The organism is Prosthecobacter sp., assembly GCF_034366625.1.
Lineage (GTDB): Bacteria > Verrucomicrobiota > Verrucomicrobiia > Verrucomicrobiales > Verrucomicrobiaceae > Prosthecobacter.
In genome coordinates, this window is record NZ_JAXMIH010000019.1 from 114118 (window position 1) to 171336 (window position 57219).

Here is a 57219-nt window from a genome sequence, read left to right on the forward strand (position 1 = left end):
TCCAGCCGCAGATCGGCTTCACGCTTCTTGGGGTCAGGACCGTGGCAGAAGAAGCACTTGTCCGAGAGAATCGGGCGCACATCGCGATTGAACTTCACCTTGGCGGGAGCCGCCGAAAGGGAGGTCGTGAACAATGAAATGAAGAGGATGACAAAAAGGCCGCGCGTCATGGCTGTTAAGTATCTCATGCAAACACCGCCTTCACCACCTTCGGATTCTCCACGCCTGTCAGACGCTGATCGAGACCTTGGAATTTGAAGGTGAGCCGCTCGTGATCGAGTCCGGCTGCCGCGAGGATCGTAGCATGAAGGTCATGTACGCTGACTTTGTCGATGGCGGCTTTGAAGCCGATTTCATCGCTCTCGCCGTGGTGGTAGCCGCCTTTGACTCCGCCGCCGCACATCCAGACGGTGAAGGCGTGCGGATTGTGATCACGTCCCGGCTGATCGCCTTTTTGCGCGATGGGCAGACGCCCAAACTCACCGCCCCAGACGATGAGCGTCTGATCGAGCAATCCACGCTGCTCCAGATCGCTGATCAGTGCCGCCACAGGCTGGTCGCTCTCATTCGCGAAGCCGCGATGGTTGCCGAGGATGTCCTTGTGGCCGTCCCAGCTCTGCTGGTTCTCCATGCCGCCGCTGTAGAGCTGGATGAAGCGCACGCCGCGCTCCACCATGCGCCGCGCAGTGAGACACTGCGCGGCGAAGTGGCCACAGTGCTTCTCATTCACGCCATAGAGCTTCTGGATGTGCTCCGGCTCACCTTTGACATCAAAAGCCTCCGGGGCCGAGGTCTGCATGCGGTAAGCCAGCTCAAAGCTCTCGATGCGGGCATTCAGCTCGCTCTCGATGGCCGATCCGCCGAGCGATTGACGATTCAGCCACGCCAGCAGATCGAGCTGCGCCCGCTGACGCTGCGGCGTGAGCGAGGCAGGCAACGCGAGGTTGTCGATGGGCGCCCCGCTGGGCTTCAGCCACGTCCCCTGATACACACTTGGCAAAAAGCCCGCGCCCCAGTTCGCCGCGCTGCCCTTCGGCAGGCCGCGATTCAGTGGATCGCTCATCACCACAAAGCTAGGCAGCGAATCGCTCTCGCTGCCGAGGCCGTAGTTCACCCACGAACCCACACACGGGTAGCCCATGCGCGTGGTGCCTGTGTTCATCATGAAAAGGGCGGGGGAGTGATTGTTCGATCCCGTCCAGCAACTGTGGATGAAGCACATTTTGTCCACATGCATCGCCGTCTTCGGAAACAGATCGCTGCACCACGTCCCGCTCTGCCCGTGCTGCTTGAACTCGAACGGGGACTTCATCAGCCCGCCCACCGATCCGGGGAAGAAGCCCGTTTTCGGATCAAACCCCTCCAGCGTTTGCCCATCGCGCTTCGCCAGCTCCGGCTTGTAATCCCAGGTATCGACCTGTGACGGCCCGCCGTTGGTGAAGATCCAGATGATCGACTTCGCCTTCCCCCCGACCTGCATCGGCACCTTCGGCGAGAAAGGATTCTTCGCCGCCTCCAGCATCGAAGCGAACGCCAGCATCCCAAAACCACCGCCCGCACGAGCGAGCATTTCACGACGGGAATAAGAGAGTGTGTTCATGTCAGTTGACGTAAATGAATTCATTCAAGCTCAGCACCACCTGGCAGTAATCTGCCAGGGAACCGGCTGATTTCAAAAACTCGGCACCGGCGGCCACTTCATCGGCTTTTGGAACACGGTTGAAGCAAAGGCGGTAAATCATCGCGATCTGCTTCGCGGCATCGCCAGCGGCTGAAACGCGTTTGGCGAGCCCTTCGGCCCATGATCGGGATTGGGGGCTGTTCATGAGCACGAGGGCCTGCGGGGCCACGGTCGTCGTGGGGCGTGCGCCTTGGCTCACGAGCGGCTCGGGCAGGTCAAAGGCCACCATGCTGCCGATGAGCTGGCTGCGTTTGATGTTGAAGTAGATGCTGCGGCGCTTGCTGTTCTCATCGCGAGTGCCGGGGCCGAACATGGTTGCGTCCAACACGCCGCTCACGGCCAGCATCGAGTCGCGGATCGCCTCGGCTTCGAGCCGCTGCGGCACGAAGCGCATGAAAAGACCGTTCGCGGGGTCGGCGGCTTCCTTCTTGGCATCGCGGGCGCTGCTTTGCTGCCAGGCACGGCTCATGAGGATCATCTTGTGGATGGGTTTGAGCTTCCAACCATTCGTGATGAGCTGACCCGCCAGCCAATCGAGCAACTCGGGCTGCGTGCAAGGCGTGCCGGTCTTGCCGAAGTCATTCGGCGTCGGGACGAGGCCCGTGCCGAAATGATGCTGCCACAGGCGGTTCACGATCACCCGCGCTAGCAGCGCACCGGCTCCCTGATCGACATCCGTGATCCAGTTCGACAGCGAACGCCGCCTGCCGTTGTATTTCGCGTCCTTCGGCGGCTGCCATTGCCAGCGTTTCGAGTCGCCGGGCTTGCTCAGCACTTGCAAGAAGCCCTGCACGGCCTCGCCGTCCTTCATGAGAGGATTGCCGCGCTTCAGCACATGCGTCTTGTCAAAGAACGGCCCGCCCTGCGTGTGCATGACGATGGGATCATAGCCCTCGGCGCAGATCATCATGCGTGTGGCACCTTGGATGGCTGGCGTGTTCTTTTTGGCATTCATCGTCGTGATGGCGGAGGTCACTTTGCCGTCAGGATGCACATCCACATTCATGCGTGTGGTCGTGGTGAAGGTGCTCAGCATCGCGTAGTAGTCGCGGGTGGGCAGCGGATCGAATTTGTGATCGTGACAGCGGGCGCAGCTCAGCGTGAGTCCGAGCATGCCACCCGCCGTCGTGCCCAGCATGTCGTCCATCGCATCGTAGCGGGAGCTTTCGACCTCGTTCGCGGTGATTTGTGAGGGAAACACGCCCGCGCCGAGAAAACCCGTCGCTGCAAGTGCCAGCGGGTTCTGCGGCTCGTATTCGTCTCCTGCGAGCTGCCACTTCACGAACTGGTCATACGGCATGTCCGAGTTCAGCGCCTTGATCACGAAGTCGCGGTAATGAAACGCAAACGGGCGGTCGTAGTCCTGCTCAAAGCCCGTGCTCTCGGCATAGCGGGCCACGTCGAGCCAGTGGCGTGCCCAGCGTTCGCCGTAGCGCGGAGATTCGAGCAGCGCGTCAATCAGGTCACTCAGGTCAGCCGTGTCCAAAACCTCTGACGGCGGCAGCCCCGTCAGATCCAGAAACAGCCTCCGCACCAGCACCGCTTTGTCCGCAGCCGGTGCAAAGGTCATGCCCTTTGCGTTCTTCAAAAGCAGCTCATCAATGCTCTTCGCCTGCACCTTTTTCAGCGGCTGGAAGGCCCACCACTGGCGATCTTCGTCCGTCACGACGCTGCTGTCCTTCTTCGGCTTCTTCCCGGCGATGAGCGGTGCGGAATACGGCGCCCCATCATCAATCCACGCCGCAATCTTCGAAATGGCTTCTTCAGGCAGCTTCGGGCTGCTGTCCGGCATGTGCGGCTCCTTGGCGTGGTTGATCTGCGCCACGAGCGAACTGCTCTTCGCATCGAAAGGCACCACCACGCTGCCGTGCGAGCCGCCGCGCAGCAAATCCTCACGCGTGGCCATGTCGAAGTCGCTCTTCACTTTTTCGCCGCCGTGGCACTTGAGGCAGTTTTCCTTCAAAAGGGCCGCCACATCCTGCTGAAACAACTTCAAGCCGCGCTCCATGCGCTGGGCATGATCCGGCGGCAGATTCGCAGCAAGGGCAGAACTCGTGGTGAGGATGAAAAGGAGGAATCGCATCGCTCATCATCAACGTCGGTTGTCTGTGCCTGTTTATGCTTGTTTTGTGTCTGATTCTGCTGACGAGGCCAGGATGATTGCGATAAATGCCAGATGCCGCCGTATCTGATTACAACACTGGCATGTCGAACCGGCGCAAGTACCTCAACTACACCACGCCCTGGGGCGTGGATCTTGCCCGCGTGGCGAAATCGGGCTGGACGCCGTTTTTGATCCACGAAAGCGGCTACCAGCCTCATCTGGAGGATTGGAATCATCAGGGCGTCGATTCACCCTTCTGGCGCTTCTACTACAATCCCAAACCCGGCTGCTATCTGCTGTTTCAGGGGCAGAAAATCGCGCTGGAGCCAAAGAAGGCGGTCTTGATCCCGGCGGACACGGTGTTCGACTGTTGCGCCCCGGTGAAGGCCTGCCACTTCTGGCTGCACTTCACCACCGCACGGCCCGGTGTGTCCATTCCTGCCGCTCCCATCGTCATTTCGGCCGATGATTCACTGCGGACGCTGCTGACCAAACTTATCTTCACGCATCGCGAACCACCGACAGAACTGCGTGATCACCGTCTGCATCATCTCAGCGCCGCGCTGCTGCACACCGTTTTCGCCACGCTCGAAACCGACTCACCGCCTGCGATGCCGGAGCGTATCGTTGAAGTGCTGGCTCTCATTGCCCGTGCGCCGCACAGCAAGCTGACGAATCCCTTCCTCGCCGAGCGTGCGGGCATGAGCGTGGAGCGTTTCATCCGCAGTTTCCGTGAGCACACCGGCCAGACGCCTGCCGCGTATGTCTTGAGCACAAGAATTCGACTCTCAGGCGAGGCTTTGGCACTCACGGACAAGACGATCGATCAAATCGCCGTCGAGTTTGGCTTTCCCAACCGACATTACTTCAGCCGCATGTTTGCCCGGCAGGTCGGTTGCGGACCGTCGGAGTTTCGGCAACGGCAGCGTGAACGCAAAGGACGCTAGGCCAGCACGCCCTTCACGAGATTGCCAGCAATGCCAGTGAGGCGCATGTCGAGACCTTGGAATTTGAAATTGAGGCGCTCATGGTTGATGCCTAGCAGGTGCATGAGGGTGGCATTGAGATCATGCACATGCACAGGATCGCGGACGATGTTGTAGCTGTAGTCGTCGGTTTCGCCGTAGGTGGTGCCTTTTTTCACGCCACCACCGGCCATGAAGATGGAATAGCAGCGCGGATGATGATCGCGACCGTAGTTGGTGGCGGTGAGCGTGCCTTGGGAATAGATCGTGCGGCCGAATTCACCGCCCCAGACGATGAGCGTGTCATCGAGCAGTCCGCGTTGTTTCAGATCCTTGATGAGCGCGGTGGTGGGCTGGTCGGTGTCGCGGCATTGGCCACGGATGGCGTTGGGCAGACCACCGTGGTGGTCCCAGCCCATGTGGAAGAGTTGGATGCAGCGCACATCGCGCTCGGCGAGGCGGCGGGCGAGCAGACAGTTCGCGGCGTAGGTGCCGGGTTTCATCACATCGGGGCCGTAGCTGTCGAGCACGTGCTTGGGCTCTTTGGAGGTATCCACGAGATCAGGCACGCTCATCTGCATGCGGAAGGCCATTTCGTATTGGGAGATGCGCGCACTGATTTCAGGATCACCAAAGGCCTCGAAGTCGCGCTGATTGAGCGCGGCGAGTTCATCAAGCATCTGGCGGCGCATGGGGCGGTCCACTCCGGCGGGATTGGAGAGGTAGAGCACGGGATCACCCGCATTGCGGAAGCGCACGCCCTGATGCTGCGTGGGCAGGAAACCGCTGCCCCACAGGCGGTCGTAGAGCGGCTGGTCATCGCGACGACCAGTGCCGAAGGAGGTCATCACGACATAAGCCGGCAGATCGTGATTCATGCTGCCGAGGCCATAGCTGAGCCATGCGCCGATGCTGGGACGACCTGCGAGTTGTGAACCCGTCTGGCAAAAGGTGATCGCTGGATCGTGATTGATCGCCTCGGTGAACATCGAACGGATCACGCACATCTCATCTGCCACGGTGGAGAGATGCGGGAACAGCTCGCTCAACCAGATGCCGCCCTGGCCATGTTGAGCGAATTTGAAGAGCGAAGGAGCGACAGGGAACGCTTTCTGACCCGATGTCATCGTCGTGAGTCGCTGGCCCTGACGAATGCTGGCGGGCAGATCCTCGGCGCGATGTTTTTCCATCTGCGGTTTTGGATCGAAGAGATCCATCTGCGAAGGAGCGCCGGACTGGAACAGATAGATGATGCGTTTCGCCTTGGGAGCGAAGTTGGGAAATTGACGCGCAGGCATTGCTGCGGCGGCCTCATCTTGCAGCAACGAGCCGAGCGCGGCAGCACCGATGGCAGACGTGCTTTGTTTGAGGAAGATGCGGCGGTTGAGCCGGTCCTGGAGTTGAAGGGCTGGGTTGTTCATGTCAGTCGCGGGTTACGACACGGTCGAGGTTCAGAAGCACAGTGGCAGTCGTTGTATAAGCAGCGAGTTCGGCGGGATTGAGCGAGGCGTCGGCTTTGGTCGCGCCTTGGGAGAGCAGGGCGGTGGCCTCGGCGGGCTTGAATTTGAAAAACTCGACGCGTTTGGCAAAACCAGCGGTGAGTTGCTTGAGCGCGGCGGGTTCGATGTCGCGCGCGGTGGCACGCTTGAAGCCATAAGCGATGCGCTGCTCTGGCGTGGTGCCACCATGCTGCATCATCTGCTGTGCGAGACCGCGCGCGGCTTCGACAAACGTGACTTCATTGAGCAACGAAAGCGCCTGCAGCGGTGTGTTCGTGCGGCTGCGCTTCACCGTGCAGATTTCACGCGTGGGCGCGTCGAAGAGCAGCATCGTGGGCGGTGCGGCGGTGCGTTTCCAGATGGTGTAGAAGCTGCGGCGGTAGAGGCCGTCGCCGGAGTCGGCCTTGTAGCCGCGCAGGTCGCCGTATTTGCTCGTTTCATCCCACACACCTTCGGGCATGTAGGGTTTTACGGACGGTCCGCCGATCTTCGGCACCAGCAGGCCGGCAATGGCGAGCGCCTGATCGCGCACGATCTCGCCAGCAAGACGGAACCGCGGTCCCCGGGCCAGCAGGCGGTTCTCGGGATCTTTTTCGAGTAGCGCGGGGGTGAGTTTCGATGACTGGCGGTAGGTGGCGCTCATGACGATGAGCTTCTGCATCGCCTTCATGTCCCAACCGGTACGGATGAACTCGGTGGCGAGCCAGTCGAGCAATTCGGGATGCACAGGATACTCGGACTGCGTGCCCAGGTTCTCGGTGGACTTCGACAGGCCGTAGCCAAAGAAATTCTCCCATGCACGATTCACCCAGACACGGGCCGTGAGAGGATTGGCGGGATCAACCATCCACTTCGCAAGGCCAAGGCGGTTCAGCGGAGCGTCCTTCGGCATCGGTGGCAGCACGGCGGGCGTGGTCATGCTCACCTTGTCGCCCGGTTTGTCATACTCGCCACGTTTGAGGATGAAGGCATCGCGCACCGGGCCTTCCTTCATCACCATCACGGACGGGACAGTGCGCTCAAATTTCTCAAGCTCAGTCTTGGCCGCTGCCAGCGCGTAGTCGGCATCACGCAATGGACTGTCAACGCTCGCACGGTAAAACTTTTCCAGTTCGGCACGCTGCTGCGGCGTGCGGTTCTCCGTCGGCGTCTTCATGATGGCGAGCACGGCGGCGGGTGGTCCGCCGGTGCCATCAAGGCTGGCAAGCGCTGGCTCGGCATCGGTCGCAGACATTCGGAAGCGGCCGATGTTGTGGCCGGAAAACTTCGACTGATGCACCAGACGCACGGTCAACGTCGCGCCTGCGGGCACGGTCAGTGCTTTGTCCACGATGAACATCGCCTTGCGGTCCACGCGTTTCTTCGGGTCGTTGCCATCAATGGCCCAGCCGTTGGCCGGTTCTTTGTCGATCAGCAACTTCACATCGTAGCCCTTCTGCGCGTAATCGGCCTCGGCACGGGTGAAGGCGATCTTCACCGGCATCTTCAAGCCCGGCGCGCTGATCTCGCCTTCGATGCCGGTCAGCACGAAGTTGCCGTTGAAGGCGCGGCCCAGGCTTTGATTTGGCAGCGTGGGGTCGGGCAATGCTTCGAGCAGCAGTCCGGTGAACGTTCCCTCCGTCAGCGGCGAAGTGATTGTGTAAGTGTCTGTGTCAGGATTGCGACCGCCAGCGATCCATGAGGCATCGGGCAGCTTGCGCAGCGCTGCACCGCCTTTTGACTTCGCATCCTTCACCTGCAGGACTTCCCACATTTGTTTCTTGGTGGTCTCGGGGCTTTCCATGTCCGCTTCCCAACTGGCGACGAGGTTGGGCAGTTGGAGCTGAGTCTCGGTGACACTGGCCTCCGCCTTGGTGACGGCTTTTTTGAGCTGCGCGAGCTGAATCTCGTCTTCCTTGTCCGGTACAACGATCACTGGATCGGAATTGCCGCCGCTACGGTTTGAGGCACCCTGGATGGTCCCGCTTTCAGCGACGTTGTTGAAGAAAGCGAAGAACGAATAAAAGTCCTTTTGGGTAAGCGGATCATACTTGTGATCGTGACAGCGGCAGCAATTCAACGTGAGCCCGAGCCAGGTGAAGCTCGTCGTCTCCACGCGGTCGATGATGTTCTCAATGCGCCATTCTTCAGCAATGATGCCGCCTTCGCCGTTCAGGCGGTGGTTGCGATTGAAGCCCGTGGCCACAATTTGATCACGGCTGGCATTTGGCAGCAGATCGCCGCCGATCTGCTCGATGGTGAACTGGTCGAAGGGCTTGTTGTCATTGAAGGCCTTGATCACCCAGTCACGCCAGGGCCACATGGCGCGGCTGCTGTCCGTCTGGAAGCCGTGGCTGTCGGCGAAGCGCGCAAAATCGAGCCATTGCATGGCCATGCGTTCGCCGTAGTGCTCGGACTTCAGCAGGCGGTCCACCACCGCCTCGTAAGCTTTCGGTGATGCGTCCTTTTCAAAGGCCGCGATCTCCTCCAGCGTCGGTGGCAGGCCGGTAAGATCGAGCGTCACCCGGCGCAGCAAGGTGGCGCGATCCGCTTCCGGCGAAGCTTGGAGACCTTCTTGTTCAAGTCGGGTGGCTATGAAGGCATCAATCTCGTTTCGGATGGTGATCTGCGGATTCTCAATCTTCGGTGCAGGCGAGCGCTCCGGCTTTAGAAACGCCCAGTGTCCCTGATACTCCGCGCCTTCACTGATCCACTGTTTCAGAATGGCTTTCTCCTCGCTGGTCAGCGGCTTGCCATCTTTCTCGGGTGGCATCACGTCATCGTCTTCATGTGGAAGCTCCACGCGAGCGACGATCTGGCTCTGCTCCGGTTTGCCTGGCACGATTGCGATGTCACCCGACTTGGCCGGTTTCATCGCCTGCTCACGCAAATCTAGTCTCAGGTCGCCTTTGCGATGGCTGGCGTCTGTGCCGTGGCAATGAAAGCACTTCTCATTGAGAATCGGCCGCACATCGCGGTTGTACTTTAGTTTGGCAGGCTCCGCTGCGAGCAAGGCGGGAAATGCCAGGAGGAGAATGAGAGGGCGGGACATGAGATGGACGTTAGCTTTTCATTCTAACGACCAAAGGACCATGCCTTTTCTGGGGATTGTTATGTCCGATCCTGTTTCAGTCAGCGAGCTGATCCGCGATCTCCTCGGCGGGATAGGTCCAGATCTCGCTTAGCGTCGGGTGGTAGTGTGGAATGGCCATGAACTGCTTCACGGTGGCGCGGAAGTTCATGGCGATGACGACTTCATGAATTAACTCCGTCGCTTCGGGGCCGACGACGCAGGCACCGAGGATCTCGCCGGTCTCGGCGTGAGCGAGCATCTTCACGAAGCCGGCAATCTCGCCCATGACCATGGACTTGCCGTGGTCGTTGAAGGGATAGCTGGCGCTGAGGAAGGGGATGCTCTGCGCCTTGAGCTTCTCAGTCGTGGCTCCGACGACGGCAACCTGTGGATGGGAAAAGACACCAAAGAGAGTCAGTCGGTAGTCGATGGTTTCATCGGCGGACGAGCCTTTGAGAAATTTGGAGGCGTTGCGCGCGGCGATTTCGCCCTGCTGGATGGCGAGGTGGACGACATCGAGCGGGCTGCACACATCACCTGCGGCGAAGATGTGTGGCTGGGAGGTCTGCATGCGGTCGTTGACGACGATCTTGGTCTTGTGCAGGGACACCTGGGCTTTTTCGAGATCGAGTTCGCGTGTTGCAGGCTGGCGGCCCATGGCGAGGAGGATTTGATCGACGAGAATGGCGTGCGTGTGTCCGTCGGTGGTGAATTCAACGCGCTTGCGGCCTTCGTGGGTGGAAATGCGGTTGAGGTGCGTGCCGAGATGTACGGTCATGCCGCGTTCTGTGTAAGCTTTGGCGATGACATCGCTGCATTCGCGATCGAGGCCGGTGAGAAGCTGGGAGTTGCGCTGAATGAGTGTGATTTGGCAGCCCATCGCCTCAAGGTAGTGTGCCATTTCAAGAGCGATGGCTCCGCCGCCGAGTACGGCAATGCTGTGCGGCAGTGAATCGGCATCCAGCACGTCATCACTGGTCCAGTAGCCGGTTTCGGCGAGTCCAGGCACGTCGGGAACGGCAACCTCGGAACCGGTGGCGATGCAGAAGCTGCGTGCGGTGATTTGGAAGCTGGCGGAACCGTCGCGCGGGACGACTTCGACGGTGTGTGGGTTCAGAAAGCGGGCGTGGCCGCGATAAAGGACGAAACGACCGTCTTCGAGCTGTCCCTGACGATAACCGGCGAAGTCGGCGATCAGAGTGCGTTTGCGATCACGAATGGCTCGCACATCGACGCCGTGGGAGGTGGCTTTGAGGCCGAATTCGGCGGTGTGGCGGATGTGGAGCTGGCGGTTGGCGGATTCGATGAGCGTCTTGCTCGGCATGCAGCCGCGCAGGATGCACAGGCCGCCGAGTTCAGATGCGCCGTCGATCACGGTGACGCTCAATCCGGCACTGTGAGCCGTTCTAGCCGCCGCGTAGCCGCCGCTGCCGCCGCCGATGACCACGAAATCAAAATGGTGTTCTGCCATGCGAAGAAATGCAGGGGAGGAGAGACGTTCGCAAGCTGTGGTATTGCCAAACTCGGAGCGGTCGAAGTAATCTCCTTTCCCATGAAATCCCGCCGCTTATTCCTTTCCCAGATCATTGCCACTGGTGTTGCTCCTGCGTTTGTTCCCGCACATGTGCTGCGCTCGCAGACAGCGCCGTCCAACAAGATCACACTGGGAGTAATCGGTGTCGGTGCGCAAGGCACAGGAGACATGCGGGCATTCCTGAATCACGACGATGTGCGGGTGACGGCACTCTGCGACGTGAACACAAAGAACATTGAGCGTGCCAAGGGGATCATCGCCGAGCGCTACGGCAGCGCGGATGTGAAGGTGTATCGCGATTTTCGTGAACTGAACCGGGATGCATTGATTGATGCCGTGCTGATGGCGCTGCCGGTGCATTGGCACAGTATTCCGGCCACGGATGCGATTATGAATGGCAAGCACATCTATCACGAGAAACCGATGGGCATGTCGATGGTCGAATCGAAGCATGTGCGGGCGGCGGTGAAGAAGACAGGCGTGGTGTTTCAGTTTGGCACGCAGCAGCGCAGTGATTTGAAGTTCCGCTGGGCCTGCGAACTCGCGCGCAATGGCCGCTTGGGCAAACTGAAGGAGATTCAGGTCGGTGTTCCCGGTGGGAAGATCGGTCCTGACTTTCCGGAGCAACCGGTGCCGGAACATGTGGACTGGGAGCGCTGGGTCGGGCCTGCACCGATGACGCCGTTCAACACGGAGAAGCTCAAGCGCGACAATCACGAGAACATCACGAATTTCTCACTCGGCATGATCTCGTGCTGGGGCATCCATCACCTCGACATAGCCCAATGGGGCAATGGCACGGATGAAACGGGGCCGATCAGCGTCGAAGGCGAGGCGACGTATCCCGAAAAAGGCGGCTGTGACGCTGTCTTGACCTGGAAGATGCGTTTTGAATACGCGAACGCGGCTCCGATCACCTTTGTGAATGAGAAGAACATGGACATTGGCCACGGGACTCGCTTCATCGGTGAAAATGGCTGGGTGCATGTGCTGCGCGGCAAGATCAGCGCCAGCGACGATGCCATCCTACGCGATCCGGCGAACAAGGCGGGCACGATGCCGGTCAAGCTGATCGAGAGCGTCGAACATACGCGCAATTTTGTGGATGTGATCAAGACAGGGCAGCGGGCGATTTGCGACATTGAGACGGCAGTGCGTTCTGACACGCTGCCACAGCTCACAGCGATGGCCTTGAAGGCGAAGCGCAAGCTGCTCTGGGACCCAATGACGGAGATGTTCACGAATGACGAGGCTGCGAATGCGCTCATGAATGCCCGGCCGTTCCGAGGTGAATGGAAGCTGCCGGAGATTGCTTGATTCGACTACCGTCGTTGCCTCACCGCTTCAAACAAGATTGCGGCACCGGCTGCGGCGACGTTGAGTGATTCGACAGGCATGTGCAGCGGAATGCGCACGTGAGCATCGCAAGCGTTCATGATTTCGGTGCTGGCTCCACGGCCTTCGTTGCCGAGGATGAGCAGCGTGGGTTGACGCCAATCATAGTCATAGTGCGAAAGATCGGCCTCGCCGGTGGCCACGACAGTCTTGAGGCCACGGCTGCGGCAGGTTTCGAGAGTGCCGAGGCCAGAGACGTCGGCCAGAATAGGCAGGCGGAAAGCGGAACCCATCGAGCTGCGCAGGGTTTTGGGCGCAAAGGCATCGGCGGAGCCTGCAAAGGAAAAAAATCCGTTCACACCAGCGGCTTCCGCCGTGCGGACGAGCGTCCCGAGATTGCCGGGGTCTTGGATGCGATCGAGGCCGAGGATGAGCGGCGATTGGCTCTCGAACATGCGATCCAGTGTCGGCCACGGGCGTTCGGCGATGACGATGAGGCCTTGAGTGGAGGTGGTGTCGCTCAGCGATTCGAGCACAGACTCGGAAAGCTGGAAAACTGGGCAGGTGATGCGTTCCAGTAACTTTTGCTGCGATTCGGAAGGTTCGGCGGTGGTGAAGCAGGCGTGGAGCTTGAGTTCCGAGGAAACACACTCGGCCACGAGGCGCTCTCCCTCGATGAAGATCAGTTCACGCTCACGGCCTTCGCGCACGCGGCGGGCGTGTTTGATGCGTTCGTTGGAGGAGCTGGTGATGAGCATGCGGGTGAATTTCTGCGCCGTCCGACCTTCCTGCCGCCGAGATCGAGAGGCAAGTGTTCTTGCTTTGCCTGACCCGCCCATTCTCTCAAGCTTCTGCAAATCCATTTGCCGAATGAATGCGGGCGTTTACTATCGCGCCCTCACGGACCTGCCAGCATAGCTCAGTGGTAGAGCAGCGGTTTTGTAAACCGCAGGTCGTCGGTTCGACCCCGACTGCTGGCTCCACTCAATCGTCCTCTGTCCATTCCTCCATCAGCCGGGCGAGTTTGCGCTTGATGCTGACTTTGGCGACGGCGTTGAGGCGGTCGATAAAGAGAATGCCGTTGAGGTGATCAATTTCGTGCTGGAAGGCACGGGCCAGCAGGCCGTCGGTTTCGACGGTGACGGTTTTGCCGTCGAGATCCATATAGGTGACCTTGATCTCGTAGGCGCGGCGGATGTCGCCGCGCAAACGCGGGAAACTGAGGCAGCCCTCCTCGCCGATTTCCTTGGCGCTGCCGAGTTCGAGCTTGGGATTGATGAGGATGACGGGCATGTGCTGCGGCATGTCGATCTTCTGGCCGTCGATCTTCATGTAGCTGATGCTGTCGGGATTGTGCGCGAGATCAATGACTGCGAGCTGTACCTCCACGCCGACCTGCGGTGCGGCGAGGCCGATGCCGTTCGCCTCATGCATCGTTTCGAGCATGTCGGCGGCCAAGGTGCGGAGGTCGGGCGTGATGTCGGTCACATCGCGGCACTTGGCGCGGAGCACGGGGTCGGGGTAGCGGACGATTTTGCGGATCATGCCTGCCCTTATCACCGGCTTTTCACCGGCTCAAGCGCGGGAGTGGTTTTGTCCTTGCCAAGTTGTGGCGGGTTCCCTAGCCTCGCGGCCACTTATGACCGACACTGCCTCCCGATCTCCGCACACGACCAAACTGTTCATCATGATGGTGCTGGAATTTTTCATTTGGGGGGCGTGGCTGCCGAAAATCTTCGGTTACCTGCCGGCGGTGGGATTCAGTGGCAATGAGCAGCTTGCTATCTTGCTGGCATTCCCGGTCTCGGCAATCCTGGGCATGTTTTTCAGCAATCAGTTTGCGGACCGCCATTTCGCTGCCGAGAAATTCATGGCCTTCAGCCACTTGGTGTCGGGCCTGGCAATCCTGGGTCTGGGCTTCCTCCCCGCGGATGCGGCAGGGAAGGTGGCTTTCTGGCCGTTCTTCACACTGATGTCCGTCCACTGCCTGCTGTATGTGCCGACGATGTCGATCGCCAACACGCTGGCTTTCGCGAACATTCGTGATGCGGCGAAGGAGTATGGCATCGTGCGCATGGGCGGCACTGTTGGCTGGATTCTCGCGGCCTGGCCTTTCATCTTCCTGTTGGTGGACTGGGACAAAGTGAGCGCCGCGAATCCGCAGGGCATGGTGGCCTGGCTTGACGTCGCCTTTGCCAGCCCGCTGGAGGGGGACAAGCTGGTGGCAGGCACTCGCTGGACGTACATTGTGGCGGGCGTTGCTTCGCTGCTACTGGCGGGTTTCAGCCTGACGCTGCCGCACACTCCGCCGAAAAAGGCTGCCGCCGGGGAGTCCTCCGCGCTGGTGAAGGCGTTCGGCGTACTCAAGCATCCCGTGATACTGGTGCTGTGGATCGTCACGATGATCGACTCGTTCGTTCACAACACCTATTTCTTCCACACCGACAACTTCCTGAAGAGCGCCAGCGTCGGCATTCCGGCGAATTGGACGCAGGCGGTCATGAGTGTGGGCCAGATCGCGGAAATCCTCACCATGCTGGTGCTCGGCCTTACCTTGAAAAAGCTAGGCTGGAAGACCACCATGATCATCGGCATCGCCGGTCATGCGTTGCGCTTCCTGGTGTATGCTTTCGTGCCGCAGCACCAGTGGTTGATGGTCGGCGTGCAGCTCATCCACGGCATCTGCTACGCTTTCTACTTCGCCACCATCTATATCTATGTGGAAAAGAGCTGCCCGACTGACATCCGCACCAGCGCCCAAGGTCTCTTCAACCTCATGATCTTCGGCCTTGGCGACATTCTGGCCAAATTCTACTGGATCTACTTTGGTAACGCCAAGTACACCCTGGCGGACGGCTCCATGGACTGGAGGAACTTGTTCCTTCTGCCATCTGCCCTGGCCGTGCTGGCGATGCTCATCCTGCTCTTCTTCTTCCGGCCGCCCACTCGGGCTCCCGAAGGTGAAGTCACGCACTAATTCGCTCCCACAGCCATCGCCATGAAGTTCGTTCTGTTCTCTCTCCTGGTGCTGACCACCGCCCTCCCCGCCGCAGACAAAAAGCCCAAGGCTATGCGCACGAAGGACATTCGCGTGGGCGAGACGCTGCTGGCAGACAACTTTGACAGCGAGAAGCTGGATGCGAAGTGGCTGTTCAACAAAGGCGGCGGTGAGTTTGGCTCGAAGTTTCCCATCAAGGATGGCGCGCTGGAATTGGACCAGGGCGGCGCGCAGGGCGCGGTGATCTGGCGCGAGTTTCCCACGCAGACGCAGGACGGGGCCATCCAGCTCCTGGTGAAGCCATGGGCGTGCAATTGGATCGCCTTTGGCTTTTACGGGCCGCCGGATGAGGTAGACAAACGCCCTGCGGCCCACCGCAAGCTGGCCATCGTGGTGAGCAAGGCCGGTGGTGTCGTCATCCGCGATGTCAAAAGCCAGGACTCGCTGAAGGCGGTGAACCTGAAGCTGGCGCCGGAGGAGTGGCACCGCGTGTGTTTTGAATCGAAGGGGGAGCAGATCACCATTCAGGTGAACGACCGCGTGGTGCTGGAGTACAAAACCGGGCTGACCACAGGCCCAAAGGCAGGCATGCTGATCAATCTGTATGGTGGCAAGGGCAGCGTGGATGAGATCGAGGTGAAGGCCGCGCTGGTGAAATAAAATTAGGATTCGCGGACACGTTGGAATGCTGTTGGTTTGCCGCCACACATATTCCTTTCCATGAATCCTCCTGGCCTCGACCATCTCCTCACCTGCCTGCGTTTTCCCTCCGTCTCCACCGACTCCGCGCGTCGTTCTGATGTGCGTGCGTGTGCCGAATGGCTCTTGAGTAAGGTGCGTGAGATGGGATTGACGGGAGAGTTGCATGAGACGCCCGGTCATCCGGTGCTGCTGGCAAAAAATAAACACATCGCCGGTCGTCGCACGGTGCTGCTGTATGCGCACTACGATGTGCAGCCTGCGGAGCCGCTGGGGGAGTGGAAAACGCCCGCGTTTGAGCCGACAATCCGCGATGGCCGCATCTTCTGCCGTGGTGCGACGGACAACAAAGGCCAGCTCATGGCGCACATGCAAGGGTTGGCCGAAACGCTGGCGAAGCATGCCGATCTGCCGGTGAATTTGACCCTGCTGTTTGAAGGTGAGGAAGAAATCGGCAGCCCGAACTTGAAGCCGTTCCTGGAACAGCATTGCGATGAGTTGAAATGCGATGTCGTGGCGATTTCGGACACCGGCATGGTCGCGCCAGGAGTCGGCACGTTCACGTATGGCTTGCGCGGCATCGCCTGCATGGAGGCCAAAGTGCATGGCCCGGCGATTGATCTGCACAGCGGCATCTTCGGTGGTGCCATTGCGAATCCAGTCACAGCCGTGGCACGTTTGACCGCCATCCTGCATGATGCGGAAGGACGTGTGAAGATCGACGGCTTCTACGACGGTGTGCGTGACATCGCGGATTGGGAGCGCAAGGCCTGGGCCGAATTGGGCGATGGTGATGCCGAGATGCTCGAACTCACCGGATCGCCTGCGCTGTTCGGCGAACCGGGCTACACCGAACGCGAACGCCGCTGGGCGCGTCCCACCGCCGAAGTGAATGGCATCGGTGGCGGTTATCAGGGCGAAGGCTCGAAGACCGTGATTGGTCGCGAAGCGTTTGTGAAGCTGTCGTTTCGTCTCGTGCCGGATCAAAACCCGGATGTCGTGCTGAAGCGCGCCGAGGCTCATTTGCGGGCACATTTGCCAAAGGGTGTTCGTCTTGAAATCATCCCAGGCCACACCGGCATGCCGTATCTGATGGACCCGCATTCCACGCTCGGCACCGCAGCCCAGCGGGCGCTGAAAAAAGTCTTCGGCGACAAGATTGCGCTCATCCGTGAAGGCGGCAGCATCCCCATCGTGCAGGCCTTCAAAGACGTGCTCAAAGCCGACACGCTGCTGCTCGGACTCGCGCTGCCGGACTGCCAGGCGCATGCGCCGAATGAGAACTTCCCCATCGCGAATTTCGAGGCCGGCGTGCGCCTGAATCAGGCGCTGCTGGCGGAGCTGGTGTGAAAATTTTGCACAGCTCGCAACCAAGTCGTGGGGCGCTGGTTTGAGCCGTCGTGCTTCAAACAACCAAACGCACTCACGACATGAAACTCAAAAAAACATTCATCTACGGCATCAGTATCCTGTGCCTGAGCTGCTTCGCCAGCGCTCAGGAAGGCGAACGCAAAGGACCGCCTCCTGAAGGCGGCCAACCCGGCAGACCTCCTGGTGCTCCCGGAGGCCCGCAAGGCGGCGGCGACGCCGCAAATCGTGTCGCGGAATTCGTCAAACGTGCAGACACCGACGCTGACGGCAAGATCAGCAAAGACGAGTTCGCCAACATGGGCAAAAAGGAGAGCGAAGACCGCTTCGGCAAAATGGACGCTAACAGCGACGGTTTTGTGGATCAGGACGAGATCGGCAAGATCTCGCAACTGATGCGCGGTGGCGCTGGCAGTCAGGGACAGGGCATGCGCCGTCCTGAAGGTGGCCCTCCCGGCGGCTCCCCTGGAGGAGAAGGCGGATTCCGTCGTCCCCCCGGCAGTGAAGGTGGTTCTCCCGGCGCTCGTCCCGAAGGCGGGCCGCGCCCCGAAGGTGGCCCGCGTCCTGAGGGCATGCGCCCCGGTGGTCCTGGCGGTGAAGGCGGCCAGCGTGGAGGCGGCATGTTTGGTGATCCCAAGGAAATGTTCAAACGCATGGACGCCGACGCCAACGGCAGCGTCTCCGAAGACGAGTACATCAAGGCTACGGAGAAGATGCGTGAGATGATGCGCAGTCGTGGCGGCCAACCCGGCCAGCCTGGACAGCCCGGTCAGGGTGGTGCGCGTCGTCCCGAAGGTGGTGCTCCAGGAGGCGAAGGCGGCTTCCGCCGTCCGCCGACCGAAGGTGATGCACCGAAACCCGATGGCGACAAGCCCGCGCCTGCCCCGGACAAGCCGAAAGACCCTGCATAATCAGAGTCTCTGATCTCAATCACGCTGCGGGATGGTCGAAGGGCCATCCCGCTTTTGTTGGTAGGCGGCCTCTTGGCCTCTTCGAGCCGCCATCGTTATCAGGTGAAGCTCCTCGCGTGAGCATCAGGGAAACCATGGAATAACAACTGGCGTCCATTGGTTGCGGCCTGCCGCACTGGCTACAAGGCTTGCATGACGCGGCTCGGGTGACGGCGGGGCTTGTGATGCGCCGAGAGAGGCTTATGGGTGAGGCATGGTCGCAGTCGCTGACTTCAGGCTCAAAAACGAAATCCACCCACACAGGCGCTCGCTCCGCCTGCATATCTTCGCGCTGGCTGTAGGTGGCATGATGGTGGTGTCATCACTCTCACACGGTCAGGAGGCTCCGGTCCCGGGGTTTGTGCCAGGCACCGGCTCGCGCACGGATGTGAAGCCCTTCTATTTTGCCGTGCCTGCTCCACGCGGACAGATTCTGGACCGCAAGGGCCGCCCGCTGGCGCAAAACACCACGGTGCGCCGCTTGCAAGTGACGGTGCCGTCAGCGCAGCGGAGCACGCTCGAAACCTACACCGGCTGGCTGGAGAAGACCCTCGTCGAACTCAGCAAGGATGTGCCTGCGGCCCGCATGCCGGAACCGGATCAGTTGAAGCGCCATTACGAAGACCGCCGCGAACTTCCCGTGACGGTGAGTGATGTGTTGCCCAATGAAGCGGTCTTCGATGCGAAGAAGCATCCGCATGCCAACGTGCGCACGGAGTATGTGCGGCATTACCCGCAGGGGGACATGGCGGCGCATCTCTTGGGCTATGTCTCGTCGGAAGGTGCTCCTCCCGCCGGTCCCATCTTGCGGGGAGAGCCGCTCTGGCAGCGCACAGGCGGGGCAGCGGGACTGGAGGCAGCCTTTAACAAACAGCTCACCGGCACAGACGGCACGCTGTGCGTCATGATGTCCGATGCGGGCGCCGTCGCTTATGAGCAGGTCTTTGCCGCACCCGAGGGCGGACGTGATGTCGTCACCACGTTGAATCTCGACACGCAGCTTGCCGCCGAGGCTGCGCTGAAACAGTCTGGCAAACGCGGAGCCGTCGTCATCGTGGACGCGTTCACCGGCGACATCCGCGCGATGGCGAGCAATCCACGTTTTGATCCCAATGCCTTCGCGCGCGGCATTTCCAGCAGCGACTTCGCCGCGCTCACGCAGAACATCGACGGTCCGCTCTTTGATCGCGCCGTGCAGGGCAGTTATCCGCCAGGCTCGGTCTTCAAGCCCATCGTTGTCATGGCCGGACTGCGCGCCGCGACGGTGGACGCCTTTCGTGAGTTCGAGTGCGGTCCCACGCTGATGATTGACGGTCGCGAGTTCGACAACTGGTCCAAGGATGACCGCGGCTGGTTCAATGCGCGTGCCGCCATCATCCGCTCCTGCAACACGTACTTCTATCAGTCCGCCATGGTGACGCGGGACATGCCCATTCTCTACATGGCGCATGAGTTCGGCTTCGGCACGTCACCTGTTCTGCCGCTGAAAACCTCCGCAGGCTCGCTGCCGAAACGCGCACCCTCGAATCATGACCTGGCGAATCTGTCCATCGGCCAGGGCGTCACGGAAGCCTCGCCGCTGCAGATGGCGCTGGCGATGGCCACCCTGGCCAATGGTGCCTGTCGTCCACGTCCGCGATTGGTGATGCAGACGCAGTCCCAGACCGGCCAGGTCAGTGATGTGACCAGCCCGGCGCGTGAAACCCTCATTCCCGTGAGTGATGTGGACCTCGAGACCGTGAGGCACGCGATGTTCGGCGTGGTGAATCACGTCAACGGCACTGGCAAGGCGGCACGCTTGAAAAATGTGCCCGTGTTTGGCAAAACTGGCACCGCCCAGTGGGTGCTGCGAGGAGAGAAGGCCAACGTAGTCTGGTTTGCCGGCTATGTGGGCACCACCCCGCCACTGGCCTTCACCGTGACCATCGAGGGAAATGCCGGCCAGGGCGGTCTCTCGGGCGGCGGCACGGCGGCACCGGTCATCGCGAAGGTTCTGCGCGACATCCAGGAACGACCTGCCATCCACGGCGTGAGTTATGAAAAGGGCACCGTCACCGAAGAATCAGATCCTCTCACCGCGCCTTTGACGCCTGCCTTCATGCTCGGCGCACCGCCGCCGCCTCCACCGGAGCGTGAGGGCTTCTTCTCACGCCTCTTTCGCTGACCAACCATGAAATTTTTTCTCCACAAGCTTCGCGAACGCTGGCGGCGGCTTCCCACCTGGCTGCGTCGCCTGGGTGGCGCGTGCGCCATCGTGTTTCTCATCGGGCTCGTGACCCTGGGCATCGTCTGGCAGCACTATGCAGGCATTGCCGCCACCTACGACATGGCGGCGCTCACCCGTGGGCAGAATGAGACTCTCATCGTGGATGTCAGGGGCGAACTCATTGGCAGCGCCAGCGATATTGAGCGCGAGCCGGTCACGCTCCAGAACGTGCCTCCGCATCTGATCCAGGCCGTCATCGCCACGGAAGACGCGCGCTTTTACTCCCACCCAGGCTTTGATCTCGTCGGACTCATGCGTGCCGCCGTGGCGAACTTCACCTCGCACGGCATCCGGCAGGGCGGCAGCACCATCACACAGCAGCTCGCGCGCAATGCCTTTGGCCTCCAAGGGCGGACCTATGAGCGGAAGCTGACGGAAATTTTTCTGGCCATGCGCATCGAGCGCGAGCGCACGAAGGATCAAATCCTCACGGACTACCTGAACCGCATTTATCTCGGCCACGGCTGTAGCGGCGTGGGTGCAGCCGCGCGTTGCTACTTTGGCAAGGATGTGCGCGACATCACTCTTATCGAGGCCGCCACGCTGGCAGGCATCATCAAGGCCCCCGTTACTTTCTCGCCGATTACCCAGCCGAAGTTGGCGCGTCAAAAGCGTGACCTCACGCTGAAGCGAATGGCAGAGACCGGGGCCATCACCGAGGCGGAGGCCGCTGCCGCTCAGGATGCGCCTGTCGTCGTTCGGCATGACAAGACCCGCGTGCGCACCGGCTACATGCTGGCCGCCGCCCGGGCGGAATTTCAGCGCATGGGCCTCAAGCCGGGCACACCGCCAACCATGTCGATGACCCTGCGTCTGGACTGGCAGCAGCGTCTTGATGACATGATGCGCCAGCACTTGGACACGCTCGCGCCCAAGGACAAAAACGGGCTGCAAGGAGCCGTGATCGTGCTGGACAATCGCTCCGGGGCCATCCTCGCCATGCAAGGCGGGCGCGACTTCACCACCAGCCCCTTCAATCGCGCTCTGGAGGGCGTCCGACCTCCTGGCACCGCCTTTCTCCCGCTCGTCTATGCCACCGCGCTCACCTTGCAGCCGGATGTCACCGATTTTCCCATGATCGACGGTCCCCTCGACAACAAGCAGGCCATGATCGGCGGCCTCGTGGGCACCCTCGGCGAGTGGGGTGCCGATGGTGAGGCGGTGACTTACACTGGCGGCACCATCACCCCCATGCAGGCGCTCTTGGAGGGTCGCACCGCCGCCACCGTCCGGCTTGGTTATCAAGTCGGTTTGGATCCCCTCCGTGCCGCGCTCGGTCGCTGCGGTTTCACCACACCGCTGCGCACAGAGGCTGCCTTCACCCTCGGCCAGAGCCATGCGCGCCTCATTGAGCTAGCCCGTGCCTTCACCGCCATCGCCAATGACGGCCGCCCTTGCCCGCTGCCCCGCCTGCTCCTTTCATCCTCTTCTCCTCGCAGCGACGAAGTCTTCACTCCTGCCGCCGCGTCCCATGTTCGCAATACCATGATCTCAGGCATGATGCGGCCTGAATACCGCAAGCCTCTCGTCGAGCATAAGCTCGCACAAAAAAGCATCGCCGGCTTCGGCGGCGTCACCTACGACCGCACCGATGCGTGGTTCATCGGCTCTGATCGCGCCCTTACCTGCCTCGTCTGGATCGGCCACGACAAAGACATCCCCATTGCTCCCAAGGCCACAGCAGCCACCGCCGCTCTTCCTCTCTGGGCCGCCGTCTTTGAGATGGTCACCGCCGGCCAGCCCAAGGGCTGGGATGCCAAAGGAGGCCTCCCAAAACTGCTGGCCGTTCCCCTTCGCGCCCTGCCCGTGGAGGATGAAGTCCGCGTCCCCGCCATTCCTCCCGCCTCTGAAGTCGTGCTCGGCCCCGACCCCTACCGCACCGCAGCGGTCCCGGTTGCTCCATAGGCTGCAAAACAGATGCGGTGGGAGCCTTACAGCCCCATCACTTTCTTCAGATAGTCAATGCTCTGCCGTGCAATCGTCGGCGCATCCGGTGTGTAATCGAACACCTCCACAGAAAGGTAGCCGTCATACTTGGTTTCGCGCAGCGCCGCGATGATCGGCTCGTACTTCACCTCGCCCTGGCCGGGCCCACGTAAGTTGGGATCGTTCGTGTGGAAATGCACCGTCCATTCCTTGCTGTCGCGGATGATGTCGGGAATCGGCTTCGATTCGTCGCTCATGGCCTTCACGTCGAGGTGCAGCTTGCAGGAAGGATGATCCACCAACTTGCACAGGCGGATGGTTTCTTCCGCCGTGTTCAAAAAGTTCGTTTCCTTGCGCCCCAGCGGCTCCATGGCGATCACCACGCCGTATTTGCCGCATTCCTCGGCCACTTCGCGCACGCAATCGGCCGCACGTTTGAAGGCGTCCTCGTAATTCCACTCCGGCAGCACGTTGCGCGCCTTCGGACTGCCCCAGACCATGATTCGTCCACCCGTCGCGCCACAGAACTGCGCCAGATGACGGCCGAACTTCACCGTCTCCTTGCGCTGGAGCGCGTCAGGCGTCGTGATGTGAAACCACGTTGGTTTCGTCAGCAGCCAGTGCAGGCCGAGGATTTCGAGGCCGAACGATTTCGCCTTTGCGCAAAACGTCAGCGCTTCCTCCACGGTCAGTTCCCGTGGATCATCCTTCAGCGTGAAGGGCGCCAGCTCAATGGCGTGATAGCCTGCTGCTGCGGCATCCTCACACATTTTCTCAAAGGTCCAGTTCTGGTAGGTCTCGTTACAGATCGCGAATCGCATAGGCGGGCAGATTGGGCGCTCATGGCGTTGACGTCAACTTGGGAGGTGTTCATGCCGGACGATGAATATCTGCTCGCAAATCCGACGGATATGCGTCACCTTGGCGCCATGAGCATGACCACGCTGACTCCCACAAGCGCCCGCATGAACCTTTCCAGCCTGCTACGGCGGGCCTTGAAGGGTGATGACATCGGCATCGTCATGGACGGGAAGATCATCGCGCTCCGTCCGGTGACGGTGGAAGCCACCGACTACGCGATGCGCGAGTATGGCGTGACCGCCGATGAGCTGGCCGGTTTTGAAAAGAAAGTTCATGGCAAAATCGAAAAAGAACGGAAAGCAGGAAAGCTCCGCGAGTTCACCGGCGACATCGAAGCCCTCGTTGCGGGCAAGAGTCACCGATGATCTGCTGGATCAGATCCGCCAGCGCTCCAAGGCCGGCCGCAAGGTGATCGGCGAGACGATGAATGCCGTGCTTGCTGCCTGGGGCCATCCGCATCTGCATTCCGGCGTCAGCATCCGCCGCCTGACCAAAACCATCTTCGAGTGCCGTGTCGGATTGGACGAGCGGCTGGTTTTTGTTTTTATCGCTACACCACCTGAACTGCTGTTCTTCTTCATCGGTGATCACGATGAGGTTCAGGCACTCATCCGTTCGATGAGATAGCGTTGTCAGCATCTTGTGTTAAATTTCCCCATGTCAGCCGCCCGCCTCATCCTCCTTGCGCTCGCCAGTAGCGCCATTGCCCACGCCGAACTCACGCTCGACGTGTCTGCGATTGAATTGAAACCCAAACCCGAGGACGAGGAGGTCGAAACCACGTTCAAGTTCCGCAACAAAGGCGGCAAGACCGTCAAAATCCTTGGCCTCGAGAGCGCCTGCTCCTGCCTCAGCGCCGAACTCGACAAGGCGGAATACAAACCCGGCGAAGTCGGCACCGGCCATGCCTCGTTCAAGGTTTCCACCTTCATTGGCCGCCACGAAAAGTCCGTCACCGTCAGCACCGATGACCCCAAACAGCCCGAGTGGCAGGTGAATTTCATCCTCGACGTGCCTGCGGTCGTGGACATCAAGCCGAAGACGCTCGAATGGTTCATCGGCGACACCCCTGGGTCAAAATCCAGCCTCGTGCGTTTCACGGGAGATGAGCCGATGAAAATCATCAAAGTCACGCCCATCCGCGACAACGTGAATTTTGACTGGAAGGAACTGAAGGAGGGGCGTGAATACCTCGTCACTGTGACGCCCAAGTCCACGCAGGACGTCACGATGAGCGCGTTGAAGATCGAGACCAGCAGCAGCATCGCCAAATACCGCAACCAGCTCGTGTTTTTCTCCATCAGCCGGAAGCCGGAGCCGCAGCCAGCAACGACCGCTGCCAAGAAATAACCTGGCTGCTTTATGCTTCGTTCCATTCGACAGGCTTTCATCCTTTTGCTGCTCGCCTCTGCGGCCGCTTGGGCCACCCATGCCTGGCATCCACGTGCCCCGGCGCTGTATCTCGTCGAGGAACCGCTGCGAAATGACGAAGTCAGCATGCAGGTCATTCAAGAACGTTGGAAGGGTGATGTCCTGTGGATCGACGCCCGTATCCAGGAACAGTATGATGCAGCACACATCCCAGGTGCTCTCCTGCTCAATGAGCAGGGCTTTGAGCAGCAGTTGTTCAATTACCTCGATGGCCTGCAGGTGAACACCAAGCCCATCGTGGTCTATTGCAGCGCCGCGAAGTGTGATGCTAGCCGCAAGGTGCTCGAACGTCTCAAGCAAATGCTGCCCATTGAGAACGCTTTTGTGCTCAAAGGTGGTTGGAAGGCATGGGAGAGCGCCAACAAATGACATTGACGGCATCCGGTATTTTTCCGTAGCATGGCGGTCCTATGTCACTCCAAGCACTTCTCATCTGGTCCGTTCTAGGTCTGGTCGCCGGCATCATTGCCAAGCTCATCATGCCGGGCAGGCAGGGCATCAACCCCATCACCACGGTGCTGCTCGGTATCGCCGGCAGCATCATTGGCGGCAAAGTCGGCAGTCTGGTCAACTGGGGTGTTGCGGGTGAATTCAGCGTCAAGGGCATCATCACCGCCGTCGGCGGCGCTGTGCTGTTGATGTTTGTGTGGGGTTTGATTTTCAAGAAGAAGGCGTGAGCGGCTGTGGTTGCTAGGCGGTGTTCGCGCACGTAGTCTAAGTCATGCAACTGCTCCGTCACCTCCTGCTTGCCACGCTGACCCTGCTCTCCGTCAACGCCGCCGAGCCTGCGCTGGCGGGCAAGCTGGCCCGCGTGTCTGTCACCGATTCAGATATCGAGGACATGCGCCGCTGGCGCGAACTGCGGCTGTGGATGGATGAAGCCGCCACGCAGGGAGCCGCGGGTCTGATTCTCGACATACACGTCACCCAGAGCCATGCGCAGGCCGCTTTGCCGCTGGCAGAGGAAATTGCCCGCCTGAAGATCAAGACCAAGGCGTTTGTGAACACATCTGCCATCGGCGGCGGCGCGCTGCTGGCACTGGCTTGCGATGAGATATGGATGGCCCCCGGCTCACGTATCGGTGCGGCCCCGCCGAAGGTGCAGGTGGATGAATCGCTTTCACCGAAGGCGCAGGACACTCTGTTGGCCGAGGCGCTGGCCGTTTTGAAGGCCGGAGCGCGTAGCCTGTGCAAACTCAAAGGCCACCGGCCTGAAATTGCCGACGCGTTTGTGGATCGTGACAAGGGTTTGGTGATCGGGACGGCCACGCTGGCGGAAAAAGGCGAGTTGTTGCTACTGGATGCCGACACGGCGGTGCAACCGGTCGATGGCAAGCCGCTGCTGGCCCGTGCGATCATCGCCGATGTCGAAGCGCTGGCAAAATCCGCCACACCGGCGGGAACATTGGTCACCTTGAATGCCGCCTGGTTCGAGAAGCGTGGTGAAAAAGTGGCTGAATCGAAGCCGGCAACCAAAGCGGAGGCAAAACAGGAGAATAAAACGCCCGTGATCGCCCGTGATCAAAGCTACAAGGACAAGGTGATCGTCATTCCCGTCGGACAGGACGATCTCATCATTCCGGCACGGTTTGAATTCATGAAGCGCACGCTCAATCTCTGCAACAGTCAGGGCGCGGAGGCGGTCATCTTTGATCTCGACACACCCGGTGGTCTGGCCTGGGACACGATCAGCCTGATGATGAAAGATTTGCAAAACCTCAAGACGCGCAGCTTTGCCTTCGTCAACACGCGGGCTATTTCCGCCGGTGCCATGATCGCCATGGCGACAGACGTGATCTATATGGCTCCCGCCAGTGCCATCGGTGCCTCCACCCCGGTTTCAGGCGATGGCACCCCGCTGGCCGAGGCCGAACGTGCCAAAAATAACTCCGCCTTCATGGGCATGGCCCGTACCGTGGTGCGCGAGAAGGGTCATGACGTGCGCATCATCGAAGGCATGATCGACATGGACCGCGGTCTGATCATCAACGGCCAGATCATCATCCCCAAAGGCGAGATCGTCACCCTCGACGCCGAGCAGGCCACGATGCTTATCAACGGCAAGGCCCTGCTGGCCAAAGGAATCGCCAAAAGCATCGACGAAATCAAACAACTCGAGTCCTTGAAAGGTGAAGTCATCACCGCCGAACCGACCGGTTTTGAAATGATTGCCATCTGGGTCACACGCTATGCGGCGGTTTTGATCCTCATCGGGCTTGCCGGTGGGTACCTCGAAATGCAGACGCCGGGATTTGGCATCCCGGGCTTCATCTCGATTGGGGCCTTCACGCTGTTTTTCTTTGGTCACTACGTCGCCGGGAGTTTGGCGGGGCAGGAGACCATGGTCGTCTCGGCCATTTTCATCCTGGGCATCGTCTTGATCGGTGTGGAACTGCTCGCCGCACCAGGGACGGTGCTGCCAGGTTTGGCGGGCTTTCTTTGTGTGATGGTAGCCTTGGTGTATGCCATGTCCGGCTGGGAAATGGCTCCTCCAAGTGGTGAAGCGCCGCCTTCTGGCGACGGCTTCAGCTTTAACTATGCCGCCTACGCCGTCGGCTTCCGCAACTTTGCCCTCGGTGTCACCGGGGCAGCGGTGATCATCACCCTGCTGGCGCTCTGGCTACCGGAACTGCGCCCCTTCCGTGCCTTGGTGCTGCAGACCTCCGCTGGTGGCACCTTGGAGGACACCCCATCAATGCAGGCGGCCGCCAGGGCCAAGGCTGGTGACAGTGGCACGGCCCGCAGCGCCCTGCGCCCCTACGGCACCATTGAAATCGACGGACGGCTCGTGGAGGCGATGGCGGAGGGCGAATACGTCCAAAGCGGCACCGCCGTCCGTGTGCGCGAAGTCCGGGGCGAAAAGATCATTGTCGAAGCGGTATAATCGCCATTTTTGCGAGTGCATCAGTGGCTTTCGATCGTTAATCTCTCTGTAAATAATCATGTCCAAGAACCTCAGTGCCCTCTCCTTCCGCAAAGGCGTCGAAAAGAATGTCTTCGAACGCATGGTTGATGCCGCCGACAAGGCCGGCACCGCCGCGAAAAATGAAACCGTGCATCCGCTCGGCGCGGACACCCTGTTTGGCGATGCCGTGACGCTCGGAGCCGTGTCGTTCTACGATTTCCTCAAAAAGGAAAACGAAGGGAAGAAGGTCTTCATCTGCAATGGCTCGGCCTGCCTCTGCGCTGGCACGCAGGACAAACTGCATCACACGCTGGAAACGCACTTCAAGCAGGATGAAATCGGCCACATCTGCTGCCTGGGCCGCTGCCATCAGGGCGGTGCATTGCAATACCAAGGCAAAAACTACTCCGGCCAGAGCGACACTGCGCTGGGTGATCTTTTCAAGACTGGCAAAGGCGATCACGAGGATCGTTACGCCGTCGTCTCCCATCTCCAACCCGCACAGCTCACCGCCGAGTTCCCCGGCATCGACGAATACTACGCGCCGTTCAAGAAACTCATCACCACGAGTGATCGTGATGCTCTTGGCACCGAATTGAAGGACAGCGGCCTGCGGGGGCGTGGCGGCGCGGGTTTCCCGCTGCATTTCAAATGGTCCTCCTGCCGTGCTGCCGAAGGCGTGGTCAAATACATCGTCTGCAATGCCGATGAAGGCGATCCCGGTGCCTACATCGACAAATACCTCATGGAACAGCAGCCGCACAGCGTCCTGCTTGGCATGATGGTCGCCGGTTGGTTTGCCGGTGCTGAGAACGGCATCCTCTACATCCGTGCCGAGTATCCTGATTCCGTCACCATCATCAATGAAGCCATCGAAGACCTCCGCGCTGCTGGATTGCTCGGCCAGAACATCCTCGACACCGGTTTCAACTTCATGCTGAAGTCGATCAAAGGTGCCGGAGCCTACATCTGCGGCGAGGAAACCGCCCTGCTCGCCAGCCTCGAGGGCCAGCGCCCCGAAGTCCGTACCCGCCCACCTTTTCCGACTATCGAAGGCCTCTTCCGCAAGCCTACCATCGTCAACAACGTCGAAACTTTCTCGAACATCCACGCCATCCTTTCGATGGGAGGCAAAGCGTATGCGCAGATCGGCACGCCGCAGTCCACCGGTCCGAAACTGCTCTCGCTCGACTCACATTTTGCCAACCCCGGCATCTACGAAGTCGCCATGGGCACGCCATTGCAGACCGTTATTGATCTCGCTGGTGGATTCAAAACCGACATCAAAGCCATCCAGATCGGCGGCCCGCTTGGCGGCATCGTTCCGATCTCGCACATCGACCAGCTCACCGTCGATTTCGAGAGCTTCAAGCAAGCCGGTTTCCTCCTCGGACACGCCGGCGTCGTCAGCATCCCCGAGACGCTGCCGATGATCGAATACATCCAGCATCTGTTCCAGTTCACCGCCGACGAAAGCTGCGGCAAATGCTTCCCCTGCCGCCTCGGCAGCACGCGAGGCAAAGAACTCATCGCCAAAGCCCGCGGTGACGCTAGCTACAAGATCGACCGCGAACTCATCACCGACCTGCTCGACACCATGGAGCAGACGAGCCTCTGCGCCCTCGGCGGCGGCGTCCCGCTGCCGATCAAGAACGCGCTGGAGCATTTCCAAAGCGAACTCGCCCCTTTCTTTAAAGCCTAACTTCAAACGCGCACTGTTATGGTCCAGGATCTCTCCACTCTCATCGCCTTCATCGACGGCGAACCCTATCGCTTCGACTCCGGCGACACGCTGCTCAATTTCATCGACCGCCATCGCGGACGCGGGCATGTGCCGACGCTGTGCGATGCCCCGCAGCTCGAACCCTATGGTGCTTGCCGTGTCTGTTCCGTCGAAGTCGCCTTGCAGGCCGATGGACCGCGTCGCGTTGTGGCCTCCTGCCACACGCCGCTTTCGGCAGGGATGCATGTTTTCACAGAGTCGCCCAAAGTCCGCCGCCTGCGGAAGAACATCGTCGAACTCGTGCTCACGGACCATCCGCTGGACTGCCTGACCTGCGAAGTGAGCGGCAACTGCGAATTGCAGACTGTGGCAGCCAAGGTTGGTATCCGTGGCGTGCGCTATCCGGCCGGCGCGAACCACCTGGATCGCCCAAAGGACCACTCGCATGCCTACATGACTTCGGAACTCGCGAAGTGCATCAACTGCTCGCGCTGCGTGCGGGCGTGCGACGAGGTGCAGGGGCAGTTTGTGCTCTCGATGCATGGCCGCGGCTTCAATGCGCGCATCATCAAGGGCCTCGACTCCTCCTTTGAAGACTCCGAGTGCGTGTCATGCGGTGCCTGTGCACAGGCCTGCCCGACCTCGGCCATCAGCGACAAGTTCTTCTCCAAGTCCATCGAAGCGACGAAGAAGACGCGCACCATCTGCACCTACTGTGGTGTCGGGTGCAATCTCGACGTGGCGACCAAAGGGGATGCAGTGCTTTCGATCCAGGCCCCGTTCGATGCCGAGGTCAATCATGCGCACACCTGTTTGAAGGGACGTTACGCCTTCAAGTTCTACAATCACAAGGACCGCCTGCGGAAGCCGCTCATCAAGCAGGCCGACGGCTCCTTCAAGGAAGCCACCTGGGACGAGGCGTATGATCACATCGTCGCCAGCCTCACGCGCATCCGTGACCAGCACGGTGGCAACGCGGTGGCGGGTATCTCTTCCGCACGCTGCACGAACGAGGAAAACTACCTCATGCAGAAGTTCATCCGCCATGTGATGGGCACGAACAACATCGACTGCTGCGCGCGCGTCTGCCATTCACCGACCGCCTGGGGCATGCAGAAGTCCTTTGGCACCGGCGCGGCCACGAACTCCTACGAGGACATCGAACACACGCGCTGCATCATGGTCATCGGTGCGAACCCGACCGAAGGTCATCCCGTCACCGGCGCACGTTTGAAGCAGCACATCATGAAAGGCACGCCGCTGATCGTGATCGACCCGCGCAAAATCGAGCTAGTGCCTTATGCGAAGCATCACCTCCAGCTCCGTCCCGGCACGAACGTGGCGCTGCTGAACATGTTCGCCCGCTGCATCCTTGATGCAGGCTTGGTGAAGACCGAGTTCGTCCGCAAGCGCTGCGAGAATTGGGAAGAGTTCGAAACCGGCCTGCGTGCGCTCGATTTGGACGCGCTGGCAAAGATCACCGGCGTGAGCGTGGACCTCGTCCGCGCCGCCGCCATCGAATACGCCAGCGCGGAGGCCGCGATGAGCTTCCACGGCCTTGGCGTCACCGAGCATGAGCAGGGAGCAAAGACCGTCATGCTCATCTCCAATTTGGCGATGATGACAGGTAACATCGGTCGTCCCGGCGTCGGCGTGAATCCGCTGCGTGGTCAAAACAACGTGCAGGGCGCTGCCGACATGGGCTGCCAGCCGCATCAAGGCGCTGGCTACTTCGAGATGAACGATCTCGAGGTGCAGAAGCGCTACACTGACTTCTATGGCACGCCCACTCCCACCGAACCCGGCTGGAAGATCCCGCAGATGTTTGATGCCGCCATCGAAGGCAAACTGAAAGCCCTCTGGCTCATGGGCGAGGACGTCGTGCAGACCGATCCCGACGTGCATCACGTCCGTCATGCGATGGAAAGCCTCGAATTCCTTGTCGTGCAGGAGATTTTCATGACTGAGACGGCCAAATACGCGAACGTCATTCTTCCCGCGTCCAGCTTCCTCGAAAAGAGCGGCACCTTCACCAACGCCGAGCGCCGCGTGCAGCGCGTGAATGCTGCGGTGAAGCCGCTCGAAGGCACCCGGCCCGACGGCCAGATCATGTGCGAGGTGTTGCAGCGCTTCGGCTTCCCGCAGGCTGATTACACGCCCGATGGCGTGCTCGCCGAGATCGCGCAGATCGTTCCCTTCTTCAAAGGCGCGACCTGGGAGAACCTCAGCATCAACGGCAAGCAATGGCCCGTCAAAGAAGGCGGTGTGGACACGCAGATCATGCACCAGGAGCAGTTCACGCGTGGCAAAGGCCACTTTCACTTCTTCTCCTGGATCGAGTCCACCGAGTTGAAGACCAACGGTGCGGAGTTTCCCTTCATCCTGACCACCGGTCGTATCCTCGAGCACTACAACTGCGGCACCATGACCCGCCGCACCGGCAACAGCGAGATCGTCACGCAGGATCTCCTCTCCATCAATCCTGCCGATGCCCAGCACAAATCCATCCGCACCGGCGACAAAGTCCGCCTCTCCAGCGCCCGTGGCGAGGTCGAACTCGAAGCTCGCGTCACCGACGAAGTGAAGCCCGGCATCCTCTACACCACCTTCCACTTCCCCGATGCCATGGTGAACAACGTCACCGGCCAGGGCTGTGACGGCGACACGATGTGCCCCGAATACAAAGTCATCGCTGCCGATGTGGAACTCGTCAAAGCAGGCAAGCCGAAGAAGAAGCGCAAAGACAGCTTCGAGCCTGCATTGGTGCATTGAGCTACTGTCCGGTCTTGAACGCGAACAACTTCGTCGCCGTGCGCACCAGCAGTGTGTCGCCAGCGATTGCGGGCGTGGCGGCGATGCTTTCTTTGAAGTCGCTTTTCCACACCACGTTGAGCTTGTCGCCAGCGAGGAGCGTCATGGCCTTGCCCGCGAGATTCACGAGGTAGATGTGGCCGTTCGCGGCCACGGGCGAGGCATAAAACGAGCCGCTGAAGCCGACGCGCTCTTGTTGATATTTGGGCGTGCCAGTTTTGGCGTCAAAGCACGAAGCAAGGCCGCCGTCTTTCACGATGAAGAGGTTGCCGCGATACAGCAGCGCGCTGGGTACATAAGGCAGGCCCTTCTTCTTTTCCCAGGCGATGTGCGAGGCTGTGATGTCGCCGCTGCCACCGGGCTTCACGGCGATCATGCGGTTCGTGCCGCTTTTGAGATACGCCACCAGCGCGTCCCATTCCGCCTGCGTGATGAAGCCGTCCTTGTCGGTGTCATTGGGGCGGAAGAAACCTTTGAGGAAGGTTTTCTCGGACTCTTTCTCCGAGATTTTGCCGTCACGATCCGCATCCGCCGCCAGCAGTTGCTTATACTCCGGCATCGGCGCGTCTTCGCCAGCGGGCGACCAGCCAGCGAAGAACAGCAGGCCTTCACCCGCCACTGCTGAGCCGCAGTTCACGGCAGGCAGATCGCACACCAGCCAGCGTTCCGAGCCGCTGGCAAGATCATAGGCCTTCAGCGCCAGCCCACCGGGCGCGATGAGTTCCTTCACGCCCTCATGCTCCCACACCATCGGTGACGAGTAACCCGTCGCCATGCCCGGACGTGCCGTTCTCCATGCGGGAGCACCCGTTTTGGCATCCAGCGCCAGCACAGCGGAGTCCTGCCGCAAATCACGCACGAGAATGACTTTGCCGTCTTCAATGATGGGTGAGGTGCCGCTGCCGAAGTCGTTGTTCGTCTCCGCAACTGGCAGCGAGTGCCGCCACAGCTCATTGCCCTCGAAATCATACGCAATCAGACCGCAGGAGCCGAAATAGACCACCACACGCTCACCATCCGTAGCCGCTGTCGAGGCCGCCGGACTGCCCTGACCGACGAGGAACGCCTCGATCTTCTCCGCACCCGCATCACGCCGCCACAGTTCGCGTCCCGTCGCTAGATCATGGCAAAGCGTCCACAGCTTGCCGCCATCGAACGCGGTGAGAAACACCCGCTCGCCCCACACGCAGGGCGATGAAGGGCCCGCAGGCACCTTGACCTGCCAGCGCACATTCTTCTGTGGTCCGAACTCCACCGGCGGCTTCCCCGTTTCCGACACACCAGAGCCGTTCGGCCCACGAAAGCGCGGCCAGTGGGAGTCAGCGGCATGCAATGAAGTGGCAGCGAAAAGAGCGACAGCGAGGAGCATTTTCATCATGCGCTGGTTATAACGCGAAGTTCTGCGTTTGCGAATGAAGAAAGCTGGTGAAGCCGCACCGTTGGCTGTCACCCAAACCGCACACAATAAACGGGTGGCAGGTCCGCGCTCAGTCGTTGCCAGTGGTCACCGCCATCCTCGCTGATCCACACCGAGCCGGTCGTGCTGCCAAAAGCCAGCGTGCGGCCATCCCCGGTCACATCCAGGCAGTGGCGATACACGAGATGATACGCATGCTGCTGCGGCAGGCCGTTGCGCAACGGTTCAAACGTCTTGCCGCCATCGCGTGTGCGCATCACGCACAAGGCACCATCGCAGGCCACGCGCAGTTCGTCTTTGATGCCTGGCACGAACCACGCGGTCTGCGGATCTCGCGGATGCATCACCACGGCGAAACCAAAGGAAGATGGATTCGCATTGTCGATCTCACGCCATTTCAAGCCGCTGTCCGTGCTGTGAAAGATGCCGTTGTGATGTTGCATCCAGATCGTGTCCGGGTCCGCCGCGCTCCAGGCGATGCGGTGCGCGTCCTGTCCGCCCGGATCGTAAGCCTGCTCCGGCGGGCAGTAGTCCGCGCGAATGCCCTCGCCGATGTTTTTCCAAGTGTCGCCGTTGTCACGGCTCTCCCACACCCCGCCGCAGGACACCGCGAGGAGCAGGCGGCGTTTGTCACGCGGATCGACGAGGATGGTGTGAATGCCCGGCCAGTCCGCGCCGCCGCCCATCCATTTGGCCCGGCCCGGATCATTCCAGAGGCTCTCGACGAGCTGCCACGAGGCTCCGCGATTCGTGGAGTGAAACAATCCGCCCGGCAGTGTGCCGCACCATAGCTCGCCATCGGCACCACCGGTCTCCAGCGCCCAGATTTTTTTCAAGTCCCACGGAATCGGCTGCTGATTCACGAAATTGAGCACCTCCGGCGCATCATCGGGCTTCGGTGGATACGCGGGACATGTGCGTTCTTCCCAAGTGAGGCCGTCATCGGCAGAGGCATGAAATTTGGTGCCGAAGTGTCCGTGCTCCACCGCCGCGTAGAGCATGCCGTCGCGCTTGTCCGGCAGGAGCATGGGCACGGACACGCCGAGGAATGAGAGTCGCGTGATTTCCCAGCCATTGTCGCCGCGCACGGCTTGCAGGAGTCCCTTGCGAGTTCCGAGGTAAAGTTTCGTGCTCATGGTTGGCGCGATTTTACCCGCCCGAGAGCGCTTGCATCACAAAAATCTCCGAATCCGGCCTCACGGTGTCGGATTGCGTCCGCCGGTCGGTGATGGCTGTGCCATCGACAAACACGACGACATGCTGCCGCACCGCGTTCTGATCATCGAGCACATAACGCCGTAATGCGGGGTGCAGGGAGAAGACTGCGTCCAAACACTCGCGCACGGTGCCGCCCATGACATCGCAAGGCGGCGCATTCGTCTGGCGGGAGAGGTTGTCGGTGAATTGAACGACAGGCATGACGTGAAGGCTACGCATCTGGCAAATCCTGTCCCTTCGTTTCTGGAAGAAACGCGAGCACCAGGATGCCGATGATGAACAATCCTGAGAGCATGGTGATCGCCACTGGGAGGTCGAAAACGGCTTTGAGCTTGCCGGAGGTGAAAAGAATCGGCGCGGCAAGGAGGCGGCCGGTGTTGAAGCAAAAACTTGCACCAGTGGCCCGCAGGTGATCGGGAAACAGTTCTGGGAAGTACACCGCGAAGCCAGCGTGGATGCTCAGCGTGACAAATCCCATCACCGGCAGCGCGATGAGCATCTGCCAGTGCGTTTGCGGCAGGAAGCAGACCATGGGGATCACGATGAGCGACAGAATCTGCATCAGATAAAAGGTGCGCTTGCGGCCGATGCGCTCGCAGATCGGGCCAAAGGCCAGCATGCCCAAACCGCCGCCGGTGGCTTGCACGATGCCGTAGGCGAATTTGGCTTCGGTCTCGATGGCGTCCTTCGCCCAGCCGAGTTTGGCGAGCAGATGGCTCATCAAATCCTGTCCGGCCACCGTGACGCCCCAAAACGTGCCGAGACCGACTGCCGCGAGCGTCATGCCGCACAGCGCACGCAATCGCCACATCGGATGACTGAACAGCTCGCGAAAACTGCCCACGCGATCTCCCATGGTCTTCTGCGCCGCTTGCAGCCGCTCGGGCTCTTTGATCGAAGCCCGCACCCACAGCGTGAGCAAAGCCGGGATCACGCCAATGAGATACCCGTAGCGCCAGTTCGCGCCCACCCACATGCCGGTGATGCCGGCCATCCAGGTCGCCAGCACACTGGTCGAATGGAAGATGCCGGAGGCACGCGCCCGCGCCTCTTTGGGAAACACTTCGGCCACCAGCGCGGCCGCCACCGCCCATTCGCCGCCCACACCCATCGCCACGAGAAAACGCAGCGTGCAGACGTGCCACAGATCCGTCGCGAAGTAGGTCAGGCCGGAAAAGATCGAGTAAAACAGGATCGTGACGATCATCGTCGGACTGCGGCCCCAGCGATCCGCCAGCATGCCGAAAATCCATCCCCCGAGCGTTCCGCCGACGAGGAAGAAGCCGAGAACGATGTCCCCCCATTCCTTCACTCCGGCTGAATCCGGCGATTGCTGCAAAATCTCCGCCAGCATCGCCTTCCGCGTGATGTTGAAAATCTGCCCCTCAAACGCATCGAAGACCCACCCCAGAGACGCGACGACAAGCACGAGCCACTGATAGCGCGTGACGGAGGAGTACCATTTGGGTGAAGTTGTCATGAGAAGATGGAGTTCGCAGTGCTCTGTTCGCCGTTCGCAGTTTCAAACAGTGTCGCAGCGCTCTTAACAGGGAACTGCGAACTGCGAACGGATTCAGCCCGGCATCGTCGTGCCCGGTATCGCAACTGGATACCAACCTTCATCATCCGGTTTCACGGGCGGCTCGGTGCTCCAGGTGATGTTGTCAGGAACGAGCACCTCCTGCGAGTTCAGCGCCTGCTCCCAGGGGATCATCTGGCCCGTATAAGTCGCCATGCGGCCCATCACGCCCATCATCGTGCTGTGCGCGGCGTAATCGGCGTCGTTGCGCACTTTTTCCGTGCGGATGTTCTCGAAGAAGGCGTCGTGCTCAAGTTGGTGGGCGTCCTCTTTGATGCGCGTGCGCTTGCCACCGGGCGGCTGGCCGTTGAGGAGGAATTTGCCGCCGTTCGCCAGGTCCGCCGTGCCCTTCGTGCCGTGGAAATGCTCGCTCACATCGCGCGCGCACTTGCCGCCGATCTGGCAGCACTGGCTGAGCAGGCGGAAGCCGTTCTCGTATTCAAACTCGACGGTGTGATGGTCAAAGATCGTGCCATTCTCCTTCGCCCTGCGCACCTGGCGTCCTCCTTGTCCGACGGCTTTGATCGGCATCACGCCCTTCATCACCCAGTTCGCCACGTCGAGGTTGTGGCAATGCTGCTCCAGGATGTGATCGCCGCTCATCCAGGTGAAGAAGTACCAGTTGCGGATCTGGTAGTGCAGCTCGCTCTCCTTCGGCTCACGTGGAAATCCGGGGCGCGAGGTGCCATTCCAATACACACGGCCATGCACGAGATCGCCAATCTCTCCCGCGTGGATGCGCTCGATCATGTCGATGTAGCTCGGCTGGTAACGGCGCTGGAAACCCACGCACACATTCAGCTTCTTCTTTTTCGCTTCCTCGGAGGCCGCCAGCACGCGGCGCACGCCTGCCGCATCCACCGCCACAGGCTTCTCCATGAACACATGCTTCCCCGCCTTGATCGCCTGCTCAAACAGGAACGGGCGCGGTCCCGGTGGCGTCGTGATCAGCACCACATCCGCCAACGCGAAGGCCTTCACATAGTCCTCGAAGTTCGTGAATACCTGATCCGGCGGCACATCGACCTGCCCCTCATGTTTCGTCTTTAAAATATCCAGCGCCGCCTGCGCCTTGCCCTCCAGCGGATCGACGACGGCGACGAGCTTGATCGTCGAACCCGCCGTGAGCGCTTGATTGCAGGCCCCCGTGCCGCGTCCGCCGCAGCCGATGAGGGCGATCTTGATGTCATTGTCCTTCGGCGCCGCAAACGCATGCGTGGCGGCGGTCAGGGCGGTGGTGGTCAGGAAAGTGCGGCGGGTGGGCATGGTGGTGAGATGGCTGATTCATGAACCGATGCGGCACTGGCATTATTTCATTTTTGGCCACGACAGCCGCCGATGTCGCAGGCCATGGCTACGGTCCACGCGGGCATCAGATGCGCGGCGTTCTGGTTGCCAGTTGAGGCTACTGGGTGAGTGCGGCATCGCCAACAGCACCGGCGAGCACTTTCGCGGCATCCTCATCATTCATGAGAGTCGCCTTGAGGAATGCGATGGCGTAGTGTTTGAAGAGCGCGTGCCGTTTTGCATCCACGAAACCGCAAGCGAGCTGGCCGAGGAGATCGGTGGGGGATTCGGCGTCGAGATGCGTGGCATTGCGCACACGGATCACGAATGTCTCACCGGGCAGCGCGGCGATGATGCCGCTGGCATTGCCCTGCCTGTTCCAGGCTTCGGGTTCGGCTTGCAGGACGGCGCAGGGCATCTTCAGGCTGGCCGCGATTTTTTGGCCGCTGCCGTCCATATCGACGGGATCGAGGCCGACCCAGGCATCGACGGGCGTTTGAGCGGCGGCGAGCAGGGTGGTGAGTCCCCCCATGGAGAAACCCATCAGAGCCGTGCGATGCGTGGTTTTGAATGTGACGACCAGTTCGGCCAGGACACGGCCATTCAGCGCATGATCGAGCAAGGCGGGTTGGGTGGGCACGGCGACGATGAAACCCTGCGCCGCGAGATCCGCGCCCCAGCCTGCCATGTGGCGCTTGGCACGCGTAAAGCCATGCGCCACGACCACCAGCGGCGCTTGATCACGCTGTGCCGGATAGTAGAGCGTCACCGAAACCTTCTGGCCTGCGAGTGTGAGGTGCCGCACTTCTTTGGTGACGCCTGCCGCCAATGCCGGTGCCTCCGTGCGACTGGCCCAGTAGAGGAAGCCAAGCAGCAACGGGGTTGTGATCAGTAGCCGGCGCAGCCAGCGAAGCAAGAATGGACGCATGTCGCGGGCTTCCTCAGGCCTCCACGATCACCTTGAAGCCGCCGTAGGCCATGCGTTTGCAGTCGAAGAGATCTTTGCTCTCATTACACATCTTCGCCATGCGCGGATCGGCCATGATGGCCTTGTTCGCACGGTCGCGGTCTTTGCGGGATTTGAAGACGGCCCAGGAGAAGACGACGACTTCGCCGGGCTTGGTTTTGGCGAGCTTGGGGAAGGGCGTGAGGTTCTTCACTTCCATGTCGTCGCCGACGCACTCGAAGTAGGCCAGCGCACCGTGATCGCGCCAGACCTTGGAGGCTTTTTTGGCGACACGCTGGTAGTTAGTGATGTTCTTTTGGGGAACGGGAATGACGAATCCGTCAACGTAGTGTGGCATGGTGGGGTGAGGTTAAGAGTTAGGGGTTGGAAGTGAAAAGCGGATCAAGCGATGAGGGCTTTCCAGGCTTTGCGCTCGGCCCACAGCAGGTAAAGCGCGAGCACGCTGATGCCGATGAGCATGGGCTGGAGGATGCCGTCACCCGCGACGAACTGATGGAAGGCGAGGATGTTCACGATGATGGGGCCGAGGCAGAGCAGGCCGAGGTTGCGTGTCTTCGGGATGATGAGCATGATGCCGCCGAGCAACTCGATGATTTTCACGAACTTCATGAAGCCCGTCGGGCCGACCGCAGCCATGAAGTGAGCAATGGGTGTGTCCTTCGGCAACTCGGGCATGGGCGCGAGATTGAAGAGCACGGTGACGGCGGACATGATGAAAAGTCCGCCAAGGAGGATGGCGGCAATGAGGGGTGCGTATTTCATGGGTGTTGAGTTAGTTTGAGGCGAGATGGGCGGCGAGGCGGTCGAAGTTTTCTTGGTTGGCGGGGACGCAGATGGTTTTCAGGGTCTCGCAGAGCTGTTCGGTTTCGAATGCCATGCGCCAGGTGAGGCGTGTGCCGCCGTCTTCATCAGCCAACGTCTTGGTCATGCCGAGCATGAAAGTCTCTCGTTGAAGTTTCAATTTGCCTCACGGCTTCGGCGTCGCAGTGGCGACTTTACCAAGATTGGCGAGACCTTCGCTGAACTGGTCACCGCACATTTTTTCGCAGTCCATGAACATGCCAAAGACTTTGCCGATGAAAGGCTTCTTGCTCTGCATGGCCCAGGTGACTTTCGTGCCGGCACCTTCGGGGGCGAAAGTGAACCGCACGTCGCTGCTGCCTTCAAACGGACGCACGAACTCCAGTTTCATGCCGATGGTTTCATTGGGCTTGCTGTCAACGAGCTTGGTGCTGCCCTCGCCGACTTCGTTGTTGCCGGACCACTTGTAGATCGCACCGACACCTTCCGGCGGGCCTTCGAGGGTCTTTTTCATCGCCGGATCCAGCTTCGACCAAGGTGACCACGCATCCCATTGGCGGAAGTCGTTCACGACTTTGAAGACGGCGTCCGGCGGAGCGGCAATGGTGGCGGAGCGGGTGACGTTCAAGTCGTCGCTCTGGAAGGAGGCGACGATGAGGATGATGGCGATGACGGCAACGAGGCCGAGGAGTACTTTCTTGATCATGGTGCGCGTTGGTTTGGATGTTGAGGTTGGGGGATGGGTTAGCAGCCTTCGGGCATGGCGCTCATGCGCTCCTGCATCTGCTGCGGAGTGAGTTTTTCGGTTTGATGCTGGATCATCCACTGGTGGCCGAAGGGATCCGTGACGCAGCCGCTGCGGAAGCCGTAGAATTGATCGGCGACCGCACGCAGCACCGTGGCACCGGCCGCGACGGCCTTGGCAAAGGCGGCATCGGCATTGTCCACGATCAAGCAAAACGTGACCGGCGAGCCACCGAGAGCGTGCGGCGACTTGCTCATGCCGGGAAACTCCTCGCTGAGCATGACGAGGGTTTCGTTGATCAGGAGCTCGGCATGGCCGACGAAATCAGGGCCGCCCATGGTGAGGCGGAAGAGTTCCGTGGCCCCAAATGCGGCTTTGTAGAAGTCGATGGCCTTGGCTGCCTCTTTGACGGTGATGTAGGCGCTGAGGGCGGGGTAGTCGGTGGGTGTGTTCATGGTGATGGTGAATCAGTTGCTGGTGTGAATGCCAAACAGCCCGTCCACATAGCCGCGGGCGAGTTTGAGATTGGCGCGAATCATCGCCTGCGATTCGCAGGCCTTGCCGACGAGCATGGATCCTTGCCAAAGACTGTTGAGGAACCATGCCACGGCTTTGGGATCGAAATTGGAATCCGGTTTGCGCTTCTTTTTCGCTGCGGCGAGCATTTTGGCGACGTTGTCCGTCCACGAGTGCAATTCCTTCGCACACGCGGCCTGAATGATAGGATTTGTGGCGGCGAGTTCCTGCGACATCATTCCCACCATGCAGACGCATGCCTCATCCTTACGCATGGTGAAGCCGGTCATGATGTCGAGCATCTGATGCACCTGCTCCAGCGGGTCAGCCTCTGCGTTGTTCCAGGCCACGGCATACAACGCCGTGCCCATCTGGCCCCACCATTCGACCGCAGCCTTGCCGATGGCTTCTTTGCTCTCAAAGTGATGGAAGAAGCTCCCCTTCGTCATCCCGGCCTCCTTGCAGATGAGATCCACCGAGGTGCCGGCGAAGCCCTGCTTCAGCATCAGCCGAACCGTGGCGTCGATGAGACCCTGCCGAGTCCCGGCGGGATCGCGTTCACGCTTCTTGCTGGCGGCTTTCTTGGGCATACAAACCGGTTGGTATGTAACGAATTGAAACAAACCGTCAACCGGCTTTTTAAAGCTCCTGCTCCGCAACGTCAGTGAAGCTGATGGATGAGGAAGAGACAGGTCATGGTCTGGGAGGTGAAATCACTTCGCAGGCTTCATCACGCCACTCATCGGATGCTGGCTCACTGTGTCCCAGGCGATTTCCTGGAGGAGTTGGTTGAGCTTTGCCTGATCGTCTGGGCTCACATTTTTGAGCAGCTTGAAGGCAGCAGGCACCGGCAGGCCGACGGGGCTGCGGCGATAGATCACGGCGAAGTGGCAGTAGCTCGACAGGATTTGCAGCGGGGGATTGGCATGGCCCCAGGTGTCGCGGAAGAGATCAGCCTGGGCCTTGAGGCCGGGGGCTTCGCCTTTGACGATCTTTTCGCGCAGCATCACGGCGGCCATGCCGACGGGGACGATGAGCACGGCGTCTTTGCCGAGGCGTTGGTTGATGCCTTTGACGTATTCTTCGATGTCCTTGGCATACCTCAGTGTGGCATCGCGGAGCTTGGCGATATCGGTGGCGTTGTGATCGACCTTCTTCCGTGTTTGGAGGGGATAAACGGGTTCATACTCGTCATTCGGCATCCAGTATTCCTGCACGGTGATGCGCAGCGCGGGATTGTGCTCGATACCGAGCTTCACGAACTGCTCGATGGCCTCGTCCGGCAGCCAGATGGGTGAAAGCGTGAGCACATCGGCCTTCCCAGCCTTGAGCACTTGTTTCACCGCGCTCTTTTCCTCCGGCACATCCCAATGCTTCTGCACCGTGGAGCCGCCGATGCTGGAAAGTCCCGCCAGTTCGTGCTTCAAGCCCGCTGCCAGCGCCATCTCTGTGACCTGACGATAGGTGAAGACATGGAAGCTGTGCCCGCAGGTGGCGACGCGTTGCCCGACGGTGATCGGCGGCTGCAAATCATCTGCGCGGGAGAGGAGCGTGGTGAGACAAAGGGTGGTGAGGAGAAAAGCGGCTCTCATACGCTGATAACGCAACGAGCGGCCCAATCACTCACCGACACACCACAGATACTCCTGCCGTGCCGGGCTGGTCTTCGCGGAGCGGAGGTAGATGCGGTTGCCGCAGATGGCGGGAGTGCTGAAGGACTCGTCACCGAGTTGGTTTTGGCCGAGGAGCGTGAATTTCTCCGGCGTGGCCTCGAAGACGGAGGTGACGCCGCCTTTGCTCGTCGCGTAGATGCGCGAGTCGGCCATGACGGGCGAGCCGAAGAACTCGCGGTCCACTTTCTCATTCCATAGCTCTTCGCCAGTCGCAGACTTCCAGCAGACGGCTCGGCCTGCATCGCCGACGGCGAAGACGTGGCCGTTTTTGACGAGCATGGAGGGCACATAGGTTTTCGTGACATTCTCCCACGCGATCTTGCCGCTGCCGTCGGCTTCGAGGGCCATGGTGTGATTCTTCGGATAACCACCGCCGAGGAAGACGCGGTTACCATCGGTCACGGCGGTGACGACGGTCTCCTCGGTGCTGCCGTCGATGCTCCAGAGCTTCGTGCCGGTGAGCGGATCGAAGCTCTCCACCTTGTTGCAGCCGGCGAGCACGGCCTGGAGTTTGCCTGCGGCGGTGAGAACAGCAGGCGTGGAGTAGTTCGCCACGGGTGGGCGATCCTGCTGCCAAACGACTTCGCCGGTGAGTTTGTTGAGGCCGGTCATTTTGCCACCGCCGCGATGATCGGCGGACACTAGCACGATGTTTTGATAAACAACCGGTGAGGAGCCAAAACCCTGATGCACCTGGAAATCGCACACGCGGCGCTGCCAGAGCTGCTTTCCACTGAGATCGAGCGCGGTGGTGAAGATGGCAGCGTTGTTGAGGAAGTTGACGTAAAACCGCTCGCCATCGCTCACCACATCTGACGATGCCTGCGAGGAGATTTTGTGTCCCTTCGTGTTGAGGTTGCCGCGATGAACCACGCTCTCCCAGAGCTTCTTGCCTGTGGCGCGATCAAAGCAGAGCACGAGTTGCTCCTCCGTCTCCACATCCGCTGTCGCGAGCACCACCTGATGGCCCACCACGATCGGCGAACCATGTCCGCGACCACGCACTTCAGCCTTCCAGAGCACGTTTTCGCTTTCGCTCCACTTCACCGGCAATGTTTGACCTGCTGCCGCATGACCATCCATCGTCGGCCCGCGCCAGGCGGGCCAGTCGGCGGCGAGGATGGGTGTGGCGACGAGCGCGGTGGCGAAAAGAAGAGTGCGGGTGGTCATGAAGGCCGATGATTACGCATTGTAGCGCGGAGCGCTGTCATCCAAGAGATGAAGGCAAGAAAGAGCAGGGCTTCATGCGTCAGAACTTCAACAACTCGCCCACCGGCAGCGGCTTGCCCTGGCGGATAGATTCTTCCGCCACGAGGCATAAACCCGCGCTCCAGAGGCCGTCGAGGCCGGTGGCGGCGGGTTTCTTGCCACTGCGGACCATTTCCACGCATTGAGCGACCTCCTCGCGCAGCTCGAAAACCTCGCCGCTGTGTTTTTCGAGCTTCACGGTTTCGAGGTTTTCACCGTCGAAGACCTTGAGGAAGTATTCGGGTTCCAGAGTGCGATCCAGCGCGCCGCTCCAGGCGGCCCAGAGCGCGCCCTTGGTGCCGCTGACTTTCACGGTCTGATGATGCTCAAAGGCGGCCAGCGTTTGGGAGACGACGGCGTAGCTGCCATTGGCGTATTTGAACATGGCGCTGAAGTTGTCGTAGAGCGTCGGGCGCTGCGGATCGCGCGAGTTGGCGTAGGCATGGAGTTCGACGGGATCGCCGCTGCTTTCGAGATACCAGCGGGCGAGGTCGAAGAAGTGGATGGGTTCTTCGAGCACCCAACTGCCGACGCGGCTCTGGTCATAGCGCCAGCCGCCGGCCCCGAGGCGGTAAGGCTTCCGCGAAAGCTCGACGAGTACGTATTGCGGATCGCCGATGGTGCCCGCGTCGATGATCTCCTTGACCCGTCCCCATTGGCTGGAGAGGCGCAACTCATGCCCCACCGCCAGATGCACACCATGCTCGCGCGCTCCGGCGACGATGGCCTTGCAGTCGTCCAGCGTGATCGCCATCGGTTTCTCCAGCAGCACATGTTTGCCCTTCGCCATCGCTGCGAGCGCGATCTCGCGATGGGTGTGGCTCGGCGTGGCGATGTCGATGATGTCGAACTCCGCTTGCGCGATCATCTCCCGCGCATCCGCAAAGATGTGAGCCTCGGGGTAAAGCATGCGCGCCTCCTCACGCGAAGCCTCCGAGGGAGCCGTGATGGCCACCAGCCGCGCCTCGGGATTCCCCGCGATGGATTGAGCGTGAAATTTGCCCCAGGCACCGAATCCGGCGAGGGCGAAGCGAACGGGCGTATTTTCAGATGGCATGAGCACTTACCAACGAACGCAACGAGAGGCACTTTCTGCGGCATCGATTACCGCCTATTATTTAGACGTTTCCAGCTCAAACACCCGCACCGCACGATCTCGCCCGTCGGTGGCGAGGAGGCGGCCATTGGGACTGAAGGTAAGGCTACGGGGGAGGCCTTCGATGGCGGTGAAGGTTTGCAGCAGGGTGGCGTCGGTGTAGCGCCAGAGCTTGAGGCTGTGATCGGTGGAGCCGGTGGCGAGGAGGGGCTGGGTGGGATGAAAGCGGATGGCGGTGATGGAGGCGTCGTGGGCGCGGAAACGATGCTTCAGGGCGAGCGTGTCGGCATCGAGGATCATGACGAAGCGGTCGCTGCCGCCGACGGCGATGAGGCGGCGGTCGGGTGAGGCGGCGAGCGCGTAGAAGGCGCTGCCGTGATCGAGTGAGGCGAGGATGCGGCCATCGCGCGGATCGAGGATGGCGATGTTGCCCTTTTGCGTGTTGTTGGGCTGGAGTTCGCTGGAGATGGCGATGATGTGGCCGTGGGTGCCGGCGAAGATGGCTTTGTAGGCTTCGCGTTTGAAATCGTGGAGCACATCGCCGGTGCGGGTGTCGTGGATGATGAGATGATTATGCGGCTGCGGTGTGGTGCGGAGGAGGCGTTCGCCTTGAGCATCGAAATCGAGGTGCATGGTGTTGTCGTTGTTCACCTCGGCAGGGCGGGACCATTTTTCGGTGACGCCGTCTTTCGTGGTCTGCCACAGGCTGAGCGCGGAGCCGGGTGTGGTGAGGCTGTTGCGCGAGTAAGCGGTGGCGATGAGGCCGGTGGCGAGGTGGACGGCGCTGACGGGGTGCTTCTCGCCGATGGAAGCGGGCATGGTGATGGGTTTGCGCGGGTCTGACACGTCGAAGAGTGTCGCAAATGCCTTTTCTCCTCGGGCGAGCAGTTCGGTGTCGGAGAGGAAATGGCAGGACCAGCCTTCGTCACCACCGGGCAGCATCTCGGCGAGAGGCTGATCCGGGAAGTGCCAGATCTGCGGCGGGGATTGCTGCGTGAGCAGGTGCCCGCTCGTGTGATTCACGCTGAGCGGTAAATCGCCGGTATAAGCGGTGATGCCGTGGAAGACGCCGTTCGGTGCGAGATCGCCGGGATGCCAAAAGGACAGCGCACGGCTGACGGCGAGGCTTTGTGAACTGCTGCCTCCGAGCGTGATGATGTTCCTGCCAGCGCTGTAAGCCACCTGTGCGATCGGCATGGCGGCGACACGCTGGCGTTTGATCAGCAGGCCGTTGTTGGAATGATAAACCTCCACATCACCGGAGATAAGACCGATGACGATCCGGGCATGATCGGGATTCGCTGCCATGGAGTTCGGATGGGCGTTGAGGCGCCCGAGAAAGGCGGGGCTGCCATCGGTGAGCTTGAGGCCGTGTAGGACGTAATCTTGGTGTTGGACGAGTGCGAGCGCATGTCCATGTGAAGCAAAGACCATGCGCAGCGGACGGAAGGGCTTGGTCCAGCGCACCACGCCAGTGGCGGTCTCGATAAGATGCAGCGCTTCCGTGTCAAAGTCAGCGATGGCGGCGAGCGTGCCGGTGGCATTCAGCGCGAGGGTTTGCAGATAAGGATGCGCGGCGGCGTCCGAGTGCGAGACGGCGAAGGTCTTCAATTTCTCTCCCGTGGCGAGATCATACAAGGCGGCCTCGCTGGCGGAGCTGGTGCGTGCGAGGAGACGTTTGCCATCGGCGGAGATGCTGAGGCGCAGCTCGCCTGCATGGCCGGTGTCGAGGGTGCGGAGGAGTTTTTTGCTCACGACATCCACGATGCCGATGCGTCCATCGCGACTGGCGATGGCGAACTGCGCGGCGGCGTTTCCCACCGCACAAACATCCGTCACTTGTTCGCAGAAGCCGGGAATCATGAGCGGTCCGAGTGAGGAATCGTGCTTCGCAGCCAGATAGTGCCAGCTTTGGTCACGCAAGGCCGTGGGCACGACCTCCAAGGCGCTCGTCATGCGAGTCACGTCGCCTTCTTTGAGCGCGACATCGGCCAGGGCGATCTGCGCGGTGGCGAGCGAGTGCTGGGCGCGTCGTTCGCTCGCCATCACCTTCCACACAAAGCCGAGGCTAATGAGCAGCAGCGCGGCGAGCGATGCGGTGACGACTTTGTGCCGCAGCATGAGAAGCTGGAGCTGCCGGAGTGCTCCCGCTTGCTCGGAAGACGTGGCAAAGCCGGTCGAGTATGCCTCGATGTCCGCGCTGAGGGCGATGACGCTCGGGTAGCGGTTGGCTTTGTCGAGTTGCAGCGCTTTCATCGCCACGGAGGACAACGCGGAAGGCACACGACCGCCGCGAATGTGTGGCAGCGGCTTGATTAGCTTCGCTTCGAGCACGTCGCCTTTTTCAAAAGCCTTCCCACGACTGCCGGAGCGCGATTGGAAAGCCGTGGGCGCGGTGATTTCGCCTTTGCTGACCCTCTCCAGCACCTCCAGCGCCGTCGCGCCCTCCACGGGTGGGCGCAGCGTGAGGATGGCGTAAAGAATGCCGCCGAGCGCGTAGATGTCCGAAAGCTCATCCACCTCCGCTAGGCTGCCGCGTGCTTGCTCGGGGGACATGTATTGGGGAGTGCCGAGGACGGAGCCGTGCAGAGTTTTTGAAAAAGCAGAAATGGGAAAGTCGAAAACAGAAATAGAATCAGGCTGCTGCGCAGCATCCATTTCTGCTTTTTGCTTTTCACTTTCTGCTTTGATCTTCGCCAGTCCCCAATCCATCACCAGCACCTCTCCGAACTCGCCGACCATGATGTTGTCCGGCTTCAGATCGCGGTGCAGCACGCCCTGGCTGTGGGCGAAGGCGATGGCGTCGCAGACTTTGCGGAAAATGGTCAGCAGACGGTCGAGCGAGTAGTCACGGAGCGTTTCAGGCACTCCTTTGCGCAGGTCGAGGAGGATGGCTTGCAGCGTGCGGCCCTTGACCAGCTTCATGGAGTAGAACAGCGGCATGCCGTCCTCCCACACGATGTCGTAGATGGGCACGATGTTCGGATGCGCGAGCTTGGCGAGCACCTGGGCCTCGCGCAGGAAGCGCTGCCTCATGCGGGCGTCTGCGTTCGCTTCCAGCAGCATCACCTTGATGGCCACGGTGCGGTCGAGTTTGGCATCTTTGGCCTCCAGCACGCTGCCCATGCCGCCGCTCGAGATCTCGGGGCCGAGTTGGTAGTTCTCGGCGCCGAGTGGTGGTGGGGATGGGTCTGGAGAGTCGGCGGGCATGGGTGCTGGGTTACAGGCCCGGTTTGGGAGGTGGTGTTTCAGGGTTTCAGCAGAGGATGGCAGTAGAATGGTGGCAGAAGAATAAGGGAGGAGAGATTTGAATTCATTCTGCTGCCCTCATTCTACTGCCATTTTCTTCACCTACCCGCCAGCACACCCTGCAGCCAGGCCAGCTCGCCGGGAATGTCCTCGGGCGTGAGGACGGTGCGGGCGACTTCCTCTTTGAGCAGCGTGCGGAACTTCACGCGTAGCCGGTGGATGAGGATGCGCGTCGCCACCTCGCTGGAGCCGATTTTTTTCGCGATCTCGCGGCAGGAGGGCGGCTCGCGGTCCCACATGAGGTAGGGCAGCAGGAGATCGAAAATCTCGCGGCGACCGGCGGCCTCGTAGGCCGTGCGCAGTTTCTCTCGCACACTGGCGAGGAGGTCTTGGGACCAGACGTGGGTGAAGAGAGCATCAGGATCACTCTCGGTCTGCGATTCGAGCGCGTAGCGCTCCTCGGCGGCCAGTTCATCAAAGGAGACATGCGGGATGCCGCCGCCGCGTTTTTGCGTGCCGAGGTGGCGGAAGTGATCGCTGAGCAGATGCTTCAGGACGCCGAGCAGCCAGGAGCGCAGCTTGCCGGAGCCTTGCTGGGCCATGTCGAGGGCCTTTTCGGTGATGAGCCGGTGAAAAAAGGCCTGCGTCAGATCCTCCGCGTCATGCGCCGCATGGCCGCTGCGGCGGAGGAAGGCGTAGATGGGATACCAGTAGCCCGCGCACAGCTTTTCCATCGCTCGCGCCGCATCGTCGGCATTCCCGCCCTGCACGGCCTGGACGAGCGTCCAGTGGGTCGAAGGGAAGTCGGTGTACCTTGAGGCGTCAGCGGCAGGCATGCGAGCGGAGGGGGAAGTCGGGAGAATTGGGAGTGGGAAGACCACCGACGTCCGCAAATTCTCACCTCTGAGTCACCTGAATGGAAGTCAGGATTCTGTCAGGCGGGGCCTTTTTGCGAAAAACTTGAGGGTCCGATGAAACGGGAGACCAGAAACCGGGCCTGGAAGGCGGCACAGTCTCGAACTGCGTCACAACCACGAACCCAAACCACAATGAAAACAACAAGCAAAACAAGAAGCGCCCTCGGCGGCCTCAGGCTGGGACTGCTCATGATGGCAGCTTCCATTTCAAGCACGGTCCGCGCCGCTGGCGAAAATCTGATCATCGCGGGAACACCACCCGTCGATACCGGCCTCGCGGCAACGGTATGGACGAGCACGACGGGATTTGCAGCCTTCCAAGGACCCGATTTCTCCACGCTCTGGGCCAATGGCACCAGCCCCAATAACGGCTACATCCAGCAGGCGGTGACAACCACCGCCGGCGCCCAGCACACGCTGACGTTCGACTGGAACGTGTATGCTTATTTTGGCGGCAATGCGACCGGACGGGTGAGAGCGATCATTCTGGATGCAGGCACGGGGGCGATCATCGCGGACACGGGTTACGAAACCTCCCCCTATGTGCCCTACGCGACGTTGGCCTTCAACCCATGGCGCTCGCGCAGCCTTACTTTCACGCCGACGGTGTCGAACATCCTCGTGCGGTTTACTGGCAATCAGGGAGTTCCTGGGGTCAGCCATTTTCGTCATGGAGCGGCCACCCTCGTCACGAACATTGCAATGACTGCCAGGAATCTCGACACAGACGGAGACGGTTATCCCGACGACCAGGACGCCTTCCCGAACGACCCGACCGAGTGGGCCGACACGGACGGTGACGGCGTGGGCGACAACGGTGACGCCTTCCCGCTGGATCCCACCGAGTCCTTGGACACCGATGGCGATGGCGTGGGCAACAATGCCGACGCCTGCGACACCTCCGATCTCAGTCTGACCGTGGTCATCGGCGGCCAGGACACCTTTGTCTTCAACGAGTTGTTTGAGGACGGCTGCACGATCACCGATCTCATCGTGGGCCTGGCCAACTCGGCCGGGAACCATGGTGCCTTTGTGAGCGGTGTGGCACACCTGACCAACGATCTGAAAAGTCGCGGCGTGATCACCAACAAGGAAAAGGCGGCCATCCAAAAGGCAGCCGCGCAGTCGGGCAAGTAATCAAGCCACCCGGAAGAAACATCAGACCACCGCCGCCAGCCTCGTGCTGGCGGTGGTTTTTTTAACGCTGGTCACGTCTGTTTGACGGTCGCATCCACCAGAGGCGGTCATTGGGCAAAAAATTGGGCAAAAAACGGGGTCAGGAACGCGGGCTTTTGGGGCACTCCTTCGAGAATCCTCCGCAGGCTGGGGTTCTTGTGGGACTGAGAAGCTGAAAAACTGAAAAGCTGAAATGGGAAAGTAGAAATGGGAAAACAGATCAGCATTTCAGCTTTGATTCGTTCGCGCCCCACGCTCATCTCACCCTGCGGGCTTCGCTTCGCTCAGTCTGTCTCGCAGCTTCATCCTTCGCAGATGCTTTCATCCTTCGCAGTAAAGCTACGGAGAATGGATCGGAGAACGGACCGCCATGCTGCTCGGCTCTGCTTTCTGCTTTCTGCTTTGGCATCCTCACCTTCTCAGCATCACGATCAGCTCATCGATCTTGTTCGCGATCTGCTGCACCTCCGCCTGCGTCGGCGGGTCGCTCACCGTCATCCCGAGCGTGGCCACGGCGTTGCTGTTGCTGCTGGTGGTGGCGATGGCGTCGGTGAGTTGCTGGAGCGAGACCTCACCGGGAGCGCCCGGCAGGCCTGGCTCGCCTTGGGGGCCTTGCTGACCGGGAGCGCCATCGCTGCCGTTGGAGCCCGGAGCGCCGTTGCTGCCCGTCTCGCCCTGCGGGCCGGTGGGGATGCCAAAAATGAAGTGCAGCGTGCCGTCGGTCACCTCGAGAACCACCTGAGCCGGAGTGCCCGTCGGCAGCGTGTTGGTGCCATCGACGATGGCGGCGTTGATGCTCTGGATCGCGTCGATGAGTTCTTTGAGGCCATTCAGTTGTGCGCGCATCTGCACCGCGTCGATCTCGGTGCCGGCTTGAGGGAGAGTGGGGTCGTAGGGCATGGCGGGGGAGGGGAGGAGACTTTGAGATGGGGAGAGGAGGAGACTTTGAGACTATGAGAAGTGGAGAGGAGGAGACTTTGAGAAGTGGAGAGGATGAGATAAAAGGGACGGATGAAAATCACACGGCACACGGAGCTAGAGGTATTTCAGCGGGCGTTTAAGGCGGCCATGCAGGTGTTCGAGCTTTCGAAGTCCTTTCCCAAGGACGAGATGTATTCTCTGACAGATCAGGTGCGGCGTTCCTCACGTTCGGTGGCCGCGAACATCACCGAAGCCTGGAGGAAGCGGCGGTATGAAGCCGCGTTCATCAGCAAGCTTAGCGACGCGGAGACAGAGGCGGCGGAGACTCAGACCTGGCTCCTGTTTGCTGAGCGCTGCGGCTATCTGGCAGATTCGGAACGCTCCGTGTTGGATGATGAGTATGAAGTGATTCTTCGCATGCTCGTCTCCATGGCCGTGAATGCGAAGAAGTGGACGCTCTAACGAAGACTTGGAGAAGAGATTATCCCTGCTCTCCTCGTCTCCCAGTCTCCGCGCGAAGCGCATCTCCCAGTCCCCTCCGCGCAGCGAGCCTCCGCGCCTCCGGCGCTACGGGCTCACGGTGATCTTCGCGACATCGCACCATTCGCCGTTGGGCTGTCCGGCGTCCCAGAACATGGCGCGGTATTCCCGCACCTCCGCCTGGCTGGCCACCAGCAGGGCGCGGGTGTCGGTGTAGGGGCTCTTGCTGGAGATGGCCAGGAACTCCCAGGCACCGCCGTTGCGGCGGCTTTCGATCCAGATCCCCTCGTGGCCGTCCTTGAAGAACTTCAGCAGCACCTGCTGCTGCGCGGGGATCTGGTTGAGCGCCAGCGTCAGGCGCGGCACACCACTACCGGGCGGGGGTGGCGGCAGTTCCTCGCCCACGATGCCCATCAGCAGGCCGATGCCCTCGGTGTAGCCCGGCGCGGCCTTGATGGCGCGCACATAGCGGAAGATCCGCGCCAGCGCCCCCGGCAGCACCGCCGTGAGTCCGGCCGGCGGGGTGGGCGCGGTGAACTCGGGGAGCGTGAAGGGCGTCGTGCCGGTGCCGTACTTCAGCACCTCCACCTGTCCCGTCGAGCCGGGGCCAAACTCGCGCACCGAGTTGAGCCACGCGCCGAGGCCGTAGCCCAGATGTTTGGAGTCGTTGACGCTGGCGGTGACGTCCGCCAGCACCAGGCCGATGGACACGCCGTGCAGGACGAGCTGCTCGGCGTAGGTGAAGTGCCAGTTGGGCTGTTCGGCCACTTTTCTCGGGTAGTATGGTTTGCGTTGCATGTGTTTGGTTCGTTGCGTTGTTTCTGTGAGCGTGATCAGCACCGGCGGTGGGGCCGATGGGGACCACAAAATCCCGGAATTCCAGGTGACGCCGCTGCTCCACAGCGCCATCACCCGGCCCTCCAGGAAAAAAGGGATGCGCAGAAGCGAGCGCAAAAAGTCATGGAGGCGGGGATTCGCTCCGCGGCTTCGCAGCGGTCCCCGCTGTTGGTGGGGGACAGAGTCCCCCGCTCCTTGGCATGGCGACTTTTTGCGCCTGCGTCTGTGCAGACATTCCGGAGCCACTCAGGCCCCTCCTGCCTTTCGCGGATCTTAGGTGAAAAGGCCTGCTTTGGGAGGCTTCCGGGCGAGTCTGCCGTCCGCACGGATGATTCTGTCGTCCGCACGGGCGAGTCTGTCGTCCGCACGGGTGATTCTGTCGTCCGCACGGATGATTCTGTCGTTCGCACGGGCGAGTCTGTCGTCCGCACGGATGAGCCAGCAAGTTGATGGGACGAGCCAGCATCCAGTCCAGCCGATCCAGCCTCCAGACGGGCCAGGGCCGTGAGGCGCTTGAGGTGGTTGGGCCTGCGTTTCATCGCCGCTTATTCCAGCACCGCCGCGCCTTTTTGGCGAAGAAACAACTGGCCACCTTGGCGGCTTTTTTAGGAAGCTCCTTCAGGCGGGTTCCTGTCCTGCGGTTTTCGCGCCGCCCACGCCATCGCCTCCTCCGCCAGCCGCTCGGCCACGGCCATCAGCTCCACCAGCTTGATGCGCATGCCCAGGCAGAGCTGTTCCAGCGTCACCATCCAGCCGCCGCGTTTCCGGCCTGCCTCCAGGCGTTTCACGGCGGAGTCGCACACATGGGCCGCCAGGGCCAGTTGCTTCTGCGTCATCCGCCGCACGCCCCGCCAGAAGATGATGGCCTGGCCGATGAAGTCGGTGGCGCGGTAGCGGCCGTCAGGATGGGTTATATCAGGTGTTTTCATGGGTTGAGTCAGTAAAAAAACAAGATTCAAAGGGGGCCAACTGGCCCCCTGCTCGAAAATAAGCCCAAAAAAAGCCCGCCAAACAAGCTTGAATGTGTAAGTAAATTTCAATATTCAAGGCCCTCTCCTCCTTTCCCGGCCACGCTCCCCCATGCCACTCCACCACTCCACCTGCCGCCTCTGGCTCGTGCGGGACACCCGGCGCGGGGAGAAAGCCCACGACCAGCAGCGGCCCGGCGGTTTGTGAACAGAGCTTGGAACAGAAGATAACGGACCCGTTCTCCGTTCCATTCTCCCGGATAACTTGGCTGGTAAAAAATTGCCGGTAAAAAATGGGAACCGCTGTTTTCCGATCTTTTACCACCCATCTTTTACCAGAGAAAGTTACTCTCTGTTCCACCATCAAGCCGCCTAGAGTTCAGGTGCTCCGTAGCAAGATTGCGAAGGGGGAAGACTGCGAAGGATGAAGGCAACGGAGACTAGAATCGAGCATCCAGCCTCAAGAATCGAGCTGCCAGCATCCGGCATTCCTTGCCATCGGATTCATTCCCCGCTTGGATAAGCAAAATACCCGCATGGCCTCTTGCCCAGCCCGCCCGGCTCCAGCCTCGATGTCGCTTATGCACGCCCGGTGACTGACTGCGAAGTGCATGACGGTCGGACAGAAGCGCACTGGTGTTTCGCGGACTTGCCATCAAATCGGCGCGAAATGAATCCAAGCCGGACAAAAAGAGATGGTTTTCCGGCCTCCAGTGCCGCCCTAAACGCTTCCGATGCAACACCCCCGGCGGGTTTTAGTGAGGGCTCTGGAAACAAGTCCATCGGCCTTGGAGTGGGCCCTTGGCCAACATTGAACGATGGGTGGCCCTCGACCGTGACTACGGAGATCTGTAGTTTTCAGGGTGAAAACATGGTTAAATGTGGGTTTGACACGCAATAGTTAAGTGCTAACCGTCCGTTGAGCCGCATTCAACGGCTCACCGTGGCTCTTCACTGGGTCACGCTCCAACCACACCTGAACCTAATCGACATATGCATCCCTACCACAGCCTTCGTTCCACACCCACCGGTCCTACATTCGCTTGGGATATTAGTTAAAACATCCTAGGCGTTTGTTGGGCTTTCCATCCCCATGCAACCGCGCAATCCGAACCATGATTCCAACCCGCCCACGACTGATCGTTTCGCCAAATACGACGATAACAAGTGGAGCATCACTTTCAAAGACTGCTACCTCACCTGGTTGAAGTCTGAAAAAGTTCCAATTCGACGTTTCCTTGTGACCACCCTTCTGATTGCGCTCGCATCAGCAGTGGCGGCGGCATGGTGTGACGCCCCGCAATTGGCATATTACACAATCGCAGCCCTGACCGTTTTCACGATGGGGCTTGCAGTCTACCTCCATACCCTTGAAGAAAGAAAAAGTCAGACTAAGCCTGGACATGACTCCAGAGGCAAAGGAGCAGATTGAAGAAGTTCAGCGCAAAAGCCGCGCTTCGACTACCATCGAAGTGTTTCGCAAGGCACTCGCCTTGTTCGATCTCGTGCTCGACCATCAAGCCTCAAAGGGCAAAGTGATCCTCGAGAACGCAGACGGCTCGCGAGAAGTTCTTCGTCTCCTCTAATGCTCAGGTGCGTCGGTTAAACTGACGCGCAGCATCCCCCTGTTCATGACATTGCGCCATGTAGGGGGATTTTATTTTCTCGGCTAGTAACGAGAATCTTCGACTTCATCCTCGGCCAAGGTGCATGGTCTTGTTCGGCCCCGCCTCATCCTCGTCAACAAAGGTCTCGCCAAAGGTTCCTCGTAACATTTACCGGCGTCATGGTGTCGTCTCCGGTTCCGTGTGAATATCGATCTGGCGTATGGCCTCCCGCAAAAACTCCTCCGCCGATTCAACTATTTCTGTGAAAGTTTTGAAAAGCTCTTCGAATTCACTGCCTTTTTTCCAATACGTTAGATACGTGGTGCCGGCCCGGCAGATGGGGCCTGTCAGCTTTCCCTCAAACTCCGGGAGGAGTGCCCTAAAATATATCCTGCAGAGGAGTCTGGGTTTTTGAAAAAGATTCAACAAGCCCACACTTACTCTCCCGCCAACCTCTTGCGTGATGGGGTGGTAAATATCTGATCCTATGATTCTGCTGAGTTCATTGATGTCGGTCTGTATCGCATGAAGCATTTCCTCGTATTTCGTCCGCCGCAGTTGCCGTTCCTCAGTCAACCTGTCATGATGAAGTTCCTTGCCCTGATTATCCATCTGGCGAGTCTGGAGATACACGGTGTAGATCGCGCCGCACATCGCGATGCCACTGAAAAGGGAGTTCACCACGCCAAAGGTGTCTCCCGCCTGGCCGAGAAACTGGAGTGTTGGTGAACTCGCCGTGCCGATGACCAAGCAAACAAGAGACACGCCAATCCACGCAGCCCCTACGAATAGCAGGACCAAGATGAGAGGCCGGGGGATTGAATCGGGCTTGATCATAATTGAATGTTGGAAAGGAAGGCCCCGTCACGCGAACGTGCCGGGGCCGTGGATGTTACATCTTCTGGAGTTGCTTGATGGTTTCAACGACGTGGGCCTTGTGGAACCGGGCTCCGGTTGCAAAATCTTGACTGACGCTGCGAATCTCAAGACGGAGGAGGGCTTCGCCGAGGCAAGGCCCCCCCTTCTGTGGATGATGGAAAAGAAAGGTCAAGTCAGGGTGAAGCGGCGGGCATCATGGACGGCCATGCTTTGCCCTGCCGCACTTGGGGCAGCATGTTCCCCTCAGATGCCTCTGAGGTGTTAGATGAAACATTCCATGCAGCGGGCAGAGGATCGCCACTTCGACCGCGTTTCCCAAGTAGTGGACGTGGGAGTAGTCGTAGCGCTCGCCGTGGATGTCACGGGCCTTGGCAGGGAAGTCGATGCCTGCGCCCCTTCGTGTGGATTCGCTATGTTTGGCTTTGCCGCATGTCGGACAGCCTTCGCCCCGCAGATGGTTGTGCGGTCGTTGCCAAAATTCCCCATGCTGCGGGCACACGATGCAGAGCTTCTTCACCGCGCCTTTGTATTCGGCTCTGGAGTAGTCGTAGAGCGTGCCATGAAGCAGCCGCGCCTGGGCAATGAAAAAGGTGATCTTGTGGGAGTGAAGCACTGCCATGGGATCGCACTGAGGAATGCGAAGCTTTCTCCTAAAGCGCACCCGTCAGTCTCGCAGGCCAAAGTTTCTCGGCACCCTTCTGGCAGGCTGCCTGTCTCAACAGCCACTCACGGCACCGGCTCGCCTGATCCTGGATCAATCCAGCGCACGACCTTGCCGTCGCGCACCGGGGCTTCCCCAGGGCCTGCTGTCAGGAATCGACTCCCGACCCTTTCTTGCATGGACTGGCATGAAAACACCCGCAGCCTCGACGACCCGCCGCACCCAAGGCTTGACCTCGGGCGGCTTTTTCGCTTCCATCGGCGCACTCATTCAAAATCCTTTCTTTCGTGAACGACCCCGTTTTACCTTGCCTCAACCCGGTTAATCCACAAAAAACTGTGAACGAATCAGATTCGCCCACAATTCATTGTGGCTAAACAACGTTCGCCTCACCCAGTAGTCATTTACCATGGATCGCCGCGCTTTCACCATTAATGTAGCCTCGAGTATTGTCGCTTCGATCGTCTTCGTTTGGCTTCTTGAGCCAACGCTCAAAGGCATCTGGCACTTGTTGTCGATCAGCGGCACGTGGATTGCGGCATGGCTGGAGAATCGGGCATTTATCAGCGCAGCGAAAGGGAAACGCGAATGGGTTTCAGTGTTAATATTGAGTTATATCCTAATGGGATCAGTCACCGTCATGTTCGGTCGGGATTTATTCTTGACGCTTCGCCGCCGAATCCCGAAAAAGGCCCTTACTGAAGAAGAGGCCAAACGCAAAACCAGAAATCACAGGCTTCGTTCGGTTTTCAATCATGTCGCGTTCTTGATTTGCGTCTTTATCGGCATTTTCATCCCGTTCGTCGATCTCCAACTGACCACATCTTTTTATCAGAGGCTTGATGCGTTGGCACCATACTTAGAACCAC

General features: G+C 60.3%; 52 protein-coding genes and 1 tRNA gene (2 of these 53 cut by a window edge). 22 read left to right on the plus strand and 31 right to left on the minus strand.

Features of this window, described 5'->3' with window-relative positions:
• The 3 genes in view from U1A53_RS19390 to U1A53_RS19400 are tightly spaced (at most 14 nt apart) and all read right to left on the minus strand, a layout consistent with a single transcriptional unit that may run on beyond the window.
• Positions 1-170 carry the 5' portion of a DUF1553 domain-containing protein gene (locus U1A53_RS19390; protein WP_322283506.1) on the minus strand. Its footprint begins 2806 nt before the window's first position, so 170 of the gene's 2976 nt are visible here — the first part of the coding sequence; it begins with the start codon at positions 168-170; its stop codon lies beyond the left edge, outside the window.
• Positions 171-184: 14 nt separating this feature from the next.
• Positions 185-1600 (minus strand): DUF1501 domain-containing protein, encoded by a 1416-nt coding sequence (locus U1A53_RS19395; protein ID WP_322283507.1) that lies wholly within the window; start codon positions 1598-1600, stop codon positions 185-187.
• A 1-nt stretch (position 1601) separates the two neighbouring features.
• Complete coding sequence (locus U1A53_RS19400; protein WP_322283508.1) at positions 1602-3764, minus strand: PSD1 and planctomycete cytochrome C domain-containing protein; 2163 nt, start codon at positions 3762-3764, stop codon at positions 1602-1604.
• A gap of 86 nt (positions 3765-3850) precedes the next feature.
• On the opposite strand from U1A53_RS19400, the gene U1A53_RS19405 reads away from it, so the two are divergent.
• Entirely contained in the window at positions 3851-4732 is an 882-nt protein-coding gene (locus U1A53_RS19405) for an AraC family transcriptional regulator (RefSeq protein ID WP_322283509.1), read from the plus strand.
• Here the strand turns inward: U1A53_RS19405 and U1A53_RS19410 are convergent.
• From U1A53_RS19410 to U1A53_RS19420, 3 genes are all read right to left on the minus strand, one after another.
• Complete coding sequence (locus U1A53_RS19410; RefSeq protein ID WP_322283510.1) at positions 4729-6171, minus strand: DUF1501 domain-containing protein; 1443 nt, start codon at positions 6169-6171, stop codon at positions 4729-4731. The genes U1A53_RS19405 and U1A53_RS19410 overlap by 4 nt on opposite strands.
• A 1-nt stretch (position 6172) precedes the next feature.
• Positions 6173-9280, minus strand: a complete 3108-nt coding sequence (locus U1A53_RS19415) for a PSD1 and planctomycete cytochrome C domain-containing protein (RefSeq protein ID WP_322283511.1) — start codon at positions 9278-9280, stop codon at positions 6173-6175.
• A 76-nt stretch (positions 9281-9356) separates the two neighbouring features.
• Positions 9357-10772 (minus strand): FAD-dependent oxidoreductase, encoded by a 1416-nt coding sequence (locus U1A53_RS19420; protein ID WP_322283512.1) that lies wholly within the window; start codon positions 10770-10772, stop codon positions 9357-9359.
• A gap of 81 nt (positions 10773-10853) precedes the next feature.
• Here U1A53_RS19420 and U1A53_RS19425 point away from each other — a divergent pair, with 81 nt between their 5' ends.
• Positions 10854-12152 carry a Gfo/Idh/MocA family oxidoreductase gene (locus U1A53_RS19425; protein ID WP_322283513.1) on the plus strand — a complete coding sequence of 433 codons (1299 nt, stop codon included), beginning with the start codon at positions 10854-10856 and terminating at the stop codon, positions 12150-12152.
• Positions 12153-12157: 5 nt separating this feature from the next.
• On the opposite strand, the gene U1A53_RS19430 is transcribed toward U1A53_RS19425, so the two are convergent.
• Positions 12158-12928 carry an RNA methyltransferase gene (locus U1A53_RS19430; protein WP_322283514.1) on the minus strand — a complete coding sequence of 257 codons (771 nt, stop codon included), beginning with the start codon at positions 12926-12928 and terminating at the stop codon, positions 12158-12160.
• 150 nt (positions 12929-13078) lie between these two features.
• Between U1A53_RS19430 and U1A53_RS19435 the strand changes: the two genes are divergently transcribed.
• Positions 13079-13153: transfer RNA gene (locus U1A53_RS19435), tRNA-Thr, on the plus strand.
• A gap of 1 nt (position 13154) precedes the next feature.
• On the opposite strand, the gene def is transcribed toward U1A53_RS19435, so the two are convergent.
• Positions 13155-13715, minus strand: coding sequence for a peptide deformylase (gene def / locus U1A53_RS19440; protein WP_322283515.1), 561 nt, complete (start codon positions 13713-13715; stop codon positions 13155-13157).
• 94 nt (positions 13716-13809) lie between these two features.
• On the opposite strand from def, the gene U1A53_RS19445 reads away from it, so the two are divergent.
• From U1A53_RS19445 to U1A53_RS19470, 6 genes are all read left to right on the plus strand, one after another.
• Positions 13810-15147, plus strand: a complete 1338-nt coding sequence (locus tag U1A53_RS19445; protein WP_322283516.1) for an MFS transporter — start codon at positions 13810-13812, stop codon at positions 15145-15147.
• A gap of 21 nt (positions 15148-15168) precedes the next feature.
• Positions 15169-15828 carry a hypothetical protein gene (locus tag U1A53_RS19450; protein ID WP_322283517.1) on the plus strand — a complete coding sequence of 220 codons (660 nt, stop codon included), beginning with the start codon at positions 15169-15171 and terminating at the stop codon, positions 15826-15828.
• A gap of 60 nt (positions 15829-15888) precedes the next feature.
• A complete protein-coding gene (locus tag U1A53_RS19455) occupies positions 15889-17217 on the plus strand; it encodes a dipeptidase (protein WP_322283518.1) in 1329 nt (442 codons plus the stop codon).
• 80 nt (positions 17218-17297) lie between these two features.
• Positions 17298-18146: an EF-hand domain-containing protein gene (locus tag U1A53_RS19460; RefSeq protein WP_322283519.1), complete on the plus strand. Its 849-nt coding sequence runs from the start codon at positions 17298-17300 to the stop codon at positions 18144-18146.
• Positions 18147-18501: 355 nt separating this feature from the next.
• A complete protein-coding gene (locus tag U1A53_RS19465; RefSeq protein ID WP_322283520.1) occupies positions 18502-20349 on the plus strand; it encodes a penicillin-binding transpeptidase domain-containing protein in 1848 nt (615 codons plus the stop codon).
• A gap of 6 nt (positions 20350-20355) precedes the next feature.
• Positions 20356-22356 (plus strand): transglycosylase domain-containing protein, encoded by a 2001-nt coding sequence (locus U1A53_RS19470; RefSeq protein WP_322283521.1) that lies wholly within the window; start codon positions 20356-20358, stop codon positions 22354-22356.
• A 26-nt stretch (positions 22357-22382) separates the two neighbouring features.
• On the opposite strand, the gene U1A53_RS19475 is transcribed toward U1A53_RS19470, so the two are convergent.
• Positions 22383-23198, minus strand: a complete 816-nt coding sequence (locus U1A53_RS19475; protein ID WP_322283522.1) for a sugar phosphate isomerase/epimerase family protein — start codon at positions 23196-23198, stop codon at positions 22383-22385.
• A gap of 144 nt (positions 23199-23342) precedes the next feature.
• On the opposite strand from U1A53_RS19475, the gene U1A53_RS19480 reads away from it, so the two are divergent.
• The 8 genes from U1A53_RS19480 to fdhF are packed head-to-tail and all read left to right on the plus strand — an operon-like array spanning position 23343 to position 32069.
• On the plus strand, positions 23343-23603 hold the full coding sequence (locus U1A53_RS19480) for a hypothetical protein (RefSeq protein ID WP_322283523.1): 261 nt from the start codon (positions 23343-23345) through the stop codon (positions 23601-23603).
• Positions 23581-23865, plus strand: a complete 285-nt coding sequence (locus U1A53_RS19485) for a hypothetical protein (RefSeq protein ID WP_322283524.1) — start codon at positions 23581-23583, stop codon at positions 23863-23865. Before U1A53_RS19480 ends, U1A53_RS19485 begins: the two co-directional genes overlap by 23 nt.
• A 30-nt stretch (positions 23866-23895) precedes the next feature.
• The gene (locus tag U1A53_RS19490) at positions 23896-24588 is read left to right on the plus strand and encodes a DUF1573 domain-containing protein (protein WP_322283525.1); all 693 of its coding nucleotides are present in this window, start codon (positions 23896-23898) and stop codon (positions 24586-24588) included.
• Positions 24589-24600: 12 nt separating this feature from the next.
• Positions 24601-25038, plus strand: a complete 438-nt coding sequence (locus U1A53_RS19495) for a rhodanese-like domain-containing protein (RefSeq protein WP_322283526.1) — start codon at positions 24601-24603, stop codon at positions 25036-25038.
• Positions 25039-25079: 41 nt separating this feature from the next.
• Entirely contained in the window at positions 25080-25346 is a 267-nt protein-coding gene (locus U1A53_RS19500) for a GlsB/YeaQ/YmgE family stress response membrane protein (RefSeq protein WP_322283527.1), read from the plus strand.
• Between the two features lie 44 nt (positions 25347-25390).
• On the plus strand, positions 25391-27553 hold the full coding sequence (locus tag U1A53_RS19505) for an NfeD family protein (protein ID WP_322283528.1): 2163 nt from the start codon (positions 25391-25393) through the stop codon (positions 27551-27553).
• Between the two features lie 58 nt (positions 27554-27611).
• Positions 27612-29276 carry an NADH-ubiquinone oxidoreductase-F iron-sulfur binding region domain-containing protein gene (locus U1A53_RS19510; protein ID WP_322283529.1) on the plus strand — a complete coding sequence of 555 codons (1665 nt, stop codon included), beginning with the start codon at positions 27612-27614 and terminating at the stop codon, positions 29274-29276.
• Between the two features lie 18 nt (positions 29277-29294).
• Positions 29295-32069, plus strand: coding sequence for a formate dehydrogenase subunit alpha (fdhF, locus tag U1A53_RS19515; protein ID WP_322283530.1), 2775 nt, complete (start codon positions 29295-29297; stop codon positions 32067-32069).
• A gap of 1 nt (position 32070) precedes the next feature.
• Here the strand turns inward: fdhF and U1A53_RS19520 are convergent, their stop codons facing one another.
• From U1A53_RS19520 to U1A53_RS19600, 17 genes are all read right to left on the minus strand, one after another.
• Positions 32071-33486, minus strand: coding sequence for a PQQ-binding-like beta-propeller repeat protein (locus U1A53_RS19520; RefSeq protein ID WP_322283531.1), 1416 nt, complete (start codon positions 33484-33486; stop codon positions 32071-32073).
• 68 nt (positions 33487-33554) lie between these two features.
• The gene (locus U1A53_RS19525) at positions 33555-34661 is read right to left on the minus strand and encodes a hypothetical protein (RefSeq protein ID WP_322283532.1); all 1107 of its coding nucleotides are present in this window, start codon (positions 34659-34661) and stop codon (positions 33555-33557) included.
• Between the two features lie 13 nt (positions 34662-34674).
• A complete protein-coding gene (locus U1A53_RS19530; RefSeq protein ID WP_322283533.1) occupies positions 34675-34944 on the minus strand; it encodes a MoaD/ThiS family protein in 270 nt (89 codons plus the stop codon).
• Between the two features lie 10 nt (positions 34945-34954).
• On the minus strand, positions 34955-36223 hold the full coding sequence (locus U1A53_RS19535) for an MFS transporter (RefSeq protein WP_322283534.1): 1269 nt from the start codon (positions 36221-36223) through the stop codon (positions 34955-34957).
• A gap of 93 nt (positions 36224-36316) precedes the next feature.
• Positions 36317-37588, minus strand: coding sequence for a Gfo/Idh/MocA family oxidoreductase (locus U1A53_RS19540; RefSeq protein ID WP_322283535.1), 1272 nt, complete (start codon positions 37586-37588; stop codon positions 36317-36319).
• A gap of 139 nt (positions 37589-37727) precedes the next feature.
• On the minus strand, positions 37728-38537 hold the full coding sequence (locus U1A53_RS19545; RefSeq protein ID WP_322283536.1) for a hypothetical protein: 810 nt from the start codon (positions 38535-38537) through the stop codon (positions 37728-37730).
• Between the two features lie 13 nt (positions 38538-38550).
• On the minus strand, positions 38551-38913 hold the full coding sequence (locus tag U1A53_RS19550) for a DUF1428 domain-containing protein (protein WP_322283537.1): 363 nt from the start codon (positions 38911-38913) through the stop codon (positions 38551-38553).
• Positions 38914-38957: 44 nt separating this feature from the next.
• Positions 38958-39338: a hypothetical protein gene (locus U1A53_RS19555; RefSeq protein ID WP_322283538.1), complete on the minus strand. Its 381-nt coding sequence runs from the start codon at positions 39336-39338 to the stop codon at positions 38958-38960.
• 10 nt (positions 39339-39348) lie between these two features.
• Positions 39349-39504, minus strand: coding sequence for a hypothetical protein (locus U1A53_RS19560; protein ID WP_322283539.1), 156 nt, complete (start codon positions 39502-39504; stop codon positions 39349-39351).
• A gap of 39 nt (positions 39505-39543) precedes the next feature.
• Positions 39544-40083 (minus strand): SRPBCC family protein, encoded by a 540-nt coding sequence (locus tag U1A53_RS19565; protein ID WP_322283540.1) that lies wholly within the window; start codon positions 40081-40083, stop codon positions 39544-39546.
• Positions 40084-40121: 38 nt separating this feature from the next.
• Positions 40122-40577: a VOC family protein gene (locus U1A53_RS19570; protein WP_322283541.1), complete on the minus strand. Its 456-nt coding sequence runs from the start codon at positions 40575-40577 to the stop codon at positions 40122-40124.
• Between the two features lie 12 nt (positions 40578-40589).
• On the minus strand, positions 40590-41228 hold the full coding sequence (locus U1A53_RS19575) for a TetR/AcrR family transcriptional regulator (protein WP_322283542.1): 639 nt from the start codon (positions 41226-41228) through the stop codon (positions 40590-40592).
• A 123-nt stretch (positions 41229-41351) separates the two neighbouring features.
• A complete protein-coding gene (locus U1A53_RS19580) occupies positions 41352-42230 on the minus strand; it encodes a hypothetical protein (RefSeq protein ID WP_322283543.1) in 879 nt (292 codons plus the stop codon).
• 27 nt (positions 42231-42257) lie between these two features.
• The gene (locus U1A53_RS19585; RefSeq protein WP_322283544.1) at positions 42258-43481 is read right to left on the minus strand and encodes a PQQ-binding-like beta-propeller repeat protein; all 1224 of its coding nucleotides are present in this window, start codon (positions 43479-43481) and stop codon (positions 42258-42260) included.
• A 79-nt stretch (positions 43482-43560) separates the two neighbouring features.
• Positions 43561-44616 (minus strand): Gfo/Idh/MocA family oxidoreductase, encoded by a 1056-nt coding sequence (locus U1A53_RS19590; protein WP_322283545.1) that lies wholly within the window; start codon positions 44614-44616, stop codon positions 43561-43563.
• Between the two features lie 57 nt (positions 44617-44673).
• Positions 44674-47865: a WD40 repeat domain-containing serine/threonine-protein kinase gene (locus U1A53_RS19595; RefSeq protein WP_322283546.1), complete on the minus strand. Its 3192-nt coding sequence runs from the start codon at positions 47863-47865 to the stop codon at positions 44674-44676.
• Positions 47866-48002: 137 nt separating this feature from the next.
• A complete protein-coding gene (locus U1A53_RS19600) occupies positions 48003-48740 on the minus strand; it encodes a sigma factor (protein ID WP_322283547.1) in 738 nt (245 codons plus the stop codon).
• A gap of 213 nt (positions 48741-48953) precedes the next feature.
• Between U1A53_RS19600 and U1A53_RS19605 the strand changes: the two genes are divergently transcribed.
• Positions 48954-49958: a hypothetical protein gene (locus U1A53_RS19605; RefSeq protein WP_322283548.1), complete on the plus strand. Its 1005-nt coding sequence runs from the start codon at positions 48954-48956 to the stop codon at positions 49956-49958.
• Between the two features lie 450 nt (positions 49959-50408).
• On the opposite strand, the gene U1A53_RS19610 is transcribed toward U1A53_RS19605, so the two are convergent.
• Complete coding sequence (locus tag U1A53_RS19610; RefSeq protein ID WP_322283549.1) at positions 50409-50897, minus strand: collagen-like protein; 489 nt, start codon at positions 50895-50897, stop codon at positions 50409-50411.
• A 111-nt stretch (positions 50898-51008) separates the two neighbouring features.
• On the opposite strand from U1A53_RS19610, the gene U1A53_RS19615 reads away from it, so the two are divergent.
• Positions 51009-51380, plus strand: a complete 372-nt coding sequence (locus tag U1A53_RS19615; protein WP_322283550.1) for a four helix bundle protein — start codon at positions 51009-51011, stop codon at positions 51378-51380.
• A gap of 105 nt (positions 51381-51485) precedes the next feature.
• Here U1A53_RS19615 and U1A53_RS19620 read toward each other — a convergent pair whose 3' ends face one another.
• Both U1A53_RS19620 and U1A53_RS19625 read right to left on the minus strand, forming a co-directional pair.
• A complete protein-coding gene (locus U1A53_RS19620) occupies positions 51486-52196 on the minus strand; it encodes a hypothetical protein (RefSeq protein ID WP_322283551.1) in 711 nt (236 codons plus the stop codon).
• Between the two features lie 644 nt (positions 52197-52840).
• Positions 52841-53164 carry a helix-turn-helix domain-containing protein gene (locus tag U1A53_RS19625; RefSeq protein ID WP_322283552.1) on the minus strand — a complete coding sequence of 108 codons (324 nt, stop codon included), beginning with the start codon at positions 53162-53164 and terminating at the stop codon, positions 52841-52843.
• 1409 nt (positions 53165-54573) lie between these two features.
• Here U1A53_RS19625 and U1A53_RS19630 point away from each other — a divergent pair.
• Positions 54574-54789: a hypothetical protein gene (locus tag U1A53_RS19630; protein WP_322283553.1), complete on the plus strand. Its 216-nt coding sequence runs from the start codon at positions 54574-54576 to the stop codon at positions 54787-54789.
• A 198-nt stretch (positions 54790-54987) separates the two neighbouring features.
• Here the strand turns inward: U1A53_RS19630 and U1A53_RS19635 are convergent, their stop codons facing one another.
• On the minus strand, positions 54988-55647 hold the full coding sequence (locus tag U1A53_RS19635; RefSeq protein ID WP_322283554.1) for a hypothetical protein: 660 nt from the start codon (positions 55645-55647) through the stop codon (positions 54988-54990).
• Positions 55648-55882: 235 nt separating this feature from the next.
• A complete protein-coding gene (locus tag U1A53_RS19640; RefSeq protein WP_322283555.1) occupies positions 55883-56308 on the minus strand; it encodes a hypothetical protein in 426 nt (141 codons plus the stop codon).
• A 229-nt stretch (positions 56309-56537) separates the two neighbouring features.
• Between U1A53_RS19640 and U1A53_RS19645 the strand changes: the two genes are divergently transcribed.
• Both U1A53_RS19645 and U1A53_RS19650 read left to right on the plus strand, forming a co-directional pair.
• Positions 56538-56675: a hypothetical protein gene (locus tag U1A53_RS19645; RefSeq protein ID WP_322283556.1), complete on the plus strand. Its 138-nt coding sequence runs from the start codon at positions 56538-56540 to the stop codon at positions 56673-56675.
• 84 nt (positions 56676-56759) lie between these two features.
• Positions 56760-57219 carry the 5' portion of a hypothetical protein gene (locus U1A53_RS19650; RefSeq protein WP_322283557.1) on the plus strand. It continues 131 nt past the right edge of the window, so the window shows 460 of its 591 coding nt (coding positions 1-460); it begins with the start codon at positions 56760-56762; its stop codon lies off the right edge, out of view.

Bases quoted from the DNA above. Each gene is read 5' to 3' on its own strand.
- U1A53_RS19560 (WP_322283539.1), bottom strand. From the start codon at position 39,504: ATGACCAAGACGTTGGCTGATGAAGACGGCGGCACACGCCTCACCTGG.
- U1A53_RS19565 (WP_322283540.1), bottom strand. From the start codon at position 40,083: ATGATCAAGAAAGTACTCCTCGGCCTCGTTGCCGTCATCGCCATCATC.
- U1A53_RS19590 (WP_322283545.1), bottom strand. From the start codon at position 44,616: ATGCCATCTGAAAATACGCCCGTTCGCTTCGCCCTCGCCGGATTCGGT.
- def (WP_322283515.1), bottom strand. From the start codon at position 13,715: ATGATCCGCAAAATCGTCCGCTACCCCGACCCCGTGCTCCGCGCCAAG.
- U1A53_RS19645 (WP_322283556.1), top strand. From the start codon at position 56,538: ATGAAAACACCCGCAGCCTCGACGACCCGCCGCACCCAAGGCTTGACC.
- U1A53_RS19405 (WP_322283509.1), top strand. From the start codon at position 3,851: ATGCCAGATGCCGCCGTATCTGATTACAACACTGGCATGTCGAACCGG.
- U1A53_RS19455 (WP_322283518.1), top strand. From the start codon at position 15,889: ATGAATCCTCCTGGCCTCGACCATCTCCTCACCTGCCTGCGTTTTCCC.
- U1A53_RS19620 (WP_322283551.1), bottom strand. From the start codon at position 52,196: ATGCAACGCAAACCATACTACCCGAGAAAAGTGGCCGAACAGCCCAAC.
- U1A53_RS19550 (WP_322283537.1), bottom strand. From the start codon at position 38,913: ATGCCACACTACGTTGACGGATTCGTCATTCCCGTTCCCCAAAAGAAC.
- U1A53_RS19635 (WP_322283554.1), bottom strand. From the start codon at position 55,647: ATGATCAAGCCCGATTCAATCCCCCGGCCTCTCATCTTGGTCCTGCTA.
- U1A53_RS19510 (WP_322283529.1), top strand. From the start codon at position 27,612: ATGTCCAAGAACCTCAGTGCCCTCTCCTTCCGCAAAGGCGTCGAAAAG.
- U1A53_RS19430 (WP_322283514.1), bottom strand. From the start codon at position 12,928: ATGCTCATCACCAGCTCCTCCAACGAACGCATCAAACACGCCCGCCGC.
- U1A53_RS19605 (WP_322283548.1), top strand. From the start codon at position 48,954: ATGAAAACAACAAGCAAAACAAGAAGCGCCCTCGGCGGCCTCAGGCTG.
- U1A53_RS19490 (WP_322283525.1), top strand. From the start codon at position 23,896: ATGTCAGCCGCCCGCCTCATCCTCCTTGCGCTCGCCAGTAGCGCCATT.
- U1A53_RS19450 (WP_322283517.1), top strand. From the start codon at position 15,169: ATGAAGTTCGTTCTGTTCTCTCTCCTGGTGCTGACCACCGCCCTCCCC.
- U1A53_RS19400 (WP_322283508.1), bottom strand. From the start codon at position 3,764: ATGCGATTCCTCCTTTTCATCCTCACCACGAGTTCTGCCCTTGCTGCG.
- U1A53_RS19615 (WP_322283550.1), top strand. From the start codon at position 51,009: ATGAAAATCACACGGCACACGGAGCTAGAGGTATTTCAGCGGGCGTTT.
- fdhF (WP_322283530.1), top strand. From the start codon at position 29,295: ATGGTCCAGGATCTCTCCACTCTCATCGCCTTCATCGACGGCGAACCC.
- U1A53_RS19585 (WP_322283544.1), bottom strand. From the start codon at position 43,481: ATGACCACCCGCACTCTTCTTTTCGCCACCGCGCTCGTCGCCACACCC.
- U1A53_RS19610 (WP_322283549.1), bottom strand. From the start codon at position 50,897: ATGCCCTACGACCCCACTCTCCCTCAAGCCGGCACCGAGATCGACGCG.
- U1A53_RS19500 (WP_322283527.1), top strand. From the start codon at position 25,080: ATGTCACTCCAAGCACTTCTCATCTGGTCCGTTCTAGGTCTGGTCGCC.
- U1A53_RS19415 (WP_322283511.1), bottom strand. From the start codon at position 9,280: ATGTCCCGCCCTCTCATTCTCCTCCTGGCATTTCCCGCCTTGCTCGCA.
- U1A53_RS19525 (WP_322283532.1), bottom strand. From the start codon at position 34,661: ATGAGCACGAAACTTTACCTCGGAACTCGCAAGGGACTCCTGCAAGCC.
- U1A53_RS19555 (WP_322283538.1), bottom strand. From the start codon at position 39,338: ATGAAATACGCACCCCTCATTGCCGCCATCCTCCTTGGCGGACTTTTC.
- U1A53_RS19480 (WP_322283523.1), top strand. From the start codon at position 23,343: ATGAACCTTTCCAGCCTGCTACGGCGGGCCTTGAAGGGTGATGACATC.
- U1A53_RS19580 (WP_322283543.1), bottom strand. From the start codon at position 42,230: ATGAGAGCCGCTTTTCTCCTCACCACCCTTTGTCTCACCACGCTCCTC.
- U1A53_RS19425 (WP_322283513.1), top strand. From the start codon at position 10,854: ATGAAATCCCGCCGCTTATTCCTTTCCCAGATCATTGCCACTGGTGTT.
- U1A53_RS19520 (WP_322283531.1), bottom strand. From the start codon at position 33,486: ATGATGAAAATGCTCCTCGCTGTCGCTCTTTTCGCTGCCACTTCATTG.
- U1A53_RS19545 (WP_322283536.1), bottom strand. From the start codon at position 38,537: ATGCGTCCATTCTTGCTTCGCTGGCTGCGCCGGCTACTGATCACAACC.
- U1A53_RS19600 (WP_322283547.1), bottom strand. From the start codon at position 48,740: ATGCCTGCCGCTGACGCCTCAAGGTACACCGACTTCCCTTCGACCCAC.
- U1A53_RS19640 (WP_322283555.1), bottom strand. From the start codon at position 56,308: ATGGCAGTGCTTCACTCCCACAAGATCACCTTTTTCATTGCCCAGGCG.
- U1A53_RS19570 (WP_322283541.1), bottom strand. From the start codon at position 40,577: ATGAACACACCCACCGACTACCCCGCCCTCAGCGCCTACATCACCGTC.
- U1A53_RS19540 (WP_322283535.1), bottom strand. From the start codon at position 37,588: ATGCCCACCCGCCGCACTTTCCTGACCACCACCGCCCTGACCGCCGCC.
- U1A53_RS19495 (WP_322283526.1), top strand. From the start codon at position 24,601: ATGCTTCGTTCCATTCGACAGGCTTTCATCCTTTTGCTGCTCGCCTCT.
- U1A53_RS19470 (WP_322283521.1), top strand. From the start codon at position 20,356: ATGAAATTTTTTCTCCACAAGCTTCGCGAACGCTGGCGGCGGCTTCCC.
- U1A53_RS19475 (WP_322283522.1), bottom strand. From the start codon at position 23,198: ATGCGATTCGCGATCTGTAACGAGACCTACCAGAACTGGACCTTTGAG.
- U1A53_RS19460 (WP_322283519.1), top strand. From the start codon at position 17,298: ATGAAACTCAAAAAAACATTCATCTACGGCATCAGTATCCTGTGCCTG.
- U1A53_RS19535 (WP_322283534.1), bottom strand. From the start codon at position 36,223: ATGACAACTTCACCCAAATGGTACTCCTCCGTCACGCGCTATCAGTGG.
- U1A53_RS19505 (WP_322283528.1), top strand. From the start codon at position 25,391: ATGCAACTGCTCCGTCACCTCCTGCTTGCCACGCTGACCCTGCTCTCC.
- U1A53_RS19395 (WP_322283507.1), bottom strand. From the start codon at position 1,600: ATGAACACACTCTCTTATTCCCGTCGTGAAATGCTCGCTCGTGCGGGC.
- U1A53_RS19625 (WP_322283552.1), bottom strand. From the start codon at position 53,164: ATGAAAACACCTGATATAACCCATCCTGACGGCCGCTACCGCGCCACC.
- U1A53_RS19420 (WP_322283512.1), bottom strand. From the start codon at position 10,772: ATGGCAGAACACCATTTTGATTTCGTGGTCATCGGCGGCGGCAGCGGC.
- U1A53_RS19445 (WP_322283516.1), top strand. From the start codon at position 13,810: ATGACCGACACTGCCTCCCGATCTCCGCACACGACCAAACTGTTCATC.
- U1A53_RS19530 (WP_322283533.1), bottom strand. From the start codon at position 34,944: ATGCCTGTCGTTCAATTCACCGACAACCTCTCCCGCCAGACGAATGCG.
- U1A53_RS19575 (WP_322283542.1), bottom strand. From the start codon at position 41,228: ATGCCCAAGAAAGCCGCCAGCAAGAAGCGTGAACGCGATCCCGCCGGG.
- U1A53_RS19410 (WP_322283510.1), bottom strand. From the start codon at position 6,171: ATGAACAACCCAGCCCTTCAACTCCAGGACCGGCTCAACCGCCGCATC.
- U1A53_RS19595 (WP_322283546.1), bottom strand. From the start codon at position 47,865: ATGCCCGCCGACTCTCCAGACCCATCCCCACCACCACTCGGCGCCGAG.